41 protein-coding genes and 1 pseudogene are annotated in these 40,547 nt (G+C 66.5%); 20 read left to right on the forward strand and 22 right to left on the reverse strand.

The genetic code is table 11. From position 1 onward, the window contains the following. Nucleotides 1-73: 73 nt before the first annotated feature. Genes MUU56_RS31250 through ygfZ form a run of 4 tightly spaced genes read right to left on the reverse strand, consistent with a single transcriptional unit; the run spans nt 74 to nt 3,054 of the window. Nucleotides 74-1,048: an NUDIX hydrolase gene (locus MUU56_RS31250; protein WP_245082692.1), complete on the reverse strand. Its 975-nt coding sequence runs from the start codon at nt 1,046-1,048 to the stop codon at nt 74-76. Beyond that, on the reverse strand, nt 1,045-1,578 hold the full coding sequence (locus tag MUU56_RS31255) for a tyrosine phosphatase family protein (RefSeq protein WP_245082694.1): 534 nt from the start codon (nt 1,576-1,578) through the stop codon (nt 1,045-1,047). The genes MUU56_RS31250 and MUU56_RS31255 overlap by 4 nt, the downstream gene beginning before the upstream one ends. Before the next feature lie 4 nt (nt 1,579-1,582). Further along, complete coding sequence (locus MUU56_RS31260) at nt 1,583-2,212, reverse strand: YfbR-like 5'-deoxynucleotidase (RefSeq protein ID WP_245082697.1); 630 nt, start codon at nt 2,210-2,212, stop codon at nt 1,583-1,585. After that, on the reverse strand, nt 2,209-3,054 hold the full coding sequence (ygfZ, locus tag MUU56_RS31265) for a CAF17-like 4Fe-4S cluster assembly/insertion protein YgfZ (RefSeq protein ID WP_245082700.1): 846 nt from the start codon (nt 3,052-3,054) through the stop codon (nt 2,209-2,211). Before ygfZ ends, MUU56_RS31260 begins: the two co-directional genes overlap by 4 nt. Nucleotides 3,055-3,225: 171 nt before the next feature. Between ygfZ and MUU56_RS31270 the strand changes: the two genes are divergently transcribed. After that, nucleotides 3,226-3,831, forward strand: a complete 606-nt coding sequence (locus tag MUU56_RS31270; RefSeq protein ID WP_245082702.1) for a nucleotidyltransferase domain-containing protein — start codon at nt 3,226-3,228, stop codon at nt 3,829-3,831. Between the two features lie 3 nt (nt 3,832-3,834). On the opposite strand, the gene MUU56_RS31275 is transcribed toward MUU56_RS31270, so the two are convergent. The 4 genes from MUU56_RS31275 to MUU56_RS31290 all read right to left on the reverse strand — a co-directional run bounded on the left by MUU56_RS31275 (nt 3,835) and on the right by MUU56_RS31290 (nt 5,849). Continuing rightward, nucleotides 3,835-4,617, reverse strand: a complete 783-nt coding sequence (locus MUU56_RS31275; protein ID WP_245082705.1) for a hypothetical protein — start codon at nt 4,615-4,617, stop codon at nt 3,835-3,837. A 16-nt stretch (nt 4,618-4,633) separates the two neighbouring features. Then, a complete protein-coding gene (locus tag MUU56_RS31280; RefSeq protein ID WP_245082708.1) occupies nt 4,634-4,903 on the reverse strand; it encodes a hypothetical protein in 270 nt (89 codons plus the stop codon). A 92-nt stretch (nt 4,904-4,995) separates the two neighbouring features. Beyond that, on the reverse strand, nt 4,996-5,418 hold the full coding sequence (locus MUU56_RS31285; protein WP_245082712.1) for a TIGR02301 family protein: 423 nt from the start codon (nt 5,416-5,418) through the stop codon (nt 4,996-4,998). Continuing rightward, nucleotides 5,415-5,849 carry an NUDIX hydrolase gene (locus tag MUU56_RS31290; RefSeq protein WP_245082714.1) on the reverse strand — a complete coding sequence of 145 codons (435 nt, stop codon included), beginning with the start codon at nt 5,847-5,849 and terminating at the stop codon, nt 5,415-5,417. The genes MUU56_RS31285 and MUU56_RS31290 overlap by 4 nt, the downstream gene beginning before the upstream one ends. 60 nt (nt 5,850-5,909) lie before the next feature. On the opposite strand from MUU56_RS31290, the gene MUU56_RS31295 reads away from it, so the two are divergent. Then, the gene (locus tag MUU56_RS31295; RefSeq protein ID WP_245082716.1) at nt 5,910-6,689 is read left to right on the forward strand and encodes an SOS response-associated peptidase; all 780 of its coding nucleotides are present in this window, start codon (nt 5,910-5,912) and stop codon (nt 6,687-6,689) included. 31 nt (nt 6,690-6,720) lie between these two features. On the opposite strand, the gene MUU56_RS31300 is transcribed toward MUU56_RS31295, so the two are convergent. Continuing rightward, complete coding sequence (locus tag MUU56_RS31300; RefSeq protein WP_245082718.1) at nt 6,721-6,903, reverse strand: hypothetical protein; 183 nt, start codon at nt 6,901-6,903, stop codon at nt 6,721-6,723. A gap of 604 nt (nt 6,904-7,507) precedes the next feature. Between MUU56_RS31300 and cysS the strand changes: the two genes are divergently transcribed. From cysS to MUU56_RS31345, 9 genes are all read left to right on the forward strand, one after another. Next, nucleotides 7,508-8,941, forward strand: coding sequence for a cysteine--tRNA ligase (gene cysS, locus MUU56_RS31305; RefSeq protein WP_245082721.1), 1,434 nt, complete (start codon nt 7,508-7,510; stop codon nt 8,939-8,941). A 224-nt stretch (nt 8,942-9,165) separates the two neighbouring features. Beyond that, nucleotides 9,166-9,504, forward strand: coding sequence for an endonuclease domain-containing protein (locus MUU56_RS31310; protein WP_245082724.1), 339 nt, complete (start codon nt 9,166-9,168; stop codon nt 9,502-9,504). Next, complete coding sequence (locus tag MUU56_RS31315; protein ID WP_245082727.1) at nt 9,501-9,983, forward strand: GFA family protein; 483 nt, start codon at nt 9,501-9,503, stop codon at nt 9,981-9,983. The genes MUU56_RS31310 and MUU56_RS31315 overlap by 4 nt, the downstream gene beginning before the upstream one ends. Next, nucleotides 9,980-10,477 (forward strand): GFA family protein, encoded by a 498-nt coding sequence (locus MUU56_RS31320; protein WP_245082730.1) that lies wholly within the window; start codon nt 9,980-9,982, stop codon nt 10,475-10,477. Before MUU56_RS31315 ends, MUU56_RS31320 begins: the two co-directional genes overlap by 4 nt. Before the next feature lie 126 nt (nt 10,478-10,603). Continuing rightward, entirely contained in the window at nt 10,604-11,086 is a 483-nt protein-coding gene (locus tag MUU56_RS31325) for a GFA family protein (RefSeq protein ID WP_245082733.1), read from the forward strand. Continuing rightward, the gene (gene pip, locus MUU56_RS31330; protein ID WP_245082736.1) at nt 11,083-12,042 is read left to right on the forward strand and encodes a prolyl aminopeptidase; all 960 of its coding nucleotides are present in this window, start codon (nt 11,083-11,085) and stop codon (nt 12,040-12,042) included. The genes MUU56_RS31325 and pip overlap by 4 nt, the downstream gene beginning before the upstream one ends. Before the next feature lie 182 nt (nt 12,043-12,224). Continuing rightward, a complete protein-coding gene (gene cimA / locus MUU56_RS31335; RefSeq protein ID WP_245082738.1) occupies nt 12,225-13,841 on the forward strand; it encodes a citramalate synthase in 1,617 nt (538 codons plus the stop codon). 108 nt (nt 13,842-13,949) lie between these two features. Beyond that, entirely contained in the window at nt 13,950-14,894 is a 945-nt protein-coding gene (gene rarD, locus MUU56_RS31340) for an EamA family transporter RarD (RefSeq protein ID WP_245082740.1), read from the forward strand. A gap of 3 nt (nt 14,895-14,897) precedes the next feature. Then, complete coding sequence (locus tag MUU56_RS31345; protein WP_245082742.1) at nt 14,898-15,431, forward strand: GNAT family N-acetyltransferase; 534 nt, start codon at nt 14,898-14,900, stop codon at nt 15,429-15,431. Nucleotides 15,432-15,467: 36 nt separating this feature from the next. Here the strand turns inward: MUU56_RS31345 and MUU56_RS31350 are convergent, their stop codons facing one another. Then, nucleotides 15,468-16,088 carry an LOG family protein gene (locus MUU56_RS31350; RefSeq protein ID WP_245082744.1) on the reverse strand — a complete coding sequence of 207 codons (621 nt, stop codon included), beginning with the start codon at nt 16,086-16,088 and terminating at the stop codon, nt 15,468-15,470. A gap of 159 nt (nt 16,089-16,247) precedes the next feature. On the opposite strand from MUU56_RS31350, the pseudogene MUU56_RS33000 reads away from it, so the two are divergent. Beyond that, nucleotides 16,248-17,423, forward strand: a pseudogene (locus MUU56_RS33000) (peptidoglycan-binding protein LysM); the annotation flags it as partial. Nucleotides 17,424-18,828: 1,405 nt separating this feature from the next. Beyond that, nucleotides 18,829-20,724: an ABCB family ABC transporter ATP-binding protein/permease gene (locus MUU56_RS31360; protein WP_245082749.1), complete on the forward strand. Its 1,896-nt coding sequence runs from the start codon at nt 18,829-18,831 to the stop codon at nt 20,722-20,724. On the opposite strand, the gene MUU56_RS31365 is transcribed toward MUU56_RS31360, so the two are convergent. Then, nucleotides 20,725-21,372, reverse strand: coding sequence for a VOC family protein (locus MUU56_RS31365; protein WP_245082752.1), 648 nt, complete (start codon nt 21,370-21,372; stop codon nt 20,725-20,727). It lies immediately after the preceding gene. 541 nt (nt 21,373-21,913) lie between these two features. Here MUU56_RS31365 and MUU56_RS31370 point away from each other — a divergent pair. The 5 genes from MUU56_RS31370 (at nt 21,914) to MUU56_RS31390 (ending at nt 26,901) form a co-directional block, all read left to right on the forward strand. Then, entirely contained in the window at nt 21,914-22,612 is a 699-nt protein-coding gene (locus MUU56_RS31370; RefSeq protein ID WP_245082755.1) for a phosphatidylserine decarboxylase, read from the forward strand. Between the two features lie 100 nt (nt 22,613-22,712). Next, nucleotides 22,713-23,564 carry a CDP-diacylglycerol--serine O-phosphatidyltransferase gene (gene pssA, locus MUU56_RS31375; RefSeq protein WP_245082758.1) on the forward strand — a complete coding sequence of 284 codons (852 nt, stop codon included), beginning with the start codon at nt 22,713-22,715 and terminating at the stop codon, nt 23,562-23,564. 138 nt (nt 23,565-23,702) lie between these two features. Further along, nucleotides 23,703-24,158 (forward strand): MarR family winged helix-turn-helix transcriptional regulator, encoded by a 456-nt coding sequence (locus MUU56_RS31380; protein WP_245082762.1) that lies wholly within the window; start codon nt 23,703-23,705, stop codon nt 24,156-24,158. A gap of 125 nt (nt 24,159-24,283) precedes the next feature. Next, nucleotides 24,284-25,858, forward strand: coding sequence for an MFS transporter (locus tag MUU56_RS31385; RefSeq protein ID WP_245082797.1), 1,575 nt, complete (start codon nt 24,284-24,286; stop codon nt 25,856-25,858). A 5-nt stretch (nt 25,859-25,863) separates the two neighbouring features. Beyond that, complete coding sequence (locus MUU56_RS31390; protein ID WP_245082765.1) at nt 25,864-26,901, forward strand: HlyD family secretion protein; 1,038 nt, start codon at nt 25,864-25,866, stop codon at nt 26,899-26,901. 188 nt (nt 26,902-27,089) lie between these two features. On the opposite strand, the gene MUU56_RS31395 is transcribed toward MUU56_RS31390, so the two are convergent. The 5 genes from MUU56_RS31395 to alr all read right to left on the reverse strand — a co-directional run bounded on the left by MUU56_RS31395 (nt 27,090) and on the right by alr (nt 32,977). After that, entirely contained in the window at nt 27,090-27,830 is a 741-nt protein-coding gene (locus tag MUU56_RS31395; RefSeq protein ID WP_245082768.1) for an SDR family NAD(P)-dependent oxidoreductase, read from the reverse strand. Nucleotides 27,831-27,841: 11 nt separating this feature from the next. After that, complete coding sequence (gene purF / locus MUU56_RS31400) at nt 27,842-29,335, reverse strand: amidophosphoribosyltransferase (RefSeq protein WP_245082771.1); 1,494 nt, start codon at nt 29,333-29,335, stop codon at nt 27,842-27,844. Nucleotides 29,336-29,529: 194 nt separating this feature from the next. Next, the gene (locus MUU56_RS31405; protein WP_245082774.1) at nt 29,530-30,138 is read right to left on the reverse strand and encodes a CvpA family protein; all 609 of its coding nucleotides are present in this window, start codon (nt 30,136-30,138) and stop codon (nt 29,530-29,532) included. A gap of 143 nt (nt 30,139-30,281) precedes the next feature. Further along, a complete protein-coding gene (gene radA, locus MUU56_RS31410; RefSeq protein ID WP_245082781.1) occupies nt 30,282-31,685 on the reverse strand; it encodes a DNA repair protein RadA in 1,404 nt (467 codons plus the stop codon). Nucleotides 31,686-31,807: 122 nt separating this feature from the next. After that, nucleotides 31,808-32,977: an alanine racemase gene (gene alr, locus MUU56_RS31415; protein WP_245082783.1), complete on the reverse strand. Its 1,170-nt coding sequence runs from the start codon at nt 32,975-32,977 to the stop codon at nt 31,808-31,810. A 104-nt stretch (nt 32,978-33,081) separates the two neighbouring features. Between alr and MUU56_RS31420 the strand changes: the two genes are divergently transcribed. Next, a complete protein-coding gene (locus MUU56_RS31420; protein ID WP_245082785.1) occupies nt 33,082-33,684 on the forward strand; it encodes a hypothetical protein in 603 nt (200 codons plus the stop codon). A gap of 168 nt (nt 33,685-33,852) precedes the next feature. Here MUU56_RS31420 and MUU56_RS31425 read toward each other — a convergent pair whose 3' ends face one another. The 6 genes from MUU56_RS31425 to rpsF form a co-directional block, all read right to left on the reverse strand. Continuing rightward, nucleotides 33,853-35,352: a replicative DNA helicase gene (locus MUU56_RS31425; protein WP_245082787.1), complete on the reverse strand. Its 1,500-nt coding sequence runs from the start codon at nt 35,350-35,352 to the stop codon at nt 33,853-33,855. A 187-nt stretch (nt 35,353-35,539) separates the two neighbouring features. Continuing rightward, the gene (locus MUU56_RS31430) at nt 35,540-36,826 is read right to left on the reverse strand and encodes a cyclopropane fatty acid synthase (RefSeq protein WP_245082789.1); all 1,287 of its coding nucleotides are present in this window, start codon (nt 36,824-36,826) and stop codon (nt 35,540-35,542) included. A 223-nt stretch (nt 36,827-37,049) separates the two neighbouring features. Next, nucleotides 37,050-37,625 (reverse strand): 50S ribosomal protein L9, encoded by a 576-nt coding sequence (rplI, locus tag MUU56_RS31435; RefSeq protein WP_245082791.1) that lies wholly within the window; start codon nt 37,623-37,625, stop codon nt 37,050-37,052. A gap of 20 nt (nt 37,626-37,645) precedes the next feature. Then, nucleotides 37,646-38,620 (reverse strand): YybS family protein, encoded by a 975-nt coding sequence (locus MUU56_RS31440; protein WP_245082793.1) that lies wholly within the window; start codon nt 38,618-38,620, stop codon nt 37,646-37,648. A 212-nt stretch (nt 38,621-38,832) separates the two neighbouring features. After that, nucleotides 38,833-39,081 carry a 30S ribosomal protein S18 gene (rpsR, locus tag MUU56_RS31445; RefSeq protein ID WP_023515801.1) on the reverse strand — a complete coding sequence of 83 codons (249 nt, stop codon included), beginning with the start codon at nt 39,079-39,081 and terminating at the stop codon, nt 38,833-38,835. 24 nt (nt 39,082-39,105) lie between these two features. Continuing rightward, on the reverse strand, nt 39,106-39,558 hold the full coding sequence (gene rpsF, locus MUU56_RS31450) for a 30S ribosomal protein S6 (RefSeq protein ID WP_023515802.1): 453 nt from the start codon (nt 39,556-39,558) through the stop codon (nt 39,106-39,108). A 424-nt stretch (nt 39,559-39,982) separates the two neighbouring features. On the opposite strand from rpsF, the gene MUU56_RS31455 reads away from it, so the two are divergent. Further along, a complete protein-coding gene (locus MUU56_RS31455; protein WP_245082795.1) occupies nt 39,983-40,285 on the forward strand; it encodes a hypothetical protein in 303 nt (100 codons plus the stop codon). The last annotated feature ends 262 nt before the right edge of the window (nt 40,286-40,547 follow it).

Consider the following 40,547-nt stretch of genomic DNA (forward strand, 5'->3'; position numbering starts at 1 on the left):
GACGAACTTGTCCCATAGTGCTTCCTTCCATTCTGCAGAAAGGATCACACCATCAAACCGTGGGATCAAACACCTAGCGCATGCCGACCTTGAGCCCCGGCGCGGGACGCTCCTCGAGAATGCGGCGGCGGAAGCGGAAGAGCGCGGCGGGGCGCCCGCCGGTGGCGGCGGTGGACCCGCCCGTCGCCTCGACCAGTTCGGCGCCCTCGACCAGCCGGCGGAAGTTCTGCTTGTGCAGGTGCCGTCCGGAGATCGCCTCCACCGTTGCCTGCAGCTCCGTGAGCGTGAATTCCGGCGCCATCAGCTCGAAGATCACCGGGCGGTACTTGATCTTGCCGCGCAGCCGCGCCATCGCGGTCGCAAGGATCCGGCGGTGGTCGTGGCGCATGGCGATGCCGGGAGCGGGATGGCACGATCCGGTGCGCCCGTCCGTCACCGCCTCCTCGGCAAGGCCGGCCTCGTAGAGAAGCTCGTAGCGTTCCAGCACACGCTCCTCGTCCCAGGGGAAATCGTCGAGGCCGAAGGCGAGGCGCAGGCGCGTGCGCATCGAGGGCAGGGCGCTTGCTCGTTCCTCGCGCATGTTGTCGGCCGCAAAGGCCTTCAGGGCGGGCAGGATGAGCTGGTCGATCAGCGCCGGCCGTCCCTGCCGCCAGTCCTCCCAGGGAAGGTAGGTGTACCAGTCGCGCCAGGCGGCGCCGGCTTCCGCCAGCTGCTCGTTCGCCTCCGCATCGGTGCGGGTAAGCGCGATATAGCCGACGGAGACCATGTGCGTGCCGGCCTCGTCCGGCAGCTTCTGGCGGCCGCGGTCGCCGAAGGTGTAGAGCTGCTCGATATAGCCGAGCTTCAGCGCCGTCTGCGCCTCGACGCTGGCGCGCAGGCTCGTCTCGAAGGTGCGGTGCTGGTGCGGGTCGAAGGGGCCGAAGGGCAGGGCGTCTCGGCCGCCCGCCCCCCCGCCGATGGCGAGGATGCAGGGGCTGCGGCCGGAAATCGCGACGACCGCCGCGTTGAGGCCGATCTCGACCGGCGGGCGGGCGCGGCTCTCCGTCATGGCTGCAGCGTCTGCGGCGCGGCGGAAAAGACGAAGGGGCTGTCGCCGACATAGTCGGCTCCGCGGCCGATGGCCCGGACGGCGGCGACGAGCCGCCCGCCGCGCGACAGCACATGATCGCCGATCTCGACCAGCCGGGCATTCGGCGTCGCCTGCACGGAGGCGCGGCGAAGGCGCATTGCGAGGTCGTGCTCGTCCTGGTCCGGTTCCACGGCGAGCGCGGCGATCAGCGCGGCGGCGGGGGAACGGGAAACGCCCATCATGCAATGGACGAGCAGCGGCGCCTGCCGGTCCCAGCCGTGCGCAAAGCCGATGATCGCGGCCACATGTTCCTCGCCGGGCGCGACGAGGCTGCCGGTGCCGGCAAAGGCGATGTCGTTGACGCCGACGATCAGGTGGCGATCGGCGGCGATGATGGCCGGGCGGTGGAAATTCTGCTTCGGCGCGACAAGGCTCAGCATGTCGCGGCAGCGGTGGCACACGGCGAGTTCCGCGATCTTTCCGAGCGGCGCGACGACGATCGTACCCATCGCGTCACACCGCCGCGGCGAGCGGGCCGCGCTCCCGCTCCAGCGCTTCGAAGCGATCGGCGAAGCGCTGCTGCGCGAGGGTGGCGGGCAACGGCGCGATCTCGATCATCTCCAGCGTGATGCCGCGCGGCGCGCCGAAGAACTTGACCGCCTCGGCATGGGAGAAGCCGGCAAGCTCCGTCGCCTCGAAGAAGGCGGCGACCTGGTCGGCCTTCTTGATCTTGGCCTTCAGGCTCGCGGGGGTGGCGGGCGGCAGGCCGAAGCGCAGGTGCACGGCCGCCTCCAGCCGCTTTTCCACCGTCTTGTAGCCGCCGCCGACCACCGCCTTGAAGGGCGAGATCATGTCGCCGATCACGTATTCCGGCGCGTCGTGCAGCAGCGCCATCAGGCAGTCGTCGGCATTGCAGCGGTTCTGCTGGCGGAAGATCGCCTCGACGACCAGCGAATGCTGCGCGACCGAAAAGGCATGGTCGCCGTTGGTCTGGCCGTTCCAGCGCGCGACACGGGCCAGCCCGTGCGCGATGTCGGACAGTTCGATGTCGAGCGGCGAGGGATTGAGCAGGTCGAGGCGGCGGCCGGACAGCATGCGCTGCCAGGCCCGGGGCTCCGTCTTGGCGCGGGCGGCTGCGCTCATTGCGCCGGCACCTCGGCGGTTTCCTGCGGGAAGGCAAGGCCCGTCCACTGCGGCAGGGCGACGGTGACGGGCATGCCGTCGGCGGTGATCGGCGTGCCGCCATGCATGGCGTCGGCCGCGCGGTCGATGCGCACGATGGCAAGGCCGCGCGTGCCGGACACGCTGCCGAGCGTGCCGATCGGCTTGCCGCCGGCCAGAAGCTCGGTGCCCGTGGCGGGAAGGGCGGTCTCGCCGCTGACGATGACGGGGCGGCGGCGCGCTGTGCCGCGGTGCTGCATGCGGGAGACGACCTCCTGGCCGACATAGCAGCCCTGGCGGAAGGAAAGGCCGCCGGTGAGGTCAAGCAGCACGTCGTGCGGGAAGGCATCGCCGAGCGCATAGTCGCGGCCGGCTTCGACGAGCCCGGCGCCGATGCGCAGGGTTTCGTAAAGCGCCGGGTCGTCGCTGCCGCCCGCGCCCGGGCGGCGGGAGACGGCAAGGCCTGCCTTCGCGAAGCGGCCGTCCTGCGGGGCGTCCGCCTCGGCGGCGTCCCAGCTTGTCGTCACCGCGTTCCCCTCGACGGCGGCGAGATCGAGCGCGGCGCGCAGCTTGTACATGGTCAGCCGCTTCAGCAGCGCATCGCGCTGCTCGTCCGCCGTCTCGATCAGGAAGGCGCCGTCGCCGTCGCGGCTTATCAGGAAGTCGAACAGGATCTTGCCCTGCGGCGTCAAAAGGGCGCCGGGACGGATCTCGCCGGCCGGGAGGTCGGGCAGGTTGGTGGTGATGAGCGATTGCAGGAAGGTTTCGGCATCGGCACCGGAAATGCGGAGGAAGGCGCGGCCGGAAAGCGTGACGGAAGGCATGATTCGATCCAGGTTTTGCGCCCGCCGGCACCATGCGGCAGCGGGCGGTGCATGATCGCACCCGTTGAAACAGAGGTAGAACGACCGGGCGCCTTTCGCAAGGTCGCGCCGTCTTGCCCTCCGCTTCCGGATGGGGGAGAAGGACGGCCACGAGAGGACAGGGGCTCCGCCATGACCGCCGCAACGACACTTCCCCACGATGCATGGGCCGCCTGGCATCCGCGGGAGCTCGCCCGCCGGCTTGCCGGCGTCGCGCGGCCCTGGTGCGTCGCGGGCGGCTGGGCGCTCGATCTCTGGCACGGGGAGGAGACGCGGCCGCACGAGGACCTCGAATTCACCATCCTGCGCGCCGACTTCATCCATTTCCGCGCGGCCTTGCCGGGCCTGCGCCTTCATGCGGCCGGCGATGGCCATGTCGAGCCGCTCGGCCCGGACGATGTGCCGCCGTCAGGCATCGCGCAGGTCTGGTGCGAGGATGTGGCGGCGGGCTGCTGGCGTGTCGACATGATGCTGGAGGACGGCAGGCCGGAGACCTGGGTCTACAAGCGCGACCCGTCGATCCGCCGGCCGCGCGCCGAGGCCGTGCGCAGGACCGCCGATGGCATCGCCTATCTCGCGCCCGAGATCATCCTGCTCTTCAAGGCAAAGTACCGGCGCGGCAAGGACGAGGCGGATTTCGCAAGGGCGCTGCCGCGGCTTGACGCGGCCGAGCGGCGCTGGCTGAAGGCCGGCCTCGCGCTGGCCCATCCCGATCATGCCTGGAGCAAGGCCCTGTAAGGCTCAGTCGCCGGTGACGAAGAACTTCCACTGGCCATCCGGCGTGATGCCGACGCGGTAGAAATTGTAGCTGCCGAATTCCTTCATGTCGGCGAAATCGCCGGCCGTCACGATGCGCAGCAGATCCACTTTTTCCGGTGGCGTCAGCGTTGCGAGCGGCTTTTCGGCGAAGTAGGGCCAGACATAAAGCTCGTCCGCCGTGCCCTTGCCGACATGCACGAAGCCGGTCGCCAGCACGTCGAGCAGGATCGCCAGCACCTCGATGCCTTCGTCGTCGCCCGACTGGCCCTTGAGGGTCTCGACGGGGCCTTCGTCGGTCTCGACGATGGAGACCTGCGTTTCCGTCATGCCCTTGCCGAGCAGGGGGCGCAGGCGCTCGATATCGCCGGAGGCGGCGGCCTCCACGATGAGCTCGCGCATGCGGCGCACGGGCTCCGGCGCCTTGGCGATGTCGGAAAGGAACTCGACCGGAACCTCGGGCTCGTCGGCGGCCTTGTCGTCCGCGGCGGGCGTGCCGTCCGAGGGCTCGGTCACGGCTTCGTTGCGGCGAATCAGCGGGTCGGGCATCGGCAGTTCGAGGGGGCCGGTTTCTTCCTGCTCCTCCTCGACGGGCGGTGTCTCGCTGCCCTCGGCCGGCTTCTGCTGCACCTGGCCCTGCTCGTTCTTCAGCTCGCTGAGGGCGAAGGCGGGGCGGGCGGGCGCCACCAGCGCTGTCGTCGTGAAAAGTACCGACAATACGATGAGGCTGCTGCGAAACAGCGTTTTGCCGCCAGTCGACGTCTGCATGACCTGTCTTTCCAGCCTATTGCAGGATGCGCTCGGGGGAGAATTCTCCGGCCAGCATGCGCTCGCGCAGCGATTCGAGCATCGCCTCCGCGCCACGTTCGCCATGGATGCGGATCGTTTCGCGCATGGCAAGCGCGATCGCGGCATCGGCGATGATTTCCGGTTCGATGCCATCAGCCATGCCGTCGGCCCAAGCCTCGTTCTGGTGTTCCAGAGCGGCCTGCATCTTCTCGTGCACGATCATCTCGTCGATATCGTTGAGAGTAGGTTCCATTGATCGGTCCATGCGAGGCATTCAGTTCTTACTTGACTGTTAACGACCTTAGCAGCCTTTTCCCAAAACGGCACTGGGTCCTGTAAAAAGAGGTTAATTAACCGCTAATTTCCGAAGCGCGCGGTAATTTCTGTGGCAAGTGTTGCACCTTCGTTACGGTATCTCTCTTCTGCGACAACAGCCGAGTCGGTGCAAGCGGTATAGATGGCGGCGAAGGAACGATATCCACGGTTGAATGCCGCGGTCAGTTTTTCCTGTCTTTTCGGCTCGTTGGCAGCTTCCAGCTCGATGAGGCGCTGCATGGAGGCCCGCCAGCCGTCCTCCGGCTTGTCCATGCACAGATTGCGCAGGTAGTGCACGGCGCCGAGGATTTCCGAGAGCCGTTCCAGCCGTTCGTCATAGGGCGCCGGCTTTTCCTCGACGGCCGCTGCCGACGGCGTTTCCTTCGCGTCGCCCTTCGCCTGCTGGGCAAAGGCGGGCGCGGCAAGCGCCAGGCCGAGGAGGAGGGCGAGCCGAATCACCGTCATGCGTCCTGCCCCGTCCGTTCCGCCTCGAGCCGCCGGATGCATTCGCGCACGCTGTCGGGCGCCGGCAGCGTCCTTATTTCCTCGGCCGTATACCAGCCGACCGCCGCCGCATCGTCCGAGGCGACGGCGATGGCCGTCGCATCCGCCTTCACCTTGAAGACCGAGAGGCGGAACGACGGGCTGCCGGGGCCGTCCTCGCGGCCGGGCAGGTCGTAGGTCGCGAAAAGCTTGGGTTTTTCGGCGCGGATGCCGGTTTCCTCGAAGAGTTCGCGCAGCGCCGTCTCGGCCGGCGTCTCGCCCTCTTCGCCGCGTCCGCCGGGAAAGGCGTACATGTCGGCCGAGGGCGGGTTGCTGCGCAGGACCAGGAGATAGCGTCCGTCGCGCTCGATGATGGCGGAGGAGGCGGGCTGGGGCGTCTTGGATATCTTCATCGCGGTCCGGTCCGGTTGCGCTCGATTGACCCCTTATAGGCAAAGTGCGATGACGATGCCATGTGTGGACGATTTGCATTGCTGGCCAAGCGGGATCTTGCGCGCGACTATTTCGACCTCGCCGAACTGGACGACCTGCCGGAGCGCTACAACATCGCCCCGACGCAGCCGATCCTGGTCATCGTCGCGGGCGAACGGCAACAGCCCGGCAGCAACCTGCCGGAGCGCAAGGCCATGCTGGTGCGCTGGGGCTTCATGCCCGGCTGGGTGAAGGACCCGCGCGACTTTCCGCTGCTCATCAATGCGCGTGCCGAGACGGCGATCGGCAAGGCCTCCTTCCGCGCCGCCATGCGCCATCGACGCGTCCTCGTGCCGGCCTCCGGCTTCTTCGAATGGCGCCGGCCGGAGGGCAAGGGCGCCAAGGCGCAGGCCTACTGGATCCGCCCGAAGAAGGGCGAGATCCTCGCCTTTGCCGGGCTGGTGGAGACATGGTCGTCCGCCGACGGCTCGGAGGTCGATACCGGCGCGATCCTGACGACGGCGGCGAACAACGACATCGCCCGCATCCACGACCGCATGCCCGTCGTCATCCGCCGGGAGGATTTTTCGCGCTGGCTCGACTGCAAGACGCAGGAGCCGCGCGACGTGACCGACCTGATGAAGCCGATCGACGACGGCTTCTTCGAGGCGATCCCGGTGTCCGACAAGGTGGGCAAGGTCGCCAATATGGGGCCGGATATCCTGGAGCCGGTGGAGGAGCGGGCCGAAGAGGCGCCTGCGGAAAAGAAAAAGGGCGCGGACGCGCCCCCATCGTCATCCGACCAGCTTTCGCTGTTCTGATTTCATACCGGCGAAGTGGTCTCGAAGCGCCTCAGTCGTAGAGCGGCTGAAGCACGGCCGGGATATCGCGCTTGGGACGCTTGACCTCGGTCTTCGCTTCGGGCTTGCAGCGCGTGGCAGCCACCACGGCGGGCAGGCCGAGCGGCTTGTAGCGCGCCTGCAGGTTTTCGTTTGCTGCAGGGTTCTGCAGCGGCTGCTTCCTTACGGTCGACATCGTCTTTCTCCTGAAGTGTCAGGCAGCCCCGTCTGTTTCCCCCGGTTGCTACCCCCAATGGGCTATGCATTTACGCGACCCATTCGGCCAAATTCTGCTCAAACTTTGATCGCTCTGCGGCAAGCGGCTGAAAAGACAGGTTTTCACGATCAAATATTGTGACGGTCGCAAACATTCATTTCCTCGGGGCCGGCCGGCCCCTTGCCATCAGTGTGGCCGCGGCGACGGCGCGGATGCCGATCGGATTGTAGCGGGTGGCAAGGTCTGTCTCGGGGCGCATGTCTGTCTTCCGGGTCTTCATGGTCCTGTCCCTTCTGTCCGCCGGCGGGTTCTGCCGGCCTCGTCCTTCTTTTCCCATGCCGGCAGGGGCGGGTGTGTCACCGCGGGAACAGGGGAGCCTCGGCGAGAATTTCGTCCCGGAAGGCGCCGCGCCCGCTTGACCGGACGCACGCGCGGCGCGATAAAGCAGGCCATGAAAACGGTACTCTGCATTCGCCGGAGCATTATTCGCTAGCGCACGCGCTGGCCCGGCCGTTTTCGTCCCTCAAAATCCCCGGATGACAACGCCCCGGCCAGCCGGGTCTACGCCTTTGGGGAGATTTCCATGGCCGAAAAGCCGGTCCTGACGCTGTACAACACGCTCACGCGCTCGAAGGAGCCCTTCGCTCCCATCGATCCCGACAATGTGCGCATGTATGTCTGCGGCCCGACGGTCTACGACTTCGCCCATATCGGCAATGCGCGGCCGGTCATCGTCTTCGACGTGCTGTTCCGCCTCCTGCGCCATGTCTACGGCGAGGACCACGTCACCTATGCCCGCAACATCACCGACGTCGACGACAAGATCAACGCCCGGGCGCTGCGCGATTTCGGAAAGGAGATCGAGGACGGCAGGCTCTCGCTCAACGAGGCGATCCGCCGGGTGACGGAGAAGACGGCGAACCAGTTCCACGCGGACATCGCCGCGCTCGGCGCCATGCAGCCGACGCACGAGCCGCGCGCCACCGAGTTCGTCCAGCCGCGCGGCGACGGCAAGGTGGACATGATCACGCTGATCGAGCGCCTCATCGAGCGCGGCCACGCCTACCAGGCGGGCGGCGAGGTGCTGTTCGACACGCAATCCATGGCCGACTACGGCCAGCTCTCCAAGCGCAACCTCGACGAACAGCAGGCGGGCGCCCGCGTCGCCGTCGACGCGCACAAGAGGAATCCCGGCGATTTCGTGCTCTGGAAGCTCTCCTCGCCGGAGGAGCCCGGCTGGGAAAGCCCCTGGGGCCGCGGCCGCCCGGGCTGGCACATCGAGTGCTCCGCCATGTCCGCCGCCTATCTCGGCGAGACCTTCGACATCCACGGCGGCGGCCTCGATCTCATCTTCCCGCATCACGAGAACGAGATCGCCCAGTCGCGCTGCGCGCACGGCACGCCGGTCATGTCGAATGTCTGGATGCACAACGGCTTCCTGCAGGTCGAGGGCCGCAAGATGTCGAAGTCCGAGGGCAATTTCTTCACGATCTCGGAACTCCTGCACGAGGAGAAGTTCGGTGGCCGCAAGTGGCCCGGCGAGGTGCTGCGCCTCGCCATGCTGATGACGCACTACCGCGAGCCGATCGACTTCAGCGTCAAGCGGCTGGAGGAGGCCGAACGCCTGCTCGCCAAATGGCCCGCCGGCGGCAATCCGGCCGAGGGCCGCGTGGACGAAAGCGTGCGCGCGCCGCTCCTCGACGATCTCAACACCGTCGCGGCCGTGCAGGCGCTGCACGCGCTCGCCCAGTGCGCCAATGCCGATCCGCTGATGCTGCCGGTCTTCGCCGCCAGCGCCGAGCTGCTCGGCGTCCTGCCGAAGAAGGCCGAGGTTTCCAAGGCGCTCGAGGACAGTATCGAAACGCTCATCCAGCTCCGCCTCGAAATGCTGAAGGCGAAGAACTTCGCCGAAGCCGACAAGATCCGCGACGACCTCGCCGAAAAGGGCATCCAGCTGAAGGACGGCAAGGATCCCGGGACGGGCGAGCGCGTGACGACGTGGGAGGTGAGGCGGTGAACCAGACCACCCCCCTCTGTCACTTCGTGACATCTCCCCCACAAGGGGGGAGATCGGAAGTGCGCGGGGTTGGTGTTGGAAAGCCATTCTTGGTTGCGGTTGCGTGGCCGGTTTATGATGTCGCCCAATCTCCCCCCTTGTGGGGGAGATGTCACGAAGTGACAGAGGGGGGTATCGTGCCACACGGGAAGGTATCGACCATCAATCGCGTTCGCGCGCGTCGCATGCGCAAGGTTTTGACCGAAGCCGAGCTTGCTCTTTGGAACGAACTTCGCGCCCATCGACTGATGGGGCTCGGCTTTCGGCGACAGATGCCGATTGCCGGCTACATTGTCGATTTTGCGTGCCCGGCGCACCGCCTCATCGTCGAGGTCGATGGTTCTCAACACGCGCTGAGTGCCTCGCTCGACTATGATGCCAATCGGACGACGCGCCTCGAAGAGGACGGCTGGCTTGTTCTACGATTCTGGAATGACGAAATCTTGAACGATATCGACGGTGTCTGCCGTCATATTCTCGCAACGCTCGAAGAGGACCGTTGGGCAAGGGAGGGGCAATCATGACCACACCCTTCTACACAGGCGGCTGCCAGTGCGGTGCCGTGCGCTTTCATGTCGAGGGGGCGCTTGGTGATGCGTCGGTCTGCCATTGCCGCATGTGCCAGAAGGCGAGCGGCAATTTCTATCTGCCGCTGGTCTCGGTGCGACAGGCGAAGCTCACCTGGACGCGGGGGGCGCCGAAGCGGTTCCGGTCGTCGAACCACGGCTATCGCGGCTTCTGCGGCGATTGCGGCACGCCGCTGACCTACGAGGCGCCGGACGGCGTGGCGCTGACCATCGCCGCCTTCGACGATCCGGCCGGGATCGCCCCGCGCATCCAGTGGGGCATCGAGGCGAAACTGCCCTATGTGGACGCGATCTCCGGCCTGCCGGGCGAGGAGACGATGGCGGACCAGGACGCGGCGTCCTTCCTCGCCGACCTCGTCTCCTACCAGCACCCGGACCATGACACGGACGCATGGCCGCCGGAGCGCGAGCCATGAGCATTTCACGCATCTATACCGGCGGCTGCCAGTGCGGCGCGGTGCGCTACCGGGTCGAGGGCACGCTCGGCGACCCGCATCTTTGCCATTGCCGCATGTGCCAGAAGGCGGCCGGCAACTATTTCCTGCCACTCGCCAATGCGCCGCGCGACCGTTTCTCCATGACGCGCGGCGAAGCCGGCTGGTTCCAGTCCTCGGAAATCGTGCGCCGCGGCTTCTGTCGCGATTGCGGCACGCCGCTGTTCTACGATGCGCTCGCCGCCGACCATATCAACGTGACGCTCGGTTCGCTCGACGATCCGGACGATGTGCGCCCGATTGCCCAGGCGGGCGTCGAATCGCGGCTCGTCTGGTTCGTGCAACTGGCGAAGCTGCCCGAGAGCGAAAGCGACGAAGGGGAGTTCGGCGAGGCGCGCCATATCGTGGTCCGCGCCTCCAACCGCCAACACCCGGACTATGACACGGACCATTGGCCGCCGGAGGACATTCCATGACCGCGCCCCGGCCGGAACTCGGCTTTCCCCGCAAGTGGCTCTATCTCATCGCCGGCAAGCTGATCCTGATCACCGCCGTGGTGGTCGCCGTCGTCGTCTATTCCGCCTATCGTTGAAGGAGCCGTCATGAGCGTCGAACAGGAAGAGACAAGAACCGGGGGCTGCCAGTGCGGCGCCGTGCGTTTCCGCATCAAGGGCGGGCTCGGCCGCCCGTCGATCTGCCATTGCCGCATGTGCCAGAAGCAGTTCGGCGGCTTTTTCGGCCCGCTCGTCACCGTCAAGGGCGAGGTGGAGTGGCCGCGCGACGAGCCGGCCTATTTCCAGTCCTCGATCAACATCGACCGCGGCTTCTGCAGGCAATGCGGCACGCCGCTCACCTACAGGCATCCCGGCGGGCTGGAGATCGCCATCGGCGCCTTCGACAAGCGCGACGACCTCGCCCCGCAGATCCAGGTGAATTTCGACGCACGGCTTGCCTGGGTCGACACGATCTTTTCCGCGCCCGTTCACCAGGACCCGGACTATTACAGCCAGCAGGAGAAGATCATCTCCTTCCAGCACCCCGACCATGAAACCGAAAACTGGCCTGCCCACGGAATGAAATTATGAACGAGACCCTGCGTAGCCTCTATCCCGAAATCGAACCCTATGCCTGCGGCCATCTCGATGTCGGCGACGGGCACAGCATCTACTGGGAACGCGTCGGAACGCCCGGCGCCAAGCCGGCCGTCTTCCTGCATGGCGGCCCGGGCGGCACGATCTCGCCGAGCCACCGCCGCCTGTTCGATCCCACGCTCTACGACGTGACGCTGTTCGACCAGCGCGGCTGCGGCAAGTCCACGCCGCATGCGGAACTGGAGGCCAACACGACCTGGCATCTCGTTTCCGATATCGAGCGGCTGCGCGCCATGGCCGGGGCGGAGAAGTGGCTGGTCTTCGGCGGCTCCTGGGGCTCGACGCTGGCGCTCGCCTATGCGGAAAAATATCCGGATCGGGTGTCCGAGCTCGTGGTGCGCGGCATCTATACCCTCACCAGGGCCGAGCTCGACTGGTACTACCAGTTCGGCGTCTCGGAGATGTTCCCGGACAAGTGGGAGCGCTTCATCGCGCCCATCCCGCCGGAAGAGCGGCGCGAGATGATGCATGCCTATCATCGCCGCCTGACGAGCGACGACAAGGCGACGCGCATCGCCGCCGCCAGGGCCTGGAGCCTGTGGGAAGGCGAAACCATCACGCTGCTGCCGGAGCCTTCGACGAGCGACAAGTTCGGCGAGGACGAGTTCGCCCATGCCTTCGCCCGCATCGAGAACCACTTCTTCGTCAATGCCGGCTGGCTGGAGGAGGGGCAGCTCCTGCGCGATGCGCACAGGCTGCAGGGCATTCCCGGCCTCATCGTGCACGGGCGCTATGACATGCCGTGCCCGGCAAAGCAGGCCTGGGCCTTGCACAAGGCCTGGCCGGAGGCGGAGTTCTACCTCATCGAGGGGGCGGGCCACGCCTATTCGGAGCCCGGCATCCTCGACCGGTTGATCTACGCGACGGACAAGTTCGCGGGGAAGATCTGAGAGGCTGCCCCTCACCCTGACCCTCTCCCCGCAGGCGGGGAGAGGGGACGTGCCGAACGCGAGATTCGGGCTGGAGGAAACCGGTGCGGCATATCCCTTCTCCCCGCTTGCGGGGAGAAGGTGGCGGCAGCCGGATGAGGGGCGGACCTGACATGTTCAATGGGTTCCCAGGGAGGGAACAGATGAAAAAAGACCGTATCTACCTTTTCGACACCACGCTTCGTGACGGCCAGCAGACGCCCGGCATCGACTTTTCCGTCGAGGACAAGATCGCCATTGCCGGCCTGCTGGATGCGTTCGGCCTGGACTATGTCGAGGGCGGTTATCCGGGCGCCAACCCGACGGATACGGCTTTCTTCGCCAAGAAGCGCACCGGCCGCGCGAAATTCGTCGCCTTCGGCATGACGAAGCGTGCCGGTATCTCGGCCTCCAACGATCCGGGCCTTGCCGCGCTCCTCGATTCGAAGAGCGACGCGATCTGTCTTGTCGCCAAGAGCTGGGACTATCATGTGCGCGTGGCGCTCGGCTGTTCCAACGAGGAGAACCTGACGAGCATCGCCGAATCGGTGAAGGCCGTCGTCGCCTCCGGCCGCGAAGCCATGGTCGACTGCGAGCATTTCTTCGACGGCTACAAGGCCAACCCGGACTATGCGCTGGCCTGTGCCACCACGGCCTATGCCTCCGGCGCCCGCTGGGTGGTGCTGTGCGACACCAATGGCGGCACGCAGCCCTCCGAGGTGCAGGCGATCGTCGGGGCTGTGATCGCCGCCGGCGTGCCGGGCGAGAACCTCGGCATCCACGCCCACAACGACACGGGACAGGCCGTCGCCAATTCGCTGGCCGCCGTCGAGGCCGGCGTGCGCCAGATCCAGGGCACGTTGAACGGCATCGGCGAGCGCTGCGGCAATGCCAATCTGGTGACGCTGATCCCGACGCTGGCGCTGAAGGAAGCCTATGCGGAGCGCTTTTCGATCGGCATCGACACGGAGGACCTCACCGGCCTCACCAAGCTGGCGCATACCTTCGACGAGCTGCTGAACCGTTCGCCGGACCATCAGGCGCCCTATGTCGGAGCGTCCGCCTTCGCCACCAAGGCCGGCATCCACGCCTCGGCGCTCCTGAAGGATCCGCGCACCTACGAGCATGTGACGCCGGAAAGCGTCGGCAACCTGCGCAAGGTCATGGTGTCCGACCAGGGCGGCAAGGCGAATTTCATCAATGCGCTGAAACTGCGCGGCATCACCGTCGGCAAGGACGATCCGAAGCTCGACCGCCTCATCCAGATCGTCAAGGAGCGCGAGGCGACGGGCTATGCCTATGAGGGCGCGGATGCGAGCTTCGCGCTGCTCGCCTACCGCACGCTCGGCACGGTGCCGGATTTCTTCCACGTCGAGAGCTTCCGCGTGATGGTCGAGCGCCGCTACGACGCCAACGGCCAGCTCAAGACCGTGTCGGAGGCGGTCGTGCGCGTCATCGTCGACGGCGAGACGATGATGTCGGTCGCGGAAGGGCATGGCCCGGTCAACGCGCTCGACCTTGCGCTGCGCAAGGACCTCGGCAAGTTCCAGGCCGAGATCGCCGACCTGGAACTTGCGGACTACAAGGTGCGCATCCTCAATGGCGGCACCGAGGCCATTACCCGCGTGCTGATCGAATCGACCGATGCGACGGGTGCACGCTGGTGGACGGTCGGCGTTTCCGACAACATCATCGACGCCTCCTTCCAGGCGCTGATGGATTCCATCGTCTACAAGCTCATGAAGAACCGCGGCGAAGCGGGGCGTGCGGCGGCGGAGTAGGGGCAAGGTTCAGCGGCACTCATCGTCCCTTCACCGGAATGAATTGGTGCATAACCGTCCTTTGGAGTATCCCGACGGAAAATCCATAAAATAACGGGATGCCACACCATGGCCGATGCAAAATCCACCAGCGGCCTCGAGACCGGCGATTCGCCGCGCGGTTTCGCCTTCGCCTTGACGGCCTATGTGCTCTGGGGGTTCCTGCCCTTCTTCATGAAGGCCGTCGCCCACATTCCCGCCTCCGAGGTGGTGGCGCACCGCATCGTCTGGTCCGTGCCGCTTGCCGGCCTGGTGCTCGTCTGGCTCGGCCGCACCGCCGATATCAAGGCGGCGCTGCGCTCGCCGCGCATGCTGGCCATGGCGACGCTGACGGCGACGCTCATCACCTTCAACTGGGGCATCTACGTCTGGGCCATCGGCGCCGGCCGCGCGATCGAGACGGCGCTCGGCTACTATATCAACCCGCTCTTCTCGATCTTCCTCGGCGCCGTCCTCCTGAAGGAGAAGCCCGACCGTGCGCAGATGGTGGCGATCGGGCTTGCCGCCTTGGCGGTGGCGATCCTCGCGTTCGATGCCGGCGGCCTGCCGTGGGTGTCCATCGGTCTCTGCATCTCCTGGGGGTTCTACGCCTTCTTCCGCAAGACGCTGCCGGTCGGCCCGAACCAGGGTTTCTTCCTGGAGGTGCTGCTGCTGAGCGTCCCCGCGATCGGCTATATCCTCTGGCTCGAATCTTCGGGGCAGGGCCATTTCGGCGATACGGGCGTTGCGGACGTGCTCTGGCTTCTGGCCTCAGGGGTCGTCACCGCCGTCCCGCTGATGATCTATGCCAATGGCGCGAAACTGCTGCGCCTTTCCACCATCGGCATCATGCAGTACATCGCGCCGACGATGATCTTCATCATCGCCGTCTTCGCCTTCGACGAACCCTTCGGCACGACGAAGCTCATCGCCTTCGCCTTCATCTGGGCCGCGCTCATCCTCTATTCCAGCTCCATGCTGCGCACGGCGCGGGCAAGGCGCCTTGCGGCGGCTGAGCTCAAGCCGGCGGAGTAGACGATGGCCGTCTTGCAGACGGCGCGCCTGACGCTCAGTCCCTGCCGCCCTGGCGACCGCGCGGATTTCATCGATCTGGAGCGTGATCCGCAGGTCATGCGCTTTCTGAACGGGGGATATGCCGTCGATCGCAAGACGGCCGACCCGAACGCGACCTTCCTCATGCCGACGGGCACGGAACCGTACGTTTGGACGGCGCGCCGGACGGCTGACGGCGTCTTTGTCGGGTGGTTCTGCCTGTGGCCGGAAAGCGAGACGCTGGCGGAGCTCGGCTATCGCCTGCGCCGGGCGGAATGGGGCCGGGGGCTGGCCTCGGAAGGGGCGTCCGCGCTCGTTTCCTGGGGCTTCGCCCATGCCGGCTATCAAAAGATCGTGGCGACCACGATGGCGGTGAACCATGCCTCGCGCCGCGTCATGGAAAAGATCGGCATGCGGCACGCCCGAACGGTTTCCGGCGACTTTCCCGATCCGATCCCGGGCAGCGAGCATGGCGAGGTATGGTACGAGATCGAAGGCTCGCAACAGCGCGGCGACTGACCGCCCGTCGCGCGGGCTTTCACGGCTCTCGATAAATCAGAGGCGGGCGATGATGTCCGCTTCGCCCTCGCGATCGACATGGCCCGCCCAATGGTCGACGAGCGCGGCGACGATCTCCTCCGGCTCGTCGATCACCATCGGCTGGACGAGATGGGCGGTGTGGATGAAGCCTTCGTCCGCCATATGCCGGATGAGTTTCAGCATCGGGTCCCAGAAGCCGCCGATATTGGCGAAGATCATCGGCTTGCGGTGGCGGCCGAGCTGCGCCCAGGTCATCACCTCGACGATCTCCTCCAGCGTGCCGATGCCGCCGGGCAGCGCCACGAAGGCGTCCGCGCGCTCGAACATCTTGTGTTTGCGCTCGTGCATGTCGGGCGTGACGATCAGCTCGCTGAGCTGGCCGAGCGAATGGCGGGTGGCCTCCATATCCACGAGGAATTGCGGTATGATGCCGGTGACGCGGCCGCCATGCGAAAGCACGCCGCTGGCGACCGCTCCCATGATGCCCTTCGTGCCGCCGCCGTAGACGAGGCGGAGATGGTTTTCCGCCATCGCCTGGCCTAGGCGGCGCCCGGCGGCGACATAGGCGGTTTCGCGGCCCGGCTGGGAGCCGCAGTAGACGCAGACGGATCGAATCGGCAGGGTTTGTTCGCTCATGACGGGATTCAGCCATCCGGCCGGCAGCCCGTCAAGGATAATGACGAAAAAGCACGGGGCACACGCCCCGGAACGTCCCGGGAACCTTGTGCAGAACATTGGGAATCGATAGCAATTTCAGGAGGGGACCCCCGGGAAACCGGGACAGAGAGAGAGTTGATGATGAAGAACAAGACCGGTCTGGTGGCCTTGATCGTGCTGGCGGCGGCAACGCTGCTCATGGTCTTCTTCGTGCTGCCCAACATGAACAAGGACAAGCCGGCGGAAACCCCGGTCGCAACCCTTACCACGACGACGACGCAAGGCGGCGGCGAGACCACGACGGCCGACGGCAAGCAGGCCCGCTCGACGACTGCAACCGGCGAGGCGGCGACGGGTGACGGCGCGACAGGCGATGCGGCCGCCGGCACCGAGGGCGAGAAGCCGGCCGACGCCACGGCGGGCGAGGCGGCAACGGCGACCCAAGAGATCGCCAAGGCGGAAACGACGCCGGCCGATCCGGCCGCCGGCTGGGTCACGCCTGCCTTCGATCTGCTGCGTGTCGAGCCGGACGGCTCCACCGTGATCGCCGGCCGCGGCCAGCCGAACACCACACTGGAGATCAGGAACGGCGAGACCGTCGTCGCAACGGCCGACATCGGCCCGTCCGGCGATTTCGCCGCCGTCTTCGAGCAGCCGCTTGCTGCCGGCGACTACCAGCTCACCTTGAGCACGAAGGACGACAAGGGCGCCTCGAAGACCTCGGAAGAGGTGGCGACCGTCTCCGTGCCGAAGGACGCCGGCGGCGACCTCCTTGCCATGGTCTCCAGGCCCGGCGAGGCGAGCCGCCTGATCACGGTGCCGGAAGCCGCGGAGAAGGCGGCCGGCGCGGCGGAAAAGACGATCGACCAGCCCGCCGGCGAGACCGCGGCGGCCAGTGACACGGGCGCCGCCGGTGCCGTGGCGGACGAGAAGCCGGCCGCGAGCGAAACGGCGGAAGCCGCCGGCGAGACCGCCGCCACCGCGGGCGAGGCCGCAACCGCCGGTGCAGCCGCGACCGAGACCGCGAACGGCACGGCCGGCACCGCGGCGACGGAAACGGCGGCCAAGCCCCAGGCGCGCGTTTCGGCCGTCGAGCTGGAAGGCGAGCGCATGTTCATCGCCGGCACCGCCAAGCCGGGCGCGCTGGTGCGCATCTATGCAGACGACCAGCTCGTCGGCGAGGCGAAGGCGGACGGCGAGGGCCGCTACGTGGCCGACGGCACGATCGATCTTTCGGTCGGCCGCCACACGATCCGCGCCGATGTGATGAGCCCCGACGGCGGCAAGGTCGAATTCCGCGCCTCCGTTCCGTTCGATCGGCCGGAAGGCGAGCAGGTCGCCGTGGTGGCGCAGGAGGATGCCGCGGGCGATACCGGCCCGGCGCTCGGCCTCATCGGCGGCGGCACGTTCGACAAGCTGCGTGCCGAGGCCGACAAGGCGGTGGCCCTGCTCAAGGGCCTTTATGCCGACGGCCGCGTGCCGACCGCCGAGGAACTGGCGGCTGCCCGTTCCGCGACCGAGATCGCGCTGAAATCGCTGGCCGAGTTCAAGCCCGGCCTCGAAGAGGGCGAGGCGGCCCGTGACATGGCGGCCAGGGCGTCGGCCGCCGCCGCTTCGGCGCTGGCCCGTCTCCAGGCCCTGCCGAAGGATGCCGCCGCTGTCGGCGGTGCCCTCGCGTCGATCGAGACGGCCGTCGCCGATGCGCTGGCACCGGCCATCGAGAAGGCAGAGGCCGTGGTGGGCGCTGCCTCGGCTGCGGCGGACAGCTCCATCGAGGCGCTGGCCGGCCAGGCGACCGCGCTCCAGCAGCAGTTCGTTGCGCTGTTCTCCGATGGCCGCAATGCGACGACGGCGGAGATCCAGACTGCCCGCACCGCGCTGGAAGGGGCCCTCAAGGGCATTACCGGCTTCACGCCGCCGGCCGGCACGGCCGCGGATGTGACGGCGGCGATCGAGAAGCTGAAGGGCTGGGCCTCGACCGCGCTCGACCGCCTTGCCGCGGTTCCGGCCGGCGCCGGCAAGGAGGCCTACCAGCAGGCACTCGTGGCGCTTGAGGGCATGCCCTCGCTGACCGCCGCGGCCAGTGCCGTGGCGGCTGCGGGCGAAGGCGCCGCCTCGGCGACCGGGGCCGCATCGACGGCCGAAACCGCGACAGCGGACAACGGTACGGCCAGCGCCGAAGGCACGCCGGCGGCGACCGGCGGCGAGAGCGGCACCGCCGCCTCGGGCGAAGCCGCCGCGACGGGCAGCGGCCAGGCGGTGGCCGAGGAGCCGGAAACGGTGGAGCAGGCCCCGCTGCAAGAGAGCAAGACCTCGGTCATCATCCGCCGCGGCGATACGCTCTGGCAGATCTCCCGCCGCATCTACGGCAAGGGCGTGCGCTACACGACGATCTACCTCGCCAACGAGGACCAGATCACCGATCCGGACCGCATCATCCCCGGCCAGGTCTTCGGCGTGCCGGACAAGACCGTGGAAAGCGACGCGGAGGCGGAGGAACTGCACCGCAAGCGCGTTCGCGGCGATTGATCCTCGGCAAGTCCGGCGCCGAAGCGGTTTTGCCGGAATTGCGCAAGGACAATTTCCGGCCGGCTGTTGCGAAGCGGCCGGCAAGGACCTATCTCCCCCCATGCGGCGCCCCACCGGGCGCCGCATTTTCATTCGGCAGTCCAGGACAAAACGAAGGCCGGGGCGTGACGGCGATCCGGCGGAGGCCAGCGTGGCGACGACCAGAAAGAAGACGGTTTCGGCCGACAGCAGCAATCCCCTCCACACGCTGGTGAACCTCTGGCCCTATATGTGGCCCTCCGACCGGCCGGACCTGAAGATGCGCGTCGTCTGGGCCTCGGTCTTCCTGCTTCTCTCCAAGATCGTGCTGCTGCTGGTGCCCTATTTCTTCAAATGGGCGACCGATGCGCTGAACGGCAGGGCGGATGCCGTCTCGCTTCTGCCGGCCTTCCTGCTCGGCGCGGTCATGCTGGTCTTCGCCTATAACGGTGCGCGCATCCTGCAGGCCGGCCTCAACCAGTTGCGCGACGCGCTCTTTGCAAGCGTCGGGCAATATGCCGTGCGCCAGCTCGCCTACCGCACCTTCGTGCACCTGCACCGCCTGTCGCTGCGCTTCCATCTGGAGCGGCGCACCGGCGGGCTTTCGCGCGTCATCGAGCGCGGCACCAAGGGCATCGAGACGATCGTGCGCTTCACGATCCTCAACAGCGTGCCGACCTTCATCGAGTTCCTGCTCACCGCCGCCGTCTTCTGGTGGGGCTACGGTCTGCAATATCTCCTCGTCACCGCCGCCACCGTCTGGCTCTACATCTGGTTCACGGTCAGGGCGAGCGACTGGCGCATCTCCATCCGCCGCTCGATGAACGACAGCGACACCGAGGCCAACACCAAGGCGATCGATTCGCTGCTGAACTTCGAGACGGTCAAGTATTTCGGCAACGAGGAGATGGAGGCCCGCCGCTTCGACCAGTCCATGGCGCGCTACGAGAAGGCGGCGACGCAGGTCTGGACCTCGCTCGGCTGGCTCAACTTCGGCCAGGCGCTGATCTTCGGCGTCGGCATGGCGGTGATGATGGCGATGTCGGCGCTTGCCGTGCAGCGCGGCGAGCAGACGGTCGGCGATTTCGTCTTCATCAACGCCATGCTGATCCAGCTCGCCATCCCGCTCAACTTCATCGGCTTCGTCTACCGCGAAATCCGCCAGGGCCTGACGGATATCGAGCAGATGTTCGACCTGCTCGAGGTGGAGGAGGAAGTGCAGGACAAGCCCGGCGCCGCCGACCTCGTCGTCGCCGACGGCGCGATCTCCTTCAAGGACGTGCACTTCGCCTATGATCCGGCCCGGCCGATCCTCAAGGGCGTCTCCTTCGACGTGCCCGCTGGCAAGACCGTCGCCGTCGTCGGCCCGTCCGGCGCAGGGAAATCGACGCTCTCGCGGCTGCTCTACCGCTTCTACGACGTGCAGCAGGGCGCGATCACCATCGACGGGCAGGACGTGCGCGACGTCACGCAGAAGAGCCTGCGCGCGGTGATCGGCATGGTGCCGCAGGATACCGTGCTGTTCAACGACACGATCGCCTACAACATCCGCTACGGCCGGCCGGACGCGAGCGATGCGGACGTGGCCGCCGCTGCCGAGGCGGCGCAGATCGGCCCCTTCATCCGCCACCTGCCGGAAGGCTTCAAGGCGATGGTCGGCGAGCGCGGGCTGAAGCTTTCCGGCGGCGAGAAGCAGCGCGTCGCCATCGCCCGCACCATCCTGAAGAGCCCGCCGATCCTCATCCTCGACGAGGCGACCTCGGCGCTCGACACCCGCACGGAGCAGGAGATCCAGGCCGCGCTCGACGTCGTGTCGAAGAACCGCACCACGCTCGTCATCGCCCACCGCCTCTCCACCGTCATTTCGGCGGACGAGATCATCGTGCTGAAGGACGGCGGCATCGCCGAGCGGGGCACGCACAGCGAGCTGATGCAGCGCGACGACGGCCTCTACGCCTCCATGTGGAACCGCCAGCGCGAGGCCGTGCAGGCCGAGGAGCGCCTGAAGCAGGTGCGCGAGAGCGACGAGCTCGGCGTCATCCTGCGCGGCGCGCCGGCGGCCGAGTGATCACTCCCCGGGCGCGGCAAAGAGGATCAGGTTGCCGTCGGGGTCGATCAGGATGAAGGTGCGCGTGCCCCAGGGCTGCGTCATCAGCGTGCTGTGGAAGGTCACGCCGGCCGTCTGATAGTCGAGGAAAAGCGTCTTGATCGCCGCCGCGCTGTCGAGCGTGATCGAGGCTGACAGCAGGTCCTCCCGTCGGCGGACATCGCCGAGGAAGACGGGCTCGCGCACCAGCCGCAGGCAGAGCCGTGCCCGGTCGCGCGCGACGACCCCGTAGAACGGCGGATCGCCATAGGTAAAATCGACGGAAAAGCCGAGTTTTTCCGTGAAGAAGGCGAGGGAGGCGGCGAAATCGGTCACGTAGAGCACCGGCTCCGCTCCGCTGAGGATCGGGCCTTGCGGCATGTTTTCAGTCGTGCTGCGCATGGTGGGGGGTCCTGTCCTGAGCGCCGGCCAATCCGGAAACCCGTTCTGGCGGGCGACGAGCGCCTGCGCATCGGCAAGCGAGAACGAGGCATCCAGTACCTCCCGATCCGTCAGATGCCGGAAGCGGGGCAGGGTGGCGCGGATGACCGCCGCCACCGGATGGTGTCGCTCGCGATGCCAGCGCAGATATTGCTTGGCCTGCTTGCGGAGGTTTTCGAGGTTCGGCATGGGCGCGGCTAAGGTTTCGGTCGTAGGTGGGCATTGCCCCTTCGGCTCCCGCCGATGCGCCCTAGGGTCTGTACTCCATCAGGATAGGTGTTCTGTTGTCATGGACGGGATTGGATGGAAGCAAACAAGCGCAAGGCAAGGCCCCTTGGCCTTGTCGAGCATTGTTTGCGATCAGGCGGCCCGTCCATGACAACCCCTCGGGCAAGCCGCATTTTGTGCCTGCGGGCGTCGGAAAGGTTTGAAAATGGAGCACATTTCCTGCACCTTTCCTCCTACTCAGGCACAAAATGCGGCTTGCAGAACACCTATCCTGATGGAGTACAGACCCTACAGCAACGGTGAAAGTGTGCCCGCAGCGGCTGGCGCTTGTCAACCGCAGGGCAGGGGACCGGGCATCGGGGCTGCCGCGGAACCTTTTCCGCGCCCGCTGGGTTGAGCCCGGGGAAGGGCCGCCTGCTGGGGGCTAATCGCCACGCCGCATTGCCCCCATCGCCATTTCACGCTAGGTCGATGGCGTGAAATCATCAGGAGATGTCGGAAGATGAGTTTGGTCGATACGATACGCAGCACCCTGGTGCCGATCCATCGGGAGGGCTGGAAGTTCGTGGCCGGCTTCTTCGTCGCCTCGCTGCTGCTCGGCGCGGCCTGGGAACCGCTGATGTGGATCGGCTTCGTGCTCACCGCCTGGTGCGCCTATTTCTTCCGCGATCCCGAGCGCCTGACGCCGCAGGATGACGATCTTGTGATCAGCCCGGCCGATGGCCGCGTCTCTGCCGTCGCCATGGTGACGCCGCCGGCCGAGCTGGAGCTCGGCGACCAGCCGATGCTGCGCATCTCGGTCTTCATGAACGTCTTCAACTGCCATGTGAACCGCGCGCCGATGCGCGGCCGCGTTGCGCGCGTCGCCTATCGCGCCGGCAAGTTCCTGAATGCCGACCTCGACAAGGCGAGCCAGGAGAACGAGCGCAACGGCCTCGTCATCGAGAGCGCGCACGGGCCGATCGGCGTCGTGCAGATCGCCGGTCTCGTCGCCCGCCGCATCCTGTGCTGGACCAACATGAACGACAGCCTTGAGGCCGGCGAGCGTTTCGGCCTCATCCGCTTCGGCTCGCGCCTCGACGTCTTCCTGCCGGCCGGCGCCCAGCCGCGCGTCAGCGTCGGCCAGACGGCGATCGCCGGCGAGACGGTGCTGGCGGAATTCGGCTCGGCCAAGGGGCCGGTGGTCAGCCGCAGGGGATGAGGAAACGAGGATATAGGCAGTAGCCAATAGGGTTCGAAAAACTATCTTCTACTGCCTACTGCCTACTGCCTACTGTCTGAAAACAGCGAAGCGAAAAGCGATGGACACACCCTTTCCGCCTTATGAGCCGAATGGACCGAACGACGAGGCGCGGGGGCCGCGCCTGCGGGAGATTCCGCTGCGCGTCATCATTCCGAACGTCATCACGGTGCTTGCCATCTGCGCGGGCCTCACGGGCATCAGGCTCGCCTTCGAGAACCGCTATGAGCTCGCCGTCGGCATGGTGCTGCTCGCGGCCTTTCTCGATGGCATCGACGGGCGCGTCGCGCGCCTCCTGAAGGCCACCTCGAAATTCGGCGGCCAGATGGATTCGCTCGCCGACATCATCAATTTCGGCGTTGCCCCGGCGCTCGTGCTCTATGTCTTCATCCTCGACCAGGCGCGCTCCTTCGGCTGGATCGCGGCGTTGATCTACACCATCGCCGCGGGCCTGCGCCTTGCGCGCTTCAACGTCATGGCCGAGCGCGAGACCAAGGCCAAATGGCAGACGGAATATTTCGTCGGCGTGCCGGCCCCCGCGGGCGGCATGCTGGTGCTGCTGCCGGTCTATCTCGGCTTCCTCGGCCTTGCGCCGAGCCCGCTCTTTGCCTACCTCGCCTCCGGCTACACGGTGCTGATCGGCTTCCTGCTGGTCAGCCGCCTGCCGGTCTGGTCCGGCAAGTCGGAAGGCAGCCGCATCCGCCGTGATCTCGTGCTGCCGGGTATCCTGCTCGTCGTGCTCTATGTCGCGACCCTGATGAGCTTCACCTGGGAGACCATGGTGGTGACGGTCGTCGCCTACCTGGCGACGCTGCCGTTCGGCGCCCGTTCCTGGCAGCGCAAATATGGCGGCTGGACCGCGCCGGTGACGCACGGTGCCAGCGAGTTCCCCGAGGAGCCCGACGGGCAATAGTCCTCGCCCGGCCGTCACATCCGCGTGAGCCTTGCCCAAGCCCTGTCCGCTCGTCGCGGGCGGGGCTTGATTTCCTGCTGTAGGTCGACTAACTAGCCTTCAAATAGATAGCAAGCTAATTGTTTTTGGGCTACCGAGATGAGCATATCCGATCCGCACGAGCGTATCCTCGACGACCTTTCCCGCGTGCAGCGCAAGATGCGCGCCCTGTTCGATGCCCGCGTGAAGGAGCGGGGGCTGACGCTGCCGCGCGCCCGCGCGCTTCTGATCCTCGGCCGCGGCGTCAATCTCAACCAGCGCGAGCTGGCCGACGAGCTCGACATCGAGACGCCGACGCTCGTGCGCCTGCTCGACGGCATGGAGAAGCAGGGCTTCATCGAGCGCCAGTCGGTGGAAGGCGATCGCCGTGCCAAGCAGATCGTCATGACGCCGCGCGGCGCCAAGGTCGCCGAGGAGGTGCTGGATCTTGCCCGCTCGCTGCGCGCCGACGTGCTGAGGAGCATCTCGGCCCATGACATGTCGACCACCGTCAAGGTCTTCGCCGCGATGTCCGACAATATCGCGAAGAGCTGTCGGGAGAGCGTCGAGGCATGAGCACCGGTCCCGCCCAAGGCGGGCGCGAGGGAGAGGGCGAACCGCCGCAATCCGGCGCGGAGGAGCCGGCCGGCGAGAAACCGGCCGGGGAGACGCCTGCCGCCGCTCCGCCCCCGCCACCGCCCATGGCGCCGCCGCGCGCCGCAGCCTACATGGCCGCCTCCACCCTGCTTGCCATGACGCAGGGCTTCGGCATGAACCTCGTCGCCGCTAACATCCCGCAGCTCCAGGGCCCGTTCGGCGCCACCACCGCTGAGGCGACCTGGCTGATGGCCGCCTACATGGCTCCCAACGCCTCGCTCTCGCTGGCGCTCATCAAGATCCGCAACCAGTACGGCCTGCGTCCCTTCGCCGAACTCGGCATCGCCGTCTTCCTCCTCGTGTCGGTGGCGCATATCTTCATCACGGACCTGCATTCCGCCCTCGTGCTGCGCTTCTTCGCCGGCATCGCGGCCGCGCCGCTCTCCTCGCTCGGCTTCCTCTACATGCTGGAGGCCTTCAGCCCGGCGCGCAAGCTGACGATCGGCATCTCGCTCGCGCTGACCAATATCGGCCTCGCCGCCCCGCTCACCCGCTTCGTCTCGCCGGCGCTCATCGATCTCGGCGGCGTGCGGGCGCTGCTGCATTTCGAGCTGGCGCTCGCCATGCTCTCCTTCGCGGCGATCTATCTCCTGCCGCTGACGCCGCCGCCGCGGGTGAAGGTCATCGAGAAGATCGATATCGTCAGCTACCTGTTCATCGCCGTCGGCTTCGGCGCGGGCGCCGTCGTGCTCGTGCTCGGCCGGCAATATTGGTGGCTGGAGGCCCGCTGGATCGGCGAACTGCTTGTCGTCATGATCGGCGCGCTCACCATCGCCGCTGTCATCGAGCTCAACCGGGAGAGGCCGCTGATCGACCTGCGCTGGCTGTTCAGCCGCGAGATGCTGCACTTCGCCGCCGTGCTGGTGCTGTTCCGGCTGATGCTCGCCGAGCAGACCGCCGTCGCCGGCAATTTCTTCCAGATCACCGGCCTGCAGAACGACCAGCTCACCGGGCTCTACGGCATGGTGGCGCTCGCCACCGCCGCGGGCGGCCTTCTCTGCGCGGCCATCCTGAAGCCCGGCCGGGAGCCCGGCATCCACATGGCGGCGCTTCTCCTGATCGGTGTCGGCGCCTTTCTCGACAGCCGGGCGACGAACCTGACGCGGCCGGAGCAGATGTATCTGAGCCAGGCGATGATCGCCGCCGGCGGCAGCCTGTTCCTGCCGCCGGCCATCGCCTCGGGCTTCACGCTGGCGCTGCGCAAGGGGCCGCAATACATCCTCAGCTTCATCGTTGTCTTCCTGGTGACGCAGAGCCTCGGCGGCCTTGCCGGCTCGGCGCTGTTCGGCTCCTTCATCACGCTGCGCGAGAAATTCCACTCGAACATCCTCGCCGAGGCGATGACACTGGCCGATCCGCTGGTCTCGGGCCGTGTGGCGCAGCTTTCCGCGGCCTATGGCCACACGATCACCGATCCGGCCGTGCTGAAGGCGGAGGGCGTCGCGCTGCTCGGCCAGCAGGTGACGCGGGAGGCCAATGTGCTCGCCCACAACGATGCCTTCCTCGTCATCGCGCTGCTCGCCGTCGGTGCCGCGACGGCGCTTGCCATCCACATGCTTTACATCCGTATCAGAGAGGCCGGCGCCCGCAGCGGCGGGCCGGCGGCCGTTGAAGGTTGACCGAAATGAAGACTTACATCCGCAACACCGCCACCGCGCTCGCCCTCGTCCTCGGCGTGGCCGGCATCGGCGCGGTGCTCTACGCCTGGCAGCTGCCGCCCTTTGCCAGCGAGGTCCAGACGACGGACAACGCCTATGTGCGCGGCTACGTGACGCTGATCAGCCCGCAGCTCGCCGGCTATGTCACGGACGTGTCCGTGAAGGACTACGAGACGGTCAAGGCCGGCGCCGTGCTCGCCCGTCTCGACGACCGCATCTTCCGCCAGAAGGTCGAGCAGGCCAATGCCACGCTCGCCAGTCAGAAGGCGGCGCTCGCCAATTCCGAGCAGCAGGAGAACGCCGCCAGGGCCCGCATCGGCGCGAGCGAGGCGGCGCTCGACAGCGCGACCTACGCCAAGCGCCGGGCGGAGGAAAGCTGGAACCGCATCGAGGAACTGTCGAACAAGGGCATCGCCACCCAGAGCGACCGCGAGCAGAGCCGCACCACGCTCGACCAGGCGGAGGCCGCCATCGCGCAGGCGCAGGCGAACCTTGAGGTCTCCCGGCAGGACCTGCAGACGATCATCGTCGGCCGCGATTCCCTGCGTGCCGCGGTGGCGGGCGCGGAAGCCTCGGTGGAGCTTGCCAAGATCGACCTCTCCAACACCGTCATCACGGCTCCGCGCGACGGTGCGGTGGGCGAGGTCGGCGTCAAGCTCGGCCAGTATGTCGCCGCCGGCACGCAGCTCATGGCCGTCGTTCCACACGACACCTGGGTCATCGCCAATTTCAAGGAAACGCAGCTCGCCTATATCAAGCCGGGCCAGAAGGTCGAGGTCAGCGTCGATGCGCTGAAGCACGCCACGCTGACCGGCCGTGTCGAGCGCTTCTCGCCCGCCACCGGCTCGGAGTTCAGCGTGATCAAGCCGGACAACGCCACCGGCAATTTCACGAAGGTCGCCCAGCGCGTGCCCGTGCGCATCGCCATCGACGACGGGCAGGACCTGGCGAAGTACCTCGCGCCGGGGCTTTCGGTGGTGGTGACGACGGTGGTGGAGGAATAGGAAAATTTCAGCGCGTGCCGCCGGGCTCTGCGGCGATTGCCCCTCACCCTAACCCTCTCCCCGCAAGCGGGGAGAGGGGACTTGCCCCGCAAACGGTCATTGTCTGAAGAAACGGCGCGGCATATCTCCTTCTCCCCGCTTGCGGGGAGAAGGTGGCCGGCAGGCCGGATGAGGAGCAATTCCCGGAATCACTCCGGCAAACGATAATCCAGCAGGCGCCCCTGGCGCATGTCGAACAACTTCCCCGTCTCGGCATAATCCGGCGCGACCAGCGGCAGGATGGCCCTGGCGACTTCCGAGGGATGCTGCACGGTCGACGGGTCCTCGCCGGGGATCGCCTGGGCGCGCATGGCGGTGCGGGTGGCGCCGGGATCGAGCGCGGTGATGCGGAGCGCCGTGCGCTGCGTCTCGCCGGCCCAGGTGCGCGCCAGCGCCTCGACGGCGGCCTTGGAGGCCGAGTAGGGCCCCCAGAAGGGCTTGCACTTGTGCGCGGCGCTGGACGAGAGGATGACGGCGCGGCCGGCGTCCGACTTCAAGAGCAGCGGCTCGACCGAGCGGATGAGCCGCCAGGTGGACGTGACGTTGATCGTCATCACCCTCTCGAACACCTTCGCCTCGACATGGCCGATCGGCGAGATCGTGCCGAGCACGCCGGCATTCGCCACGAGGATGTCGAGCTTGCCCCAGCGCTCGAAGATCGAGCCGCCGAGCTTGTCGATCGCCGGCATGTCGGCGAGGTCGAAGGGCACCAGCGTCGCCGCGCCGCCGGCGGCCTTGATCGCATCGTCCAGTTCTTCCAGGCCGCCGACCGTGCGGGCGCAGGCGATGACATGCGCACCGGCCTTCGCGAGTTCGAGGGCGGTGAAATAGCCGATGCCGCGCGACGCGCCGGTGACCAGCGCGAGGCGGCCTTTCAGGTCGATGCTCATGATGTCTTCAATTATCCGTTGCTTGCCAGAACCGAGACCTTCCGTCCCATCGTCTCACCTTCCTTGTCAAGGAGGCGCGTCGGATAGTCGCCGGTGAAGTAGTGGTCGGTGAACTGCGGACGGGCCGGGTTGCGGTCCTCGCCGCCGACGGCGCGGTAGAGCCCGTCGATGGAGAGGAATTCCAGCGAATCCGCGCCGATATACTTCGCCATCGCCTTGACGTCGTTGTACTGGTTGGCGAGCAGCTTGTCCCGGTCGGGCGTGTCGATGCCGTAGAAGTCGGGGTAGAAGATCATCGGGCTGGCGACGCGGATATGCACTTCCTTCGCGCCCGCATCGCGGATCATCTGCACGATCTTCAGCGACGTCGTGCCGCGCACGATCGAATCGTCGACGAGGATGACGCGCTTGCCGGCGATCATCGCGCGGTTGGCCGAGTGCTTCAGCTTGACGCCGAAGGCGCGGATCTGCTGTGTCGGCTCGATGAAGGTGCGGCCGACATAGTGGTTGCGGATGATGCCGTATTCGAACGGGATGCCGCTCTCCTGCGCATAGCCGAGCGCGGCGGGCGTGCCGCCGTCCGGCACCGGCACGACGACGTCGCCCTCGACCGGGTGCTCCTTGGCAAGGTTCATGCCCATGTTCTTGCGCGCCACATAGACCGAGCGGCCGCCGACGACGGAATCGGGGCGGGCGAAATAGACATATTCGAAGAGGCAGAGGCGCTCCGGCTGCGGGTTGCCCGATTTCTTGGCCTCGATGGTGATCGAGCCGTCCGGCTGGATCTCGCAGACGATGATTTCGCCGTTCTCGACGTCACGGATATATTTCGCGCCGATGATGTCGAGCGCGCAGGTTTCCGAGGCGAAGATCGGCTTGCCGTCGAGCTCGCCCATGACGAGCGGGCGGATGCCCGTGGGGTCGCGCGCGGCGATCAGCTTGGTGCGGGTGATGCCGAGCATCGAATAGCCGCCTTCCATCTGGCGGATGGCGTCGATGAAGCGGTCCGTCGTGGAGGTGTAGCGCGAGCGGGCGATGAGGTGGAGCACGACCTCCGTGTCCGAGGTCGACTGACAGATCGCGCCGCCGGCGATGATCTGCCGGCGCAGCGTCAGGCCGTTGGTGAAGTTGCCGTTATGGGCGACGGCGATGCCGCCGACTTCCAGTTCCGCAAAGAGCGGCTGCACGTTGCGCAGCGCCACTTCCCCGGTGGTGGAATAGCGGGTGTGGCCGATCGCCATGTTGCCGGGGAGCTTTGCGAGTGTCACCGGGTTCGTATAGTGGTCGCCGACGAGGCCCATATGCTTTTCCGTGTGGAACTGCTTGCCGTCGAAGGAGACGATGCCGGCGGCTTCCTGGCCACGGTGCTGCAGCGCGTGCAGGCCGAGCGCCGTCAGCGTCGCGGCTTCCGGATGGCCGAGAATGCCGAAGACGCCGCACTCCTCGTGAAGCGTATCGCCGTCGAGATCGTCGTCGTGGCGGCCGGGAAACTGGAAGTCGCTCATTGCTGCAAGCCTTTGCTCGGGACCGTAAGAGGTTGCACGGGGTTCTGGGTCGTTCGGCAAGGCCCATATGGGCATTGCCGAAAGCATTTGCCACCGAGGCCCGGAAGCGTCAGTGGCTGATGATCTATCCTACCAAAAAATCGGGGAGCCTGCCTTCGCCATTTCTCGCGAGTGTCGGCTCCCCTGATCGCTTGTCATCCGTTCGTGGCGGGCGTCTCTTCGGCGGGCGCCTGGTTCGTGCCGCCGGTGGCGCCGTCCGGGTCCTCCGTGCCGCCTTCGCCCTCGGCCGGCTTGCCGCGCAGGCGGTCGAGGATCGTCGCGTCGGCGTCCTCCGGCAGGAGCGCCACGAGGCGCGAGCCGAGATTGTCCAGCAGCGGCTTGGACTTCGCCGTGGTGACCCAGGAGGGCTGCTGCTGCGGGGCGACCAGCCAGTTGAAGAACAGCATGGCGACGACGACGAGCAGGATGCCGCGGGCCGCGCCGAACAGGAAGCCGAGCGTGCGGTCGAGCGCGCCGATGCGGCTGTCGATGATGAAATCGGCAATCCGCATGGTGATGAAGGAGATCACGATGAGCGCGACGAGGAAGACGGCGGCGGCCGAGCCGACCATCGCGACCGTGTCGCTCGTCGTATAGTCCTTCGCATAGGGCAGGAGGACCGGATAGAGGAAATAGGCGGCTGCCGCGGCACCCACCCAGCTGGCGACGGAAAGCACCTCGCGCGAGAAGCCGCGCACCATCGCCAGCACGGCGGAGAACAGCGCGACGCCGATGACGATACCGTCGAGAATTGTGATGGGCATGTTCGTCCTACTCCAAACCCGAAATGTCGTCGGGCCCCGTACCGCTCAAGCGGGGGGCACCTTAGCGGAAGGCGTGTCCGTCGTCTCAGTTCGGCACGATGCCGCCCCATGTTTCCCACAAGGCTTTGTCGACCACCGGGGCGTCAAACGTCCTCGTCCTCCCGCTTCAGGGCGCTTTTCGATCCGGCAATGCGCGCCACCAGGTCCGGCAGGCTGTCTATCTCGTTCCAGCGGCCGCCGGCGCCCTTGGGCAGATCGGCGGAGCCGGCAGGGAGCACGGCCTGCGAAAAACCCAGCTTTTCCGCCTCCTTGAGGCGCTGGGCGGTGTGCGCAACCGGGCGAATGGCGCCCGACAGGCTGACTTCGCCGAAATAGACGCAATCGGCCGGAAGGGCAAGACCGGCAAGCGAGGAAACCAGCGCCGAGGCGACCGCAAGATCCGCCGCCGGTTCCGAGATGCGATAGCCGCCCGCCACGTTGAGGTAGACGTCGTGCTGCCCGAGCCGGACGCCGCAATGGGCCTCCAGCACGGCGAGGATCATCGAGAGCCGCGCCGAATCCCAGCCGACGACCGCCCGGCGCGGCGTGCCGAGGGAGGTGGGGGCGACGAGCGCCTGCACCTCGACCAGCACCGGCCGCGTGCCTTCCATGCCGGCGAAGACCGCCGCGCCCGGCGATTTGGCATTGCGCTCGCCGAGGAAGAGTTCCGACGGGTTGGAGACCTCGCGCAGGCCCTTGTCGGACATTTCGAAGACGCCGATCTCGTCCGTCGGGCCGAAGCGGTTCTTGACGGTGCGAAGGATGCGGTAGTGGTGGCCGCGGTCGCCCTCGAAATAAAGGACGGCGTCGACCATGTGCTCGACGACGCGCGGGCCGGCGATCTGGCCTTCCTTGGTGACATGGCCGACCAGCACCATGGCGGCGCCGGTCTGCTTGGCGAAGCGGATCATCGCCTGCACGCCGGTGCGCACCTGCGTCACTGTCCCGGGCGCGGCCTCGGCTGTATCGCTCCACAGCGTCTGGATCGAATCGATGATGACGAGGTCCGGCCGCTTGCCTTCGCCGACGGTGGCGAGGATGTCCTCGACATTGGTCTCGGCGGCAAGCAGCACGTCGGTCTCGGCGGCCTGCAGGCGCTGGGCGCGCAGGCGCACCTGCGCCACCGCCTCCTCGCCCGAGACGTAGATGATGCGGTGGCCGCGGCGGGAGAGGGCGGCGGCGGCCTGCATGAGGAGGGTCGACTTGCCGATGCCGGGATCGCCGCCGATCAGCACGGCCGAGCCGCGCACGAAACCACCGCCGGTCGCCCGGTCGAGTTCGCCGATGCCGGTGTGGATGCGCGGCGCCTCCTCGATCTCGCCCGAAAGCGCCGTCAGCGCGACCGGCCGGCCCTTCTTCGGCACCTTGCCGGGGCCGGAGCCGATGCCGCCCATCGGGTCTTCCTCGACGACGGTGTTCCACTCGCCGCAGCCCTCGCATTTCCCGACCCAGCGGGAATGCGCGGTGCCGCAGTTCTGGCAGACGAATTGGGTGCGGGCTTTCGCCATCGGGTCTCGCTTTGCGAAATGCTGTGTCTGACGCAATCCCGGACGGAAAACCGCTTCGCCCTCTTCCTGGAACTGCTTTGGGAATCGCTCCGCAAGCCATTAGCACAAAACAGGAACATGTCCTATTTTTTCGCGGCCTCGTAGCGCCGTTCGTAGCGGCTGCCGAGGCTGGTCAGGAGTTCGTAGTCGATCGTGCCGCCGGCGCGGGCCACGTCCTCGATGGGCATGTTGCGGCCGAAGAGCTCGATGAAGTCGCCGGCCCGGACGCTGCCCTGCGGCAGGTCCGTCACGTCGAAATGCGTGAGGTCCATGGTGACGCGGCCGATCAGCGGCACCATGCGGCCGTGCAGCACGCCGCTGGCGCCCGGGATATTCGTCTTGCGCAGCGGCACGCCGGAGCCGGAAAGCGCCCGCATGTAGCCATCCGCATAGCCGACCGCGGCGACGGCGATGCGCGTGTCGCGGGAAAAGACGGTGGTGGCGCCGTAGCTGACGCTTTCGCCGGCCTTCGCCTCGCGCACCTGCAGGATGCGCGCCTCGGCGGTGACGACGGGTTTCATCGGGTTTGGCACGTCGTTGACGGCCGCCCCGCCATAGAGCGAAATGCCGGGGCGGGTGAGGGTGAAGTGATAGTCCTCGCCGAGGAAGATGCCGGCCGAGTTGGCGAGCGTCGCATCGATGCCGTCGAAGGCGTCGACGGCGGTGCGGAAACGCTGGAGCTGCTGGCGGTTGAGCGGGTGGTTCGGGTCATCCGCGCAGGCGAGGTGGCTGAGCAGCATGATCGGCGAAAAGCTCGCCGGCCGCGCGACGTCGCCGGCAAGCGCCAGCGCATCCTCAACACGCAGGCCGAGCCGGCTCATGCCGGTATCGACATGCAGCACGCAGGGATGGTCGCGTCCGTCGGAAACGGCGGCCATGAAGACGGCGAGCTGTTCCTCCGAGGCGATGACGGGCACGAGGTCGAATTCGAAGAACAGCCGCTCGGAGCCGGCCCACATGCCCGACAGCACATAGAGGCGCACATCCGGCAATACGGCGCGCAGCGCCGCGCCTTCCGCGGGCGTGGCGACGAAGAAGTCGCGCGCGCCCGCCATGTGAAAGGTCCTGGCGGCCGGCTCCAGCCCGATGCCGTAGGCGTCGGCCTTCAGCACCGCGGCGGTGCGGGCGGCGCCCGAGCGCCGCGCCATCGCGCGCCAGTTGTCGGCAAGGGCCGAAAGGTCGATGGTCAGGCGGGCATGGTCCTCGCCGGCGACGGGCAGGGTGGATCGGGCGTGCGTGTGGTGCGTGCTCATCTTCCTGAAATACAGCCTGTGGACCATGGCGGCAATACGCTCGCCTGCCGCATTGCCGCGGGGCGGGGCCGCCTCTATGGTGCGGCGCCGAAAGGGAGAACATCATGCGGGGAGGGATGAAGGCGGCCTTGGGAGCGATGGCGACCGTCCTTGCGGGCCAGGCCCCGGCGGCGGCGCAGGACGCTCCCACGGATGCCGGCATGCGCGAGGCGCATGCCGTGCTGCTCGGCCTTGCCCAGGACGGCGTGGCGCCGGTGCGCGAGGCCGGCGCGGACATCTACTATTCGATCGTCGACAATCCCAACGCGCCGCGGCTGGTGACGCGGCTGGAAGTCTCCGGCGCGCCCTGCCGCGCCCGCACGATCTCCGCCCTGCAGTTCCCGGAAAGATGGGCGACGCTGACGATCGGCCTCATCGACCTCAGCCGCGTGACGACGGCCATCGCCTACGCCTCCGTCGACGACATGATCGCGGAGGCCAGGCCCGTTCCGCTCGCTTCGCCCGAAGCGGAGCAGGTCGTGCTGACCGGAGCGGGACTTTACTGTTCGAGCCGCCTGTCGCTCTCCGGCAGGAGCGATGCCGCGGACGAAACCTGCACGGACAGGCTGGACCTGCCGATGATGGACGAGGAGCAGAAGGCGCGCGGCCGGCAGGTGCTGGCCATCGTGGCGGACTTCTGCAAGGCCCCGGCCTTCGGAGGGAAGTGACGGGCGACAGGGAAACGCCTCATCCGGCCTGCCGGCCACCTTCTCCCCGTAAACGGGGAAGAGGATGTGCCTGTGCCGGTTTCCCCGATCAATGACCGCTCGTGGGGCAGGTCCGCTCTCCCCGCTTGCGGGGAGAGGATTGAGGGTGAGGGGCAAGCGCCCTGTCCGTCAGTGCTCGTACTGGCTGAAAGACGGGTCGGCGAGGTCGGTGAAGCGAGTGTATTCCGACTGGAAGGCGAGTTTCACCGTGCCGGTCGGTCCGTGGCGCTGCTTGGCGATGATGACGTCCGCCGTGCCCTTCACCTTCTCGAACTGCATCTTCCATTCTTCGTATTTCGGGTCGAACTCGTCGCGCGGCTCGAGGTTCTTCACGTAATATTCCTCGCGGAACACGAAGAGCACCACGTCGGCGTCCTGCTCGATCGAGCCCGATTCGCGAAGGTCGGAGAGCTGCGGGCGCTTATCCTCGCGGCTTTCCACCTGACGGGAAAGCTGGGAGAGCGCGATGATCGGCACGTTCAGCTCCTTGCCGAGCGCTTTCAGGCCCGTGGTGATCTGGGTGATCTCCTGCACGCGGTTGTCGCTCGATTTGCCGGAGCCGGTCATCAGCTGGATATAGTCCACCACAAGGCAATCGAGGCCGCGCTGGCGCTTCAGGCGGCGCGCGCGGGCGGAAAGCTGGGCGATGGAGATGCCGCCGGTCTGGTCGATATAGAGCGGGACCTTCTGCATCATTTGGCTGCAGGCGACGAGCTTTTCGAAGTCGGCCTCGGAAATGTCGCCGCGGCGGATCTTCGAGGACGAAACTTCCGTCTGCTCGGAGATGATGCGGGTGGCGAGCTGCTCGGAGGACATTTCGAGCGAGTAGAAGCCGACGACGCCGCCGTTCTTCGCCTTGAACGAGCCGTCCGCCTGGACTTCCGGCTCATAGGCGGCGGCGATGTTGTAGGCGATGTTGGTGGCAAGCGAGGTCTTGCCCATGCCGGGACGGCCGGCAAGCACGATGAGGTCCGAACGCTGCAGGCCGCCCATGCGGGCGTCGAGCGAATGGATGCCGGTCGAGATGCCCGACAGCGAGCCGTCGCGCTCGAAGGCGGCGCCGGCCATGTCGATCGCCAGCGCGACGGCATCGTTGAAGGACTGGAAGCCGCCGTCGTAGCGGCCCGTCTCGGCCAGCTCGAACAGGCGCCGTTCGGCGTCCTCGATCTGGGTCTGCGGCGGCATGTCGAGCGGCGCGTCATAGGCGATGTTGACCATGTCCTCGCCGATATTGATCAGCGAGCGGCGCAGCGCCAGGTCGTAGATCGCCCGGCCGTAGTCCTCCGCGTTGATGATCGTCACGGCCTCGGCGGCAAGACGCGCGAGATATTGCGGGATCGTGAGATCCCCCACCTTGCCGTCGGCCGGCAGGTGCGTCTTCAGCGTGATCGTCGTCGCGATCTTGCCCATGCGGATCGTGTCGCCGGCAAGCTCGTAGATCTTGCGGTGCAGCGGCTCGTTGAAGTGCATGGGCTTCAGGAAGTCCGAGACGCGGTAATAGGCATCGTTGTTGACGAGGATCGCGCCGAGCAGCGCCTGCTCCGCCTCGATGTTGCTGGGCGCCTCGCGGTGATGCAGCTCCGCATTGTCGCGGCCGGCCTGGCTGAGCTTGCGCACGGCGTCGTTCATCGTCCCGAATCTCCCCATCCCTGTTTGCGAAGGCCGCTGGTTTGGTTGCTTTGCCGCCGGGGGTCAAGCGCTTCCGACTCACCCCGTCCATTAAGCCCGGTCTTAGACTTTTCCACAGGCGGCAGGGACACAGCAAGCCCGGATTCCGCCGGGCCTGCTGGCTTTCGGTTGACACCGCTTCCGAATCTCAGAGCGAGGCCTCCTGGGGGAATTGCCGCGCGCCGCGCCGTTCGCCCTTCGGATTGCCTTCATGCGCCTTGAGGCAATCCTCGCCGCGCCCGATATATTCGCGCGTCAGCGGCACGGCCTGCTGGTCGTGCGCCAGCTGGAGCTGGAAGACGACGAGGTTCTGCCAGCGGAAGGCGCTTTCGGAGGCGGCGAGATAGAACTCCCAGATCCGGCAGAACTTCTCGTCGTAGAGCGCCTTTGCCTCCTCGCGCCGGGCCATGAAGCGTTCCCGCCAATGGCGCAGCGTTTCGGCATAGTGCAGGCGCAGGATCTCCACGTCCGTCACGGCAAGGCCGCTCTTTTCCACAGCCTGCATGACCTCCGAGAGGGCCGGGATATAGCCGCCGGGGAAGATGTACTTCTCGATGAACGGATTGTTGGCCGAGGGGCGGTCCGTACGGCCGATCGTGTGCAGCAGCATCACGCCGTCCCGCTTCAGGAGCGCGGCGCTCTTCCTGAAGAAGGTGAGATAGTTCGGCCGGCCGACATGCTCGAACATGCCGACGGAGACGATGCGGTCGAACGGACCTTCCGTGTTGCGGTAATCCTGCAGCAGGAAGTTCACCTCGCCCGTCAATCCGGCCTCGCGCGCCCGCTTTTCCGAAAGGGCGTGCTGCTCGTCGGAGAGCGTCACGCCCGTCACCTTGGCGCCGAGCTGGCGGGCGAGGTAGAGCGCCATGCCGCCCCAGCCGCTGCCGATGTCGAGCACGCTCTGGCCCGGGCGGTTGATGTTGAGCTTGGCCGCGATGTGGCGCTTCTTGGCGAGCTGCGCCTCGTCGAGCGTCTGGTCGGGCCGCTCGAAATAGGCGCAGGAATATTGCCGGTCCTGATCGAGGAAGAGGTCGTAGAGCGCGCCGGTGAGGTCATAGTGGTGCTGGACGTTCCTGCGCGAGCGCACGATGCTGTTCTTCTCCCGCGCCCAGCGGAAGAGATAGCGCACCCGCTCCAGGAGACGGTTCCAGCGGCTGTCGTAATACTTGAAGTCGGGATTGCCGGTAAAGACGGTCTTCAGGAGGCCGTAGATGTCGCCCTCCACGATGTCGATATCGCCGGTGCCATAATGGTGCCCGAGATAATAGGCAGGGTCGAAGGCAAGGCCCCAGACCGCTTTCTTCGTGTTGAGACGCATATGGACGGGGTTTCCGGTGCCGTCGCCGAAGCGCTGGCGGGTGCCGTCCGGATAGGTGATCGTCAGATTTCCAGTCTCGACGAGGCGGGAAACGAGGGCCTGTACAATGAATTTCATTCGCTAAACTCCGTCGCGCTTAAAAAATCTGGCGGAACGGGTCTGGTCGGAAACCGGCCTGGAAGCGGCCCGACCGCCAATCCAGTCTAACGATCTATAAATATTGATGTGAAAAGCCGGATTTCAAGCCGTGCTTTTTGGCCATCGAAAAAACAACGGGCCGGCAGAGCCGGCCCGTCAGGCTGTCAATTGGGGAGCCGGCAGGGCCGGCCCACGTCCGATATCAGGCTTCGTCGTCTTCGCCGTCGGCTTCCGGATCGAAGAAGTCTTCCGGCTTCAGGGCGTCCTCGTCCACGCCGTAGATGGCGTCGGCGGAGGTCAGGCTTTCGCCCTTTGCCTGGCGCTCGGCTTCGTCGGCGGAGCGGGCGACGTTGATTTCGATGGTGATCTCGACTTCGGCATGCAGGTGCAGGACGACCTTGTGCAGGCCGATCGCCTTGATCGGGGTGTTGAGCTCGACCTGGTTGCGGCCGACGTTGAAGCCTTCGGCAGCCAGCGCCTCGATGATGTCGCGGGCAGCGACCGAGCCGTAGAGCTGGCCGGTTTCGCCGGCGGAGCGGACGATGACGAAGGACTTGCCGTCGAGCTTCTCGGCGACCGACTGGGCTTCCGATTTGCGCTCGAGGTTGCGGGCTTCGAGCGTCGCACGCTCGGATTCGAAGCGCTTCTTGTTGGCTTCGTTGGCGCGCAGCGCCTTGCCGAGCGGCAGCAGGTAGTTACGGGCAAAGCCGTCGCGAACCTTCACGGTTTCGCCCATCTGGCCGAGCTTGGCGATGCGTTCGAGGAGAATGACGTCCATTTCGAGTTCCTTTCTGAATGTCAGGTGTTCTGGTTTTTCTTCTCTGCCGGGCCGGCGGGCGTCAGCGCGATGGTGCGCCGCGTGTCCATCAGGCCCAGAATGAGGATGGCGAAGACCGGTATCGTGAAGAGCAATACGGAGAGATAGGCGAACCACAGGGCAAACAGCCGCCACGGCTTGCCGCGCGTCCTGAAGTGCAGGCTCGCGAAGCCGGCAAGCACGAAACCGGCCCCGAAGGTGCCGCAGACGAGCGCGCCGATGATCGCCGGCACGCCGCCCATGAAGGCGAGGACGAGGCCGGCGAGGAAGAAGAAGATCGCGTTGCGGTGCATGCGCAGCGTCGAGGGCATGTCCTCGCGCGGGCGAAGGCCCCGGCCGGAGACGCGCACGATGAAGGTCGCGATGTAATAGGCCGCAAACAGCAGGAAGACCCAGAGCGCGCCCTGCACCAGCGGCAGGGCCAGCGCGAAGATGGCTTTCAGCTGCGCGACGGCGGCGGCATCGGGGTTGTAGAGCGGCTCCTGCGCCTTCAGCGTCTGGATGACGATGTCGACGAGCTGGCTCGCCATGGCGCTGTCGTAGCCGACGATCGCGCCGACGGCGATCATGCCGAGCGTGACCATGACGGCGAGATGCGCGAGGATGTTGGACAGCGGATACCAGGCGAGCGCGTCTTCCGGGCCGCCGAGTTCGGAGGCGGGACGGGCGAGGTTCGCGAGGTTGGAAAGCCAGCCGGCCGGGATCAGCGTGATGATGACGATCAGAAGCGCGAAATGCGAGGAGACCAGCATGGAGGCGGTCGCACCGCCGGCAAGGACGGCGATCAGCGCGCTGGCATTGCCCCAGCCGAGGCCGGCAATGAGAATGGGAAGGGCGGACGCGGCGTAAAGCACGATCGCGAGAGTCGACTGCGCATTCGCGCTCAGCGAAAGCAGAGCGGCGGTCACACCGGCAATCAGGCCGGTCGCAATCGATGTCGGCGTCAGGGTCTTCACGGCTTCGCTGTCCTGTCCGGTCAGACAGTTAGAGGAGTTTCCTGACAAACCTGTTCAGGACCGTCTCCCCAACATGGGATTTTGACCTCTTTCAAGGTCGGCGGCTCCGATCCGCGCCCAACGCGGAAGGGAAATGGGGAAGGCGGCGGACCGTCTTCCCCTTGAGTCAAGCATCCCGGCCCGACGTCGAGTCAGGCCGCAGAGTCACGTCCTTACGCTACGACGTAGGGCAGCAGGCCGAGGAAGCGGGCGCGCTTGATCGCCTTGGCGAGTTCGCGCTGCTTCTTCTGGGAAACGGCCGTGATGCGGGACGGGACGATCTTGCCGCGCTCGGAAATGTAGCGCGACAGGAGACGGACGTCCTTGTAGTCGATCTTCGGAGCGTTCGCGCCCGAGAACGGGCAGGTCTTGCGGCGGCGGTGGAACGGACGGCGTGCCGGAGCGGAAGAAACATCAGCCATAGTCAAAATCTCCTTCTGCTTCGATTATGCGCGGTCTTCGCGGGCCGGACGGTCGCCACGCGGCGGGCGGTCGCCGAAGTCGCGGCGCGGACGGTCGCCGAAATCGCGGCGCGGGCCGCGGTCGTCGCCATCACGACGCGGACGGTCGTCGCGGTCGCGCTTCTGCATCATGGCCGACGGGCCTTCCTCGTGGGCTTCCACGGCGATGGTCATGTAACGAAGAACGTCTTCGTTGATGCGCATCTGGCGTTCCATCTCGTGGATGGCGGCGGCCGGAGCGTCGATGTCCATCAGCGCGTAGTGCGCCTTGCGGTTCTTCTTGATGCGGTAGGTGAGGGACTTGAGGCCCCAGTTCTCGACCCGGCCGACCTTGCCGCCGAGCGATTCGATGACACCCTTGTACTGTTCGACGAGAGCGTCGACCTGCTGGGCGGACACGTCCTGGCGGGCCAGGAAGACATGTTCGTAAAGAGCCATGTGGCTTTGCCTTTCTTGCGTTTACACCCGAAACCGGCGCCAAGCCTCAACGACAGTTCTCAAGGGCTTCAAGAAGCCGAAGCAAGAAAAGCGTTAATCCAGACGGTCGAGAGCGGAGACACGGGAGGCCGGAGCCCTTGGCTCCAAACGGCAATCTTTCGGATCGCCGGCCCTCCGTTCAGCCACCAGCCGATTGACCGGGTGTGTTGAACAGCGCGCCTTATACGGATTTTCCGGCCGAAAGCAAGACCCGGGGCCAAATACAGGATTCCGGGCCGGAAATGCGCGCTGCCTCGTTTTGCGACAGGACGGGAACCAAAATCGAGACGCCGCGTTGTTCATCCCGATCCAACCAGATGGAGTGACCGAAATGCAAGACCCGAACCTTGTCAATCGTCCCCCGGAAGATCGTGCGACGCGTCCGGTGGATGACCGCGGACCGACCGTCGTGAACCAGAGCGGCGGAAGCGGTACGGGCGGCTGGGCCGTCGCCGTGATCCTCGCAGTCCTCGTCGCGGTGGGCATCTTCTATTTCGTCGGCAGCGGAACGCCGGGTGACGGCGTCGACCCGAACGCCAACACGTCGGCCATCGGCACGACGGATACGGCGCCGGCCGGCGGCACGGCCACGGATGGCCAGACGGGCGGTGCCACCGGCACGCAGCCGCTGGAAAGCCAGCCGGACGCTGGCGGTGCCGAGGGTGGTGCAACCACCACAACCCCGTAACGTAACCCGCATGGGGCAAACGAAAAACCCGCCGGAAACGGCGGGTTTTTTGATCTTTGGTCGAGCCTGCCCGCGTGGGTCCTCGGCTCAAGGCCGAGGATGACGGAGAGGAGGCGGAGTTTCCGAGGCATCGAACGGTGCGGCATGCGGCACCGTTTTTTGCGGTCCTCTTCCGTCTCTTCTTTCGTCATCCTCGGGCTTGACCCGAGGATCCTGTGTGTTTGGTCTGATGTAAGATGGTTGCGGGAAGGAGGCCGAGAGG

Origin of the sequence: Shinella yambaruensis, from assembly GCF_022899355.1 — a bacterium.
Lineage (GTDB): Bacteria > Pseudomonadota > Alphaproteobacteria > Rhizobiales > Rhizobiaceae > Shinella > Shinella yambaruensis.

Coding starts and splice junctions, on each gene's coding strand:
- MUU56_RS31290 (WP_245082714.1), bottom strand. CDS start 5,849: ATGAAGATATCCAAGACGCCCCAGCCCGCCTCCTCCGCCATCATCGAG.
- purF (WP_245082771.1), bottom strand. CDS start 29,335: ATGAGCGACTTCCAGTTTCCCGGCCGCCACGACGACGATCTCGACGGC.
- MUU56_RS31270 (WP_245082702.1), top strand. CDS start 3,226: ATGACCGCCGCAACGACACTTCCCCACGATGCATGGGCCGCCTGGCAT.
- MUU56_RS31345 (WP_245082742.1), top strand. CDS start 14,898: ATGGCCGTCTTGCAGACGGCGCGCCTGACGCTCAGTCCCTGCCGCCCT.
- pssA (WP_245082758.1), top strand. CDS start 22,713: ATGGACACACCCTTTCCGCCTTATGAGCCGAATGGACCGAACGACGAG.
- MUU56_RS31425 (WP_245082787.1), bottom strand. CDS start 35,352: ATGAACGACGCCGTGCGCAAGCTCAGCCAGGCCGGCCGCGACAATGCG.
- MUU56_RS31350 (WP_245082744.1), bottom strand. CDS start 16,088: ATGAGCGAACAAACCCTGCCGATTCGATCCGTCTGCGTCTACTGCGGC.
- MUU56_RS31395 (WP_245082768.1), bottom strand. CDS start 27,830: ATGAGCATCGACCTGAAAGGCCGCCTCGCGCTGGTCACCGGCGCGTCG.
- MUU56_RS31255 (WP_245082694.1), bottom strand. CDS start 1,578: ATGGGTACGATCGTCGTCGCGCCGCTCGGAAAGATCGCGGAACTCGCC.
- rarD (WP_245082740.1), top strand. CDS start 13,950: ATGGCCGATGCAAAATCCACCAGCGGCCTCGAGACCGGCGATTCGCCG.
- MUU56_RS31295 (WP_245082716.1), top strand. CDS start 5,910: ATGTGTGGACGATTTGCATTGCTGGCCAAGCGGGATCTTGCGCGCGAC.
- MUU56_RS31325 (WP_245082733.1), top strand. CDS start 10,604: ATGAGCGTCGAACAGGAAGAGACAAGAACCGGGGGCTGCCAGTGCGGC.
- rplI (WP_245082791.1), bottom strand. CDS start 37,625: ATGGACGTCATTCTCCTCGAACGCATCGCCAAGCTCGGCCAGATGGGC.
- radA (WP_245082781.1), bottom strand. CDS start 31,685: ATGGCGAAAGCCCGCACCCAATTCGTCTGCCAGAACTGCGGCACCGCG.
- pip (WP_245082736.1), top strand. CDS start 11,083: ATGAACGAGACCCTGCGTAGCCTCTATCCCGAAATCGAACCCTATGCC.
- rpsF (WP_023515802.1), bottom strand. CDS start 39,558: ATGGCTCTTTACGAACATGTCTTCCTGGCCCGCCAGGACGTGTCCGCC.
- MUU56_RS31250 (WP_245082692.1), bottom strand. CDS start 1,048: ATGACGGAGAGCCGCGCCCGCCCGCCGGTCGAGATCGGCCTCAACGCG.
- alr (WP_245082783.1), bottom strand. CDS start 32,977: ATGAGCACGCACCACACGCACGCCCGATCCACCCTGCCCGTCGCCGGC.
- MUU56_RS31315 (WP_245082727.1), top strand. CDS start 9,501: ATGACCACACCCTTCTACACAGGCGGCTGCCAGTGCGGTGCCGTGCGC.
- ygfZ (WP_245082700.1), bottom strand. CDS start 3,054: ATGCCTTCCGTCACGCTTTCCGGCCGCGCCTTCCTCCGCATTTCCGGT.
- MUU56_RS31320 (WP_245082730.1), top strand. CDS start 9,980: ATGAGCATTTCACGCATCTATACCGGCGGCTGCCAGTGCGGCGCGGTG.
- MUU56_RS31390 (WP_245082765.1), top strand. CDS start 25,864: ATGAAGACTTACATCCGCAACACCGCCACCGCGCTCGCCCTCGTCCTC.
- cysS (WP_245082721.1), top strand. CDS start 7,508: ATGGCCGAAAAGCCGGTCCTGACGCTGTACAACACGCTCACGCGCTCG.
- MUU56_RS31280 (WP_245082708.1), bottom strand. CDS start 4,903: ATGGACCGATCAATGGAACCTACTCTCAACGATATCGACGAGATGATC.
- rpsR (WP_023515801.1), bottom strand. CDS start 39,081: ATGGCTGATGTTTCTTCCGCTCCGGCACGCCGTCCGTTCCACCGCCGC.
- MUU56_RS31275 (WP_245082705.1), bottom strand. CDS start 4,617: ATGCAGACGTCGACTGGCGGCAAAACGCTGTTTCGCAGCAGCCTCATC.
- MUU56_RS31285 (WP_245082712.1), bottom strand. CDS start 5,418: ATGACGGTGATTCGGCTCGCCCTCCTCCTCGGCCTGGCGCTTGCCGCG.
- MUU56_RS31260 (WP_245082697.1), bottom strand. CDS start 2,212: ATGAGCGCAGCCGCCCGCGCCAAGACGGAGCCCCGGGCCTGGCAGCGC.
- MUU56_RS31380 (WP_245082762.1), top strand. CDS start 23,703: ATGAGCATATCCGATCCGCACGAGCGTATCCTCGACGACCTTTCCCGC.
- MUU56_RS31385 (WP_245082797.1), top strand. CDS start 24,284: ATGGCGCCGCCGCGCGCCGCAGCCTACATGGCCGCCTCCACCCTGCTT.
- MUU56_RS31310 (WP_245082724.1), top strand. CDS start 9,166: ATGCGCAAGGTTTTGACCGAAGCCGAGCTTGCTCTTTGGAACGAACTT.
- MUU56_RS31370 (WP_245082755.1), top strand. CDS start 21,914: ATGAGTTTGGTCGATACGATACGCAGCACCCTGGTGCCGATCCATCGG.
- MUU56_RS31365 (WP_245082752.1), bottom strand. CDS start 21,372: ATGCCGAACCTCGAAAACCTCCGCAAGCAGGCCAAGCAATATCTGCGC.
- cimA (WP_245082738.1), top strand. CDS start 12,225: ATGAAAAAAGACCGTATCTACCTTTTCGACACCACGCTTCGTGACGGC.
- MUU56_RS31405 (WP_245082774.1), bottom strand. CDS start 30,138: ATGCCCATCACAATTCTCGACGGTATCGTCATCGGCGTCGCGCTGTTC.
- MUU56_RS31430 (WP_245082789.1), bottom strand. CDS start 36,826: ATGAAATTCATTGTACAGGCCCTCGTTTCCCGCCTCGTCGAGACTGGA.
- MUU56_RS31300 (WP_245082718.1), bottom strand. CDS start 6,903: ATGTCGACCGTAAGGAAGCAGCCGCTGCAGAACCCTGCAGCAAACGAA.
- MUU56_RS31420 (WP_245082785.1), top strand. CDS start 33,082: ATGCGGGGAGGGATGAAGGCGGCCTTGGGAGCGATGGCGACCGTCCTT.